The organism is Planktosalinus lacus, assembly GCF_014640155.1.
Taxonomy (GTDB): domain Bacteria; phylum Bacteroidota; class Bacteroidia; order Flavobacteriales; family Flavobacteriaceae; genus Planktosalinus; species Planktosalinus lacus.
This window is the reverse complement of record NZ_BMGK01000007.1, coordinates 173,014-229,028: the sequence shown is the minus strand read 5'-3', so window position 1 is coordinate 229,028 and position 56,015 is coordinate 173,014. Positions and strand designations below refer to the sequence as shown.

The window sequence follows — 56,015 nt, the reverse complement described above, 5'->3', positions numbered from 1 at the left end:
AGAGAGATTGTTGATGAAAAGTACTTTTCATCAACAATCAATTACTATTTTTAACAATGAAATTAATGTTTAAAAACGGTCAACTCTAATCAGGGAAGTTCACTTTAAATTTGGAATTTTATGAATACAACCCTAAAACTCGAAGAATTAGCGCTATTTATTTTAGGCATTTTTCTGTTTTCCCAACTTTCTTTTGCCTGGTGGTGGTTTTTAGTCTTGCTTTTAACTCCTGATATCGGGATGGTGGGCTATGCCTTTGGGAACAAAACGGGTGCTTTTAGTTATAACCTCTTTCATCATCGGGGGATTGCAGCCGCTTGTTACCTTATTGGTATTTATACACAATCAGAAATCACACAACTCATTGGCGTCATCTTATTTTCCCACGCCGCAATGGACAGAATGTTTGGTTACGGTCTGAAGTATGAAAAAGGATTTAAGTTTACACATTTAGGGGAGATTGGAAATGACCCTTCGACAGGCTCAGGGTCCGGAAATGTTGACTGAGCTTGTCGAATCCGGTCACTGAGCTTGTCGAATCCGGTCACTGAGCTTGTCGAATCCGGTCACTGAGCTTGTCGAAGTGACACTCATAACTATAACAAAATGAAAGCTTATATGTACATATTAAAATGTTTTGACGGAAGTTACTATACGGGTAGCACAAAGGACATCGACAAACGATTGATGGAGCATAATAATGGGGTTGGATCAAATCACACTCGAAAAAGACTTCCGGTTACATTGATTTATTATGAAGAATATTCAAGAATTGATGAAGCTTTTTACAGGGAAAAACAAATTCAAGGTTGGAGTAGAAAAAAGAAAGAAGCATTAATAATGGGTAAACTAGATGAATTAATAAAATATAGTAAAAACTATTCTCAATTTGGCCCTTCGACAGGCTCAGAGTCCAGAGAGTTCGGTCACTGAGCCTGTCGAAGTGACTCATTAACAAACTAAAATGAACATAGAACAATACAGAAACTACTGCATAAGCAAAAAAGGCGTCACCGAACACTTTCCGTTTGATGATGACGTGTTGGTGTTTAAAGTGATGGGAAAAATGTTTGCGCTTTCATCTGTCAAAAAATGGGAAGAAGGCACACCTTCAGTAAACTTAAAATGTGACCCTGATCGGGCATTACAACTGCGGGCACAATATGAATCCATACAACCGGGCTACCATATGAACAAAAACCTGTGGAACACAGTTTCAATCAATAATGAAGTGCCCGATGAAATGATCCGGGAGCTCATTGACCACTCCTATGATTTGATAGTTGCAAGTCTTACCAAAAAACTGCAAGTTGAATTAGCCAATTTATAATTTTAGCTGTAATTTCGGAGCTTTTAAATAGTAAAGATGGCAGAGCAACCGCACGTATTTTATACCTCACAAACCGAAATCTTTCAAAAGCAACTCAAAGACATTAAACAAAAATTATTTGCTTCCAGTATGCTTCGGTTGGGGGTGTTTGTATTAATTTGTTATGGGGTGTATTTCTTTTTTGGCGATGCGAGAGGGGTCATTGCCGTGATTATTTTGGGCAGTGGCTTGTTTATATTCTTGATTTCCCGTCACAGCGACCTAAGCTTTCAAAAAAAACTATTTCAGGAGCTTATTGCTATCAACAAAAAAGAATTCCAGGCTTTAAAAAGAGAAGTGTTTGATTTTCCCGAAGGCAATGAGTTTAAAGAAGACATGCACTATTACAGTCAGGATATTGACCTGTTTGGCAAAGGTTCTTTTTACCAATACCTCAACCGCACAGCTACCCGTGAAGGAGCATCTTCACTTGCTGAAAAATTGAAAGGCAACACCATTGATAACATCAAAAATAAGCAGGAAGCCGTCCAGGAACTTTCGGAAAAAGCAGCCTGGCGTCAGGATTTTACGGCCTATGCTTCCATTTCAAAATCGGAAACTTCCACAGCAACTGTGGTGGATTTATTAAAAAACCATTCCTTTTTTGTGCCAAAAATAATGCAGGTGTTACCCATTGTTTTTTCAATGCTTTCCATTGGTATTTTTATAGCTTTATTTGCAGAAATCATCAATTTAAAGCAACTACTGCTTTGGTTTATTATCGGTTTGGGTATTTCTGGTACGTATTTAAAAAAAATCAACAAACTTTCTGAAGAAACTTCCAAAATTCAGGATGTTTTTCAACAATACCGTTATTTGTTATCACAAATGGAGCAATCGGTTTTCGCTTCCGCGAAATTAAAAAGCCTGCAAGAACAAATTGCATTGGAAAATGAAAAGGCTTCAGACATTGCCCGAAAATTTTCAAAACAACTGGACAATCTTGACCAGCGAAACAATATGCTCTTTGGTATTTTTGCAAACGGGTTTTTACTATGGGACCTCTATCAATGCTACCACATTGAACAATGGATCAAAAACTATGGACAAAAAGCAGAAGATTGGTTTGCGGTCATCGCCGAAATGGATGCGCTAAACTCCCTGGCCAATTTTTCATTCAACCATCCAAAGTATACCTTCCCTGAAATTACCGAAGGTAAAAACGTTATTAAAGCCCGTGATTTTGTCCATCCGCTCTTAGACCCGGCAAAAGCGGTAACAAACAATTTCAGCATTGAAAACCAGCAATTTTTTATCATCACGGGCGCTAACATGGCCGGAAAAAGTACCTTCCTGCGAACGGTTTCCCTGGGCATCGTGATGGCTAATCTTGGGCTTCCGGTATGTGCTTCTTCTTTTTCTTATTCGCCCATAAAATTGATCACAAGTATGCGCACCTCAGATTCGCTGACAGATGATGAATCCTATTTCTTTTCAGAACTCAAGCGCTTAAAGTTCATCGTTGACAAAATCCGGGAAGACAATTATTTTATCATCCTCGACGAAATTTTAAAAGGCACCAACAGCACCGACAAGGCGTTAGGCTCCAGAAAATTTATTGAAAAACTTGTCGCTTCCCATTCCACCGGCATCATTGCCACCCACGATTTGAGTTTATGTGAAGTGGAAAAAGATCACGACGAAGTGAAAAACTACTATTTTGATGCAGAAATCATTGACGATGAGCTCCATTTTGACTACACCATTAAAAATGGTATTGCACAAAATATGAATGCCTCATTCTTGTTACGAAAAATGAAAATTGTGGATGATTAAAATCATTTCGCTATTTTTACAAGAAACGAACCAAAAAACAAATCCAAATGAAAAAATTATATATACTGCCCATTTTGGGATTGCTCTTTATTGCTTGTGAATCAAAGCAAAAAGACACCGTTGAGGAAAATGTCGTGGAAGACGTGGAAGAAGTGGTTGAAACCAAAACCGATACAGAAACCGGTGCAAAAGCCTTTTGGAACACCTTGATGTCACATTGCGGCAAAGCCTTTGAAGGTGAAGTAATCAAAGCTCCTGAAAATGATGATTTCAGGGGTAAAAAACTCGTCATGCACCTATTGTCTTGCAGCGATAATGAAATTTTTATTCCCTTCAACGTGGGGGACAACAGAAGCAGGACGTGGGTTTTAAGGTATGAAAATGGAACCATAGAACTTAAACACGACCACCGCCAGGAAGACGGCTCAGACGACGAAGTAACAATGTATGGAGGCACCACTACCAACAGTGGGTTACCAAACGTAGCTGTTTTTCCGGCAGACGAACAAACCCGCGAAATCATCCCGGCTGCTGCAACAAATGTGTGGTGGATTACCGTCGATGATTCCACTTACACCTATAATTTAAAGCGTCTGGGTACAGACAGGGAGTTCTCCATTTCATTTGATCTGACCAAAGAAATTCAAACCCCTGAACCTTCCTGGGGCTGGGAAGAGTATTCAGCCAATCTATAATCCCAATTAAAAACATTACGAAACGGATTGAAGTGAATATTTGAATCCGTTTTTTATTTATAAAAAAGTAAAAATCAATCAGCATAACGATTGATTTAGAAGAAAAAATCTCAAAATCATTGGTTTTTATTTCAATTAAAAAAACTATCTTTGCGCCGTGAAAATCGTAACCTATTTTCTTAGGTTTTTATGATAATAAATTTGCTAAACAATAAATAGTTAACAATGTCAAACGTTACAGGTAAAGTTGCTCAAATCATTGGTCCGGTTGTGGACGTTGAGTTTGCTAGTGGTGCTGAACTACCAAAAATTTACGATTCATTAGAAATTGAAATGCCCACCGGGAAGTTGATTCTTGAGGTGCAATCTCACGTGGGTGAGAATACCGTGAGAACCATCTCTATGGACTCAACAGACGGATTGAGCAGAGGGGTTGATGTGGTTGCCACAGGTGCGCCCATTCAAATGCCCATTGGTGATGATATCTATGGAAGATTATTTAACGTGATCGGTGATGCCATCGACGGGATTGGTAACCTTCCAAAAGCCGGCGAGCATGGACTTCCCATTCACCGCGAAGCACCAAAATTTGAGGATTTATCAACTTCTACCGAAGTACTTTTTACAGGGATCAAAGTTATTGACTTGATTGAGCCCTATGCAAAAGGTGGTAAAATTGGTCTGTTTGGTGGTGCCGGTGTTGGTAAAACTGTATTGATTCAGGAATTGATTAACAACATTGCAAAAGGTCACGGTGGTTTATCTGTATTTGCCGGAGTGGGTGAAAGAACCCGTGAAGGTAATGACCTTTTGAGAGAGATGCTTGAGTCGGGTATTATCAAATATGGTGATGATTTTATGCACTCAATGGAAAACGGCGGATGGGATTTATCCAAAGTTGATAAAAAAGCAATGAAAGAATCGAAAGCAACTTTCGTATTCGGACAAATGAACGAACCTCCCGGAGCACGTGCCCGTGTGGCCCTTTCAGGATTGACTATTGCAGAATATTTCCGTGACGGTTCCGGTGAAGGACAAGGAAAAGACGTTCTTTTCTTCGTTGATAACATTTTTAGATTTACACAAGCCGGTTCTGAGGTATCAGCACTTCTTGGACGTATGCCATCAGCGGTGGGTTACCAACCAACACTAGCAACTGAGATGGGTGCGATGCAAGAGCGTATTACGTCAACCAAAAGAGGTTCGATTACTTCTGTACAGGCAGTATATGTGCCTGCAGATGATTTAACGGATCCTGCTCCTGCTACGACTTTTGCCCACCTGGATGCAACAACAGTACTTTCCAGAAAAATTGCCGAATTGGGTATCTACCCTGCGGTGGATCCGCTGGATTCAACGTCAAGGATTTTGACCAAGGAAATCCTTGGAGCAGATCACTACAACTGTGCATCGCGAGTAAAAGAATTACTACAACGCTATAAAGAATTACAAGATATCATTGCCATTTTAGGTATGGAAGAACTTTCTGAAGAAGACAAACTTGCGGTAAACCGCGCGCGTCGTGTTCAGCGTTTCCTTTCACAACCGTTCCACGTGGCAGAACAGTTTACCGGTCTTAAAGGAGTATTGGTTGATATTAAAGAAACCATCAAAGGATTCAACATGATTATGGACGGTGAATTAGACCACCTTCCGGAAGCAGCCTTCAACCTGAAAGGGTCTATTGAAGAAGCTATTGAAGCCGGTGAGAAAATGCTTGCTGAAGCATAAAAATTCAATGTTCAAGGTTCAAAATTTAACGTTGAACCTTGAACTTTAAACTTTGAAATAAAATTATGAAATTAGAAATCATATCACCCGAAGCCGTTTTATTGCAAGCCGAAGTAAAATCTGTCGCAGTACCCGGTGTCAATGGTGAGTTTCAAATGCTGGATAACCACGCCCCCATTGTTTCCATATTACAGGAAGGACTTGTCAAAATTGATGGAAATATATCTTTTTCTGATGCCTCAAAAAAACTGTTCAATAAAAGTGCTGATGGCAGATGGACTCTGTTTATCAATAGCGGCACATTGGAAATGAACAACAATAAGGTGATTATCCTGGCAGATTAGTTTAGTAAAAACACACATTCTATAAATCCGATAATTAGATTGATTATCGGATTTTTTTATTTCTAAATGTTACCAAGTTGTTAAACCTTGAATCTATACTGATTCCTCAGTTTTAAAACTTGTTAAAATCCACTATATTTGTGATTGACACTTAAAACTATATGCTAACCGCCATACTTACAGGTTTTATTTTTTCGCTTCTTTTGGTCGTAGCCGGAAAATATATTAAAGGAAAAGCTGCGATTCTTTCGGCTCTCGTTCCATTGGGACTTTTTATTTATTTTTTACAATTTACACGTCAAATATCCTCCGGTGAAATCATTACCAAGACCTATGAATGGGTTCCATCACTGGGAGTAAATCTAGGTTTTACATTAGATGGTATATCATTAATTTTCACTTTAATGATTACCGGAATTGGTTTTCTGGTTTTTGCTTATACAGCAACTTACCTCAAAGGCCACGAATACCTTGACAGGTTTTATGGTTACTTAGGTATTTTTATGGCTGCGATGCTGGGCGTTGTGCTTTCAGACAACATAATTTCACTTTTTATTTTTTGGGAATTAACCAGTATAAGTTCGTTTTTCCTCATTGGATTTAACAACAAAGAAAAGGCTTCCAGAAAATCAGCCGTTCTTGCACTTTCCATTACAGGAATTGGAGGGTTGTTATTGCTTGCGGGAGCGCTAATTTTAGGAAATATAACAGGAACATACAGCATTTCTGAAATGCTTCTTTCTAAAGATTTGATTGCTGAAAGCTCACATTATATCATTATAGTGATCTTAATATTTGGAGCTGCTTTCACAAAATCTGCTCAATTTCCATTTCATTTCTGGTTACCAGGTGCAATGAAAGCACCCACTCCTGTCTCAACCTATTTACATTCTGCAACGATGGTAAAAGCAGGTGTGTATTTGTTAATGCGATTTACTCCTTCTTTGGGAAATACTGAACTTTGGAATACCACCCTGATTACTGTGGGTGCAATAACGATGGTTTATGCTGCCATACACACACTTTTTAGAACAGATTTAAAAGGAATATTGGCTTATTCTACCATTGCCGCTTTAGGTATTCTTGTCTTTCTGATTGGGCTCGGAACCCGCGAAGCCTTCGTGGCAGCCTGTGTATTTATTTTAGTTCACGCACTTTATAAAGCAACGCTTTTCCTGGTTACGGGAATTATAGATCACGAAACCGGCACAAGAGATGTTACACGTCTATCAGGCTTACGAAAAGTATTACTACCTGTTGCTATAGCAGGATTTTTAGCTGCAATTTCAAATGCCGGTATTCCGCCCAGCTTTGGTTTTATAGGAAAAGATCTTATTTATGAAGCAACCCTTCACTTTGGAAATACAGGTGTTTTATTAACTGCCTTAGCAATTATCACTAACATACTTTTGTTGTATGCCGGATTTCTAGCCGGTATTAAACCCTTTACTGGAAAATTACCTCAATCATTTGAAAAAGCACATATGCCCGGATTCTTAATGTGGATACCTCCCTTAATTTTAGCAATTTTGGGTATCACAATTGGAGTCTTTCCTTCCATTGTTCAAGATTCTTTAATTCAACCCGCAGTTACTGCTATGGGTCAAAACGGAAGTGAAATACAAATCAAACTTTGGCACGGGTTCAATTTAATTTTAGGATTGAGTGCCATCACCATTGGGGTTGGATTACTAATCTATTTCTTGTTTAAACCTTCCCTAAAGTTAGAAAAAGGAATTGCAAAATTTGACAAAATCGCACCAAAATCAATAGTGGAATCGATTGGTTATGGTTTTGGCCAAGGATCAAAAAAAGTCACCGGCTTAATTCAGAATGGATATTTAAGGTATTATGTCTCAGTAATTATATTATTTTTGGTGCTATTGACAGGGTATACACTTCTGCAAAACACCAAATATGTAATTGATTACGATTCCTTTTCTGAATTAACCGTTTATGAAGTACTTACCTTACTTGTAATGGCAGTTGGGATTTTATATACTGTATTTACAAGATCCAGATTGGCTGCTGTTGCCGCAATGGGTGTTGTGGGGCTTGCTATCAGTTTAATTTTTGTGTACTACAGTGCGCCAGACCTGGCGATGACACAATTTTCGATTGATACCTTAACCGTAATATTATTTGTTTTAGTACTTTATAGATTACCAAAGTACTTAAAGCTTTCTGACCGAAAAGCACGGATTAAAGACGGTATTTTATCAGTTGTTTTTGGCTCGCTGATAACTGTATTGGCATTAGAGGTCCTGGGAGAGCCACAAGGATCTCAGATAACAGATTTTTATGCAGAAAATGCCTATGTCCTTGCAAAAGGAAAGAATGTAGTCAATGTTATTTTAGTAGATTTCAGGGGAATTGACACATTTATGGAAATCGCAGTATTAACTATTGCAGCAATTGGTGTATTTTCATTACTGAAACTGAGACTAACCAAGAAAAACAGAAAATAACCAAGCAAACTATGAAAACAATTATCCTCAGAACAGCTTCAAATTATCTTTTGCCGCTCTTGCTTTTGTTTTCTATTTTCATTTTGCTTAGAGGGCATTATTTACCTGGTGGTGGTTTTGTTGGTGGTCTCATCGCATCAATTGCTTTTGTGTTACACGCTTTTGCAAACGGACTTGAAAACACAAAAAACCTAATAAAAATGCATCCGGGCTTTTTAATGCCGGTTGGTTTGTTGGTGGCATTTCTTGCCGGAGTGTCTCCGGCTTTAATCTCTAACCTGCCTTTTATGACCGGTATATGGTTTCCAGAACCACTAGCTGTTATTGGCATGGTGGGCTCTGCCCTGTTTTTTGATATTGGAGTATATTTGGTAGTTATAGGGGTTTCATTAACAATAATTTTCACAATCACAGAATCAGCATAATTATGGAGTTTTTACTAGCCATATTGATTGGACTTTTATATGCCTCGGGCTTGTATATGATGCTGAGAAGAAGCTTGGTTAAGCTAATTATCGGTCTTATTTTACTTGGCAACGGTGCCAATTTATTGATTTTTCTTTTGGGTAGAATTACCAAAGGAAAACCGCCTATCATTCCTGAAGAATCAAAATTCTTTTTGGATGCTTATGCAGATCCCGTACCTCAAGCCTTGATTCTCACAGCTATTGTTATAAGCTTTGGATTACAATCGTTTGCAATTGTTTTGATAAAAAGAGCTTATAAAGTTGTAAAAACTGATGACCTTGATCAAATGAACTCAACTGACGAATTTTCATGATACAACATATAGTTTTATACCCCATAATTGTTCATTTGCTTCTGGCAATATTGTTGCTATTTTCTTGGAATAGCATCAAAATACAAAAGATAATAAGTGCTGCAGGAAGTGTTTTAAGTTTACTGGTGGCCATATGGCTTTTCAGTACTGTTTGGAATGAAGGCACCCTTACCATACAAGCTGGAAACTGGGAAGCCCCCTTTGGAATTACATTTGTAGCCGATGCCTTTGCCGCAACGATGGTTTTACTAACTGCAATAAGCGGAATTGCCGTTTCTTATTTTTCTATAGGCACCATTTTAAAAGCCCGCCTGAAGTTTGGCTACCTGCCAATACTTCATTTTTTACTGCTTGGTCTCAACGGGGCATTTCTAACCGGTGATATTTTTAACCTCTATGTCTGGTTTGAAATTATTATCATTAGTTCGTTTGTTTTGATAACCTTGGGCGGAGAAAAAAAGCAGCTGGAAGGCGCAGTTAAATACTTTACTCTAAACATTTTTGCATCAGTAATCTTTTTAACAGCGGTGGCTGTTTTATATGGATTAACCGGCTCACTTAATATGGCCGACCTTTCCTTAAAAGTTGCAGCAATCGAAAACAGAGGATTGGTCGAAGTAACAGCCATTTTATTTTTAATAGGCTTCGGGATTAAAGCAGCTATTTTTCCACTTTACTTTTGGCTCCCGGCATCTTATCACACCCCGCCACCGGCAGTTTCTGCTGTGTTTGGCGGATTATTAACCAAAGTGGGCGTCTATGCTTTGATAAGGGTATTTACCTTAATCTTTGTAGGCGATGCATTTTTGGAAACCATCATCCTAACACTGGCGGGACTCACTTTATTTGTTGGTGCTATAGGGGCGTTGGTTCAAAACAATATTTCGAAAATATTTTCATACCTTATCATTTCTCATATTGGGTTTATGATACTCGGTTTGGGCTTGTATACTGAAGCAGCTATAGCTGGAGCAATCTTTTATATCATTCATGATATAGTCGTCAAGACAAACCTGTTTATGGTAAGCGGATTGATTTACCGACTCAAAGGAACCATGAGCATGAAGAATCTTGGGGGCATTTATGCAAAACACCCATTACTATCACTTTTAATGCTCGTTCCACTGTTTTCGGTTGTTGGAATCCCCCCATTATCAGGTTTTTGGCCTAAACTCTCTCTGATTACTGAAAGCTTCAAGATTGAAAATTATTGGTTGATAGGAGCCATAATATTTGCTACCTTTATTACACTTTTTGTAATTGCACGCATTTGGGCAGAAGTGTTTTGGAAAGAAGGAAAAAAACTTCCAACTATTCAAAACTTCAGGTATTTCCACCTGTTAAAATTGGAAAAGAAAATACAGATTTTAGGTCCCATCGCTTTTTTGGCTTTTATTTCATTGTATATTGGTTTTGGTGCAGAAAACATACAACAATTAGCAGAAAGAGTGGGTACTGAATTAATGAACAATCAATTGTATATAGAATCAGTTTTAGGAAACATTAAAGAACAACCATGAGAAGTAGATTTTTAAGCAATATCCTATTGACCTTTATTTGGGTTGCCCTTACAGGAAGTTTTGATTTGCTGAACTTCGTTTTTGGATTTGTGTTGAGCTTTCTTATTTTGTGGGTGATTACTTTGGGCAAAGGAGAGTCAAAATATTTTAAAATTTTACCTAAGATGATTGCTTTTTTCTTTTTCTTTCTCTATGAGTTATTTAAAGCAAACTTGCAGGTTGCCTATGATGTAATTACACCCAAATTTTATATGAAACCAGGGATTATAAAAGTTCCGCTGGATGCTAAAACCGATTTGGAAATCACACTCTTGGCCAATTTAATTTCCTTAACTCCTGGAACTTTGAGCCTAGATGTGTCTAATGACAAAAAAGTGCTGTATGTGCACGGGATGTATGTTTCAAATAAAGAAAAATTTATTCAAGGAATTAAACAAGGATTTGAAAAACGGTTGTTAGAAATTTTAAGATGACCTTACACGACTACCTATATTATATTTTATTGCCCATCCTTTCGTTTTCGATCGTGTTGTTGTTCATTCGATTTCTAATGGGCCCCAGTATAGCAGATCGTGTCATAACGCTTGATTTATTAATTACAACAGGAATTGGGGTCATTGCCATTTATAGCATTACCTCAAACCAGCCCACCTTTCTTGACATTGCAATGATTTTGGCATTGATTGCATTTTTGGGCACCGTGGCTTTTTCATATTATTTAGAAAAAAGAAATAAAAATGAGTGATATAATAATAGGCATATTGGCAACTTTAGGTACTTTGTTTGTTTTGCTGGCAGCAGTGGGAGTTATCAGGATGCCCGATACTTATTTGCGGATATCTGTTACTACCAAAGCAGCCACACTGGGCATTGGCTTAATTCTGGCTGCAGCTGCTATCTATTTCAATGAAATATCAATTACATCAAGAGTGTTGGCAATCATTTTATTCATCCTCTTAACCGCACCTGTGGGGGCTCACCTCATAGGGCGTGCCTCTTATTTTATTGGAGTAAAATTATGGAGTAAATCACTAATTGATGACCTGGAAGGGAAATATAAAAAATCTACTCACGAATTAAAAAGTGAAGGTACTGAAGAGGATTAATCACGAACTGTTGAACCCTAAGAGGTACTAATACTCAGGCCAACCTAAATGCAAAAAATATTTCAGATTTAAGGAACTAACCCGGTTACCCTTTCATACACCAAATCACTCTCCCAACCCCGATACAGCAAATAATCTGCTAGTTTTTTTCTTTTTTTATACTTATTGGTTTCTTTGATTTGATAAAAACGCTTTTCAGCCAATTCATCCAATGTTTTTAAATAGTTTTCATTATCTATTTCCTGAAGGGCCAGTTTGATGTTATAAGCAGAAATTTTTCGCCTTTTGAGTTCATTCACAATACGATTTCTTCCCCATTTTTTTATAGAAAACTTTCCACGGGCAAATGCTTTGGCAAAACGGCTTTCGTTTATAAAATCATTTTCAAACAAGTGAAGCATGATTTTTTCAACCGCTTGAGGTATCATTTGCATTGCTCTCAATTTTTGCTCTACCTCCTGATGACAACGCTCCTGATAAATACAGTATCGCTCCATCCTGGTTTGTGCCTCATGTATTGAGTAGACTTTTTGATTCATATCTCAAAGGAAACATATTTCACTTAAAAAAGCAATGTCGTTTGAATGCAAGAAGTTATTTTTGTGAGAATATTTACTTCTATGAACTTTTCAAAACTGCTTATTGACTGGTATCAATTAAACAAACGAGCGCTTCCATGGCGCAAAACAACCAATCCATACGCAGTCTGGCTTTCTGAAATAATTCTCCAGCAAACACGCATTGATCAGGGTTTATCTTATTATGAAAAATTTATTGAAACCTTCCCCACGGTTTTTGATTTGGCCAAAGCCGATGAAGAAACTGTTTTAAAACTCTGGCAAGGACTGGGCTATTATTCCCGAGCCAGGAACTTGCATCATACAGCAAAATTTGTAGTTGAACATTTCAATGGAACATTCCCCGATAATTATAAAGAGCTCAAAAAACTAAAAGGAATTGGTGACTATACTGCTAGTGCCATCGCTTCCATTTGTTATGATGAACCCCAGGCTGTTGTGGATGGCAATGTATTTCGTGTTTTGTCCAGGGTGTTTGGTATTGAAACTCCCATTAATACAACACAGGCTGCCAAAGAGTTTAAAACACTGGCCCAAAGTTTACTTGACCAAACAAATCCCGGTGAATTCAATCAGGCGTTGATGGAGTTTGGTGCCACCCAATGTAAACCTCAAAAACCCCTATGCAGTGGATGTATTTTTAAAGATCATTGCATTGCTTTCAATACCGGAAAAGTAACTTTACTTCCAATAAAAACATCTAAACTCAAAGTGCGTAATCGCTATTTTAATTATTTAGTTGTTGTTTCAGCAAATGAAAAAACCTTACTCGAAAAGAGAACACAAAACGGAATTTGGAAAAACCTTTATCAATTTCCGCTGATAGAAAAAGAAAATAATAGTATTCTAAATACTGCTGAAATCGAGGATGTCTTTGATATAACCAAAATTGAATCTGTGACGCTTTTCAATGAAAAACCCATTCAACACAAACTCTCACACCAGCATTTACACATCCGCTTTTGGATAGTGAATACAGATATGATTCCAAAAGATGGATATGCAATTTCAGAAATCAATAAATATCCCGTACCCGTTGTAATTCAAAATTTTATTGAGCGCTTCTCCTTTTAAAAGCAATTGAAAAGTAATATCTTTGAACGAAACTAAAAACAAAAGTTATGAGTGGAACACTGAATAAAGTCATGTTAATTGGACACACAGGAGATGATGTAAAAATGATTCATTTTGAAGGAGGAAATTGCATTGGACGTTTTCCGTTGGCCACCAATGAAGTGTATACAAACAAAACATCAGGAGAAAAAGTGACCAACACTGAGTGGCACAACATCGTAGTGAGAAATAAAGCAGCTGAAATTTGTGAGCGTTATTTGAAAAAAGGAGACAAAGTATATATAGAAGGTCGTTTAAAAACAAGAAAATGGACAGACGATCAGGGCAATGAACGTTACAGCACAGAAATTCAATGTACAGATTTCACCTTTTTAACTCCTAAAAGTGAATCTGAAAATTACAATCAAAAAACAAGCCCACAACCTGAAACCTCTACAGAATCCAAGCCAACACAAGCCCAACCTCAACAAGGTCAAGATGAAAAGCAGGATGAAGATGACCTGCCTTTTTAATACGTTTTAAATAATAAATGCGTTCTTGTTTTAAAGGAATCGTTTCATGAGGTATGTATTGTTATTTATAGGATTTTTATTTTTGGCAAGCTGCGGTGATGAAGTAGTTGTGAAGCCTAAAGCACTTTTACATCTTCAATATCCTGAACCCATTTATGTCTCCCCAAAAATAGAATGCCCTTTTAATTTTGTTTACAACGCTCAGGCAAATTTACAATCCAAAAACAATTGCTGGTTGGACCTAGTGTATCCCAATATGAAAGCAACGATTCATTTGACATACCGACCAATTGAAAACAATATCGACTCTTTGTTGTATGACGCCCAAAAATTGACTTACGACCACACCATTAAAGCTTCTTCCATCTATGAGCAACCCAGGGTAGATTCAATCAACAACGTGTATGGAATGCTGTATATGATTAATGGAAATGCTGCTACATCAACTCAGTTTTATGTAACTGACAGCACAAAGCATTTTGTCACCGGTTCGCTTTACTTTAAAAGCAGACCAAATTTTGACTCTATTTTACCTGCAATTTCTTATATTCGTGAAGATATTAGACGAATTATGGAAACAATTCAATGGCAATAAAATTTCATTTCTTTAAAAGAACCGCATTCATTTTTTTAATTTTTTCTGGCTTTTCAGTTTCATCTCAAAGCTATACCCCTCTATTGGACGACCTCAATGAATGGCAGTTTACTTCTTGTTTCTCAGGTTGTGTAACAGATGTCTATTTTACTGATGGAGACACCCTTGTAAACAATAAAACGTATAAAATCCTCGACGGTTATCACTACATCAATCGCAATCTCCTTTTGCGTGAAAATAGCAACGAACAAAAAGTATATCTCACTATACTTGAACCTCAATATACTGAGGATTTATTGCTCTATGATTTTTCTATGGAAGTGGGTGAAACTATTGAAATGCTGAACCCCATCACTCCATTTCCAGCCAATGGAGGATTTTATGTATTAGACTCTATTATAAACCTGCCTTTGGCTGATGGAAATGAATACAGGCATTTCTACTTTTCTCCCACGCCTTCAAATACCATTAGCAACACCAATGCTATCTGGGTAGAAGGAATGGGCTCATTGTCTATGATCAATGCCCCCGGTGGTGAACCAGATGTTAACAATGTTGGAAAAGTGAGTTGTTTCTTTAAAAATACCGAGATGTTCTATTCAAATCTTGATTCTATCGATGTTTGCGAACCGGTACATTTGGATTTGAATTCCTTTGTGAGAGACGATTTTAAAATACAACTCATCTCCGAAGCTAAAAAAAATCATTTTAGTTTGGTTTACGCCGAAAAGTTAACAAACCTCAAACTTTTTGATTTAAGCGGAAAGAAATTACAAACTAAATCTGTTCAAAATCAAAGTACTGTTTATCTTGATTTAAGCACAGTCAAATCAGGGCTTTACATCTTAAAAGCGACTACAACTTCTAGCAGGCCAAAAACTTTTAAGGTAGTGATTCAATAAAAAAACCCGACACTATTTGCCGGGCTTCCCTTAGTTTTAATATTTTGAGAGTTTATTCATTCTGCGCTTCAGTCCTATCTGAAAGTTGTGTGCCATTCCAACTTGTCACACTGTAAGTTTCAGAAGTATTAACAACTGTTTTAGTAATTTTTTCCTGATTTGCAAGTTGTGCATCAAAAGAAATTGTAGCTGTTTTTGAATCAAAATCAACCTTTACTTCTTTAACGCCGTCCATTTGGGCGATGTTTTTCTCTATCACTTTTGCACAACCCATAGCACACTTCATTCCTTCAATTTCAAAAGTAGCATCTGTATAAACTGCGTTGGGGTTTAGTTCTTTTTCTTTAACAGGAGCTGAAGCAACTTCCACAGCTTTTGTTTCAGGCTGAGACTCGTTTTTACACGAAAAACTTAACATTGCTAACGCCACGAATAAAAAGGTATATTTAAATGTTCTCATTTCTTTAATTATAAAATTTTTACAAAGTTACAAATTAAGAAGATTAATCGGTTTAAATTGTTGAATTTTGTCACTCATTTTACACTATGGAGAAAGACAATATCAAGTGGGTTTATCTAATCTTACTTTCCATAATTTGGGGAAGTTCGTTTATATTGATTAAAAAAGCTCTTGTGGGCTTAACCCCCTTGCAGGTAGGCTCTTTAAGAATTGTAATTGCCGGGGTTTTCCTTTTTATTATTGGCTTTAATCGCATTCGAAAACTCACTAAGTATCAGTGGAAATGGGTTGCTATAGCAGGTTTTTTAGGAACTTTTTTTCCTGCGTTTTTCTTTGCCTTTGCACAAACAGAAATTGACAGTGCCATTACCTCCATTCTCAATGCGACCACTCCCATTATGACCTTGATTTTTGGGGCTATGTTTTTTGCCATTGGTTTTTCTAAAAGACAATTGTGGGGTGTTTTAATTGGTCTGGCCGGTTGTTTATTGTTAATTTGGCAAAGTGCAGACATCAATCCAAATCAAAATTACTGGTATGTGTTGTTTATTTTTATGGCTACAGTGGGCTATGCTATGAATGTAAATGTGATCAAAACCCGTTTACAGGAACTTACACCACTGGGCATTTCAGCAGGGAGTTTTTTCGTGATCATGATTCCTGCGCTTATAATTTTAATCTCTACAGGTTTCTTCAAGGCCGAAACACTTCAAGCTCCGGGCACATTGAATGCAGCAGGATATATCGCTTTACTGGCCATTTTTGGAACTGCTTTGGCTCTTTTAGTATTTAACAAACTGATTCAAATAAGCACGCCGGTGTTCTCTACTTCGGTAACTTACACAATACCTATTGTTGCACTACTCTGGGGAATTATAGATGGTGAGCAATTTTCATTTATGCAGTTGATTGGCGGCGGAATCATTCTGGTGGGAGTAGTCCTTGCCAACAGCAAAAAGCGTATACGAAAAACCGCCCCGGTTTAGCGGGGCGGTTTTTTATCTAAAATCTTAAGTCTGATTTCTAATGTCTATTTAAAATCCTCTTCGCTTACGCCTTCATTGATTTTAATATCAGTAACCTCAAATTTAATTTCCTGAGGTCCTGCCGAAACGGTCATTGTGTGCGGGAATTGAATACCTCCCACTTCTTTATAATCACCATATAAAATTGATGATTTCATTGGTGTACCATTCACTTCTTGAGTGTTCTCGTCTTTGATTTTCAAGCCGGTTTCAGCATTGTAAAAGCTCACTTTAGAATCTCCGTAACCAACTGCATAAGCAGTGACTCCATCTACAGTATCCATTCCAATAAGTGTTGCTTTGGCAGGATCCAATTCTGGAAACAAACCGGTTCCTTCTTTCATATCTGCCAATTGCTTCTCATCAAACTCCATTTTTTGTCCTTGTGCCATGGTGTAACCTGTTTGACCGTCAAACACCGTTTTTTGAAGTGGCATTCCACCCATCAAAATAGCTTGTGACATTTTATTGTCGCTGGTCACTTTCATTTCCATACCCAATTGCATTCCTTGCATAGTAGCGCCTGCAGTTGTGAATACTGATTTAACATCATTGAGTTTACCTTTTCCGCCAATAGCATTTATATAGTTGTTCAACACTGTTTCAATAGTTACTGAAGGATCCATTGCTATCGTATAGTTGGGTTCTTCAACCTCATTTCCGTAAATGTCAAAGTATTTTACCGGAATCATGGTGCCGTCTCCTCTGTCAATCTTTTTAAGACCTTCGAGTACTTCAGAACCTTTTCCGGTGACGACGATACGAGCATTGTTAACCAAAAAGTATTTGTTGGCAACTCGCTTTACATCTTCAGCAGTAACAGCATTGATTTTCTTGAGGTAGTTTTCATAAAAGTCTTTCGACAGGTTTTGAATTTCGATGTTCAATGCATAATTCGCAATGGTTTCAGGACGCTCAAGTGCCAATACAAAGTTCCCTGTATATTTCGCTTTCGCTAAAGCCAGTTTATCATTTTCAACCAGGTTTTCTCTAATGTTCTTGATTTCATGTAGCATTTCAACAACTGCGCTATCTGTCACTGCATTTCTAACACTGGTGGAAGCATAAAAACTTGTAACGTGTTTACCGGCTCCTGTAGATGAACGTGCTCCATAAGTCCACCCTTTGTCCTCACGCAGGTTCATATTGAGGTAACTGTTAAAATCTCCTCCCAAAATACTGTTTGCTATTAAAACAGCGTGGTAATCAGGGTCGCTCATTTTTAAGTTGACGATGTTTTCAACTACCAGTTCAGACTGAACTGCATTGGGCATATCTATAAAATTGATTTGAGTGTATTGCACATCTGTAGGATCAGAATAACTTACATCCAACACGTTTCGTTTTGGCCAGTTTTCAAAATGTGCTTTGGCAAGAGCCTCTACTTTTGAAAAGTTTACATCACCAATTACTACCAGATAAGCATTTTCCGGTGAGAAAAAGTTTTCATAATAATTTTTTACATCTGCTAAGGTGATGTTTTGAACGGTTTCTTCGGTTGCAAACTCACCTTTAGGGTGTTTTTTTCCGTACAACAATGCAGAAGAAACTTGTCTTGAAACTGTTGAAACATCTTTTTTGTTGTTTTTCAACGCCTCTAGCAACTTATCTTTCTCCTTTTGGAATTCTTCTCCATCCAACAAAGGATTTTTTGCAGCGTCTGCAAACAATTCAAAAATACGGTCAAAATATTTTGATAGGGAACTGGCAAAACCACTCTGTGAGCCAAAGTTTATAGAAGCTCCAAGAAAATCAACCTCCTCGTTAAAATCTTCCTTTGAAATAGATGTGGTTCCATTTCCTAGCATGGCAGCCAATAGTGATTCAACACCAGCTTTGTCCTGAGACGCATAAAGTGGGTTGTCTAAACGCAATTGAATTCTAACTCTGGGAAGTTTGGTGTTTCTCACCACCATAACTTTCATGCCATTGTCTAATTCAAAAGACTGTGGTGTTGAAAGATTGATGGTTGGTGCGGGTGCAGGAACAGGACGTTTAGAACGGTCAACCTGCGCATTGATAAAGCTTATAAAAAATAAACAAGCTGTTAAAGATAGTATATACTTTTTCATTGATCTGTAATTTTATTGTTTGTCATTTTCAGGTAAATACTCTAAACGCAGTCGTTGGTTTGGGTTTAGATATTTTCTTGCAGCTTCTCTGATTTCTTCTCTGGTAATCGAACGGTAAATGTCAATTTCATTGTTTATCAAATTAATATCTCCATAGAGCATTTGATAAGTTGCCAATGAACCGGCAATACCTGCAATCGTAGCATTTGAGTTTACAAAACGGTTTTCAAACACGTTTTGTAGCTTTTCAAACTCTCTTTCAGAAATTAATTCGGTTTGAAGTTTTACGATTTCTTCATCAATCTCTTTGGTTAAATCTTCAAGAGAAGTATTGTTTAATGGAAGAGCAAAGGTTAAATACATTCCATAATCTTGTTGACTCACGTTAAATGCAGATACTTGAAGCGCCATCTTTTTGTCGTCTACCAATTTTTTATACAATCTTGAGCTTTTACCGTCACTCAAAATGGTTGAAACCATGTCGAGAACACGCGCCTCACGTGTGTTCATTGCTGGTGTTCTGTAGGCGTGAAGAACAGCTGGAATTTGAATATTAGGGTCATAAGCCACCGCATTGATTTGCTCAGTTATAGGATCTTCTTTTATATTGACTCTTTCAACTTCAGCTCCTCTGGGTATAGGACCAAAATAATCCTGAATCATTTTTTTTACTTCTGGAACATTTATATCTCCGGCCACAACTAAAGTAGCATTGTTGGGTACATAAAACTTTTCATTAAAAGCAAGAAATTCATCAAGAGTTGCTGCATCAAGATGCTCCATACTTCCGATTGGTGACCAACGATAAGGGTGTTTTTTAAACATATTTTTCTTTACTTCTGAAAAAATATTTCCATATGGCTGGTTATCAACACGCAGTCTTTTTTCTTCTTTCACTACTTCATTTTGAGTATCCACACCCACTTGGTTAATGATGGGATGAAGCATGCGCTCGCTTTCCATCCATAAACCTACCTCAACAGCATTTGAGGGAAATAGTTCATAATAATAAGTACGATCATCGCTGGTGTTGGCATTGTTTGATCCGCCGTAAGACGAAACAATTTTAAACCACTCTCCTCTTTCAATATTTTCTGTTCCTTCAAACAAAAGGTGTTCAAAAAAGTGAGCAAATCCTGTGCGCTCTGGGTTTTCGTCTTTAGCACCTACCTGATACATCACCGAAGTGATCACTACAGGAGCTGTATCATCCTGATGTAAAATAACATGCAAGCCATTGTCTAATTTGTACTCTTCAAAAGCAACTTCTTGTGCTTGAACATAAGTAAAAGCAAAAAGAAGCAATGCTATGGTAAAAAGATTTTTTCTCATAGTAATTGTTATTGATTAAAAATGTGACTCATTAGTATTAAAATAGTGAAGATTGTTACACGATTCATAGTTTACAAAGATAAGATTATGAGTGTATCCTTTATACAAAACTTAAAAAATTAACAATGTGTTAGTGATAATTAATTCTAAATTTTACGATATTGGAGACAACTAACTTTAAAAATCTCAATCATGACAAAACATTATATGAAATATGGTTTAATAATTTCTGTATTATTAATTGTTTACTTCTTGGTTCTTCGATTTTTTAACCTACACACACTTACTGTTTTAAGTGCCTTCAATGCTGTGATTTTTGGGTTTGGAATTTACCAAGCCATTACAAATTATAAAAAAAATCATACTAAATTTAAATATGAAAAAGGCTTTCAGGCTGGACTGTTAAGCGGTGCGTTTGCTTCAGTATTGTTCGGTATAGTAATGGCGATCTACATGTACCACATTGATCCAGAGTTTGCAACAACCATTCTGGAAGGCTGGGATGTAAACCTGAGTAACGGACCATTAACACTTATAGTTTCTGTTTTAATAATGGGACTTGCCACTTCATTTGTCCTCACCCTTGCCTTTATGCAGTTACTAAAGGACTCATGGAACACCAACCAAAACAAACCCAATTAAAAAAAGTGGATAACAGGGATTTGTATATTCATTTTTTAGGTGTATATTTGCGCCCGCGTTAGAAGAAAATCTAATGTTTAATCAAGTTTAAATTAACTAAAAACACGCTATGTACGCAATTGTAGAGATAGCAGGGCAGCAATTTAAAGTTGCGAAAGACCAAAAAGTGTTTGTTCACCGTTTATCTGAAGAGGAGGGTTCATCTGTCACTTTTGACAATGTACTACTTATTGAAGAAGGGGACAATATCACATTAGGCGCCCCGGCTATAGAAGGAGCTCAGGTAGGAGCAAAAATCACGAGACACCTTAAAGGTGACAAAGTAATTGTTTTCAAAAAGAAAAGACGTAAAGGATACCAAAAGAAAAATGGTCACCGTCAATCGCTTTCTGAAATCGTAATTGAAAGCATTGTTGCTTCAGGTGCTAAAAAAGCTGCCAAGAAAGAACAAAAAGCAACTGCTCCAAAAGCCGAGAAAAAAGCTCCGGCTAAAAAGGCAGAGAAAGCGACTCCAAAAACGGAAAAAGCAACTCCAAAAAAAGAAGTTGAAGTTAGCGATAACTTAGTATCAAGAGCTCAAAACCGTGCAGAAGAAGGCAATATTGAAATCAACCTTGAAAAACTTTTCGCCAATATTGGTACAGCTTTAAAGGGTGATGCTGATGATTTAAAACAAATCAACGGAATCGGGCCGGCTTATGAAGAAAAGTTAAATGAAATCGGAATATACACATTTCAGCAAATTAGCAAATTGAAAGCAGCAGACAGAGAGCAGCTTTCAGCTTTAGATGGCGTTACCCGAGAAAAGATTGAATCTGAAGAATGGGTGAAGCAAGCAAAAGAATTGTTGAAAAACAAATAAAATAATAATTTAAAAAAAGTTAAGCCATGGCACATAAAAAAGGTGTTGGTAGTTCCAAAAACGGCAGGGAATCAGAATCAAAACGCTTAGGTGTTAAGATTTTTGGTGGACAAGCTGCTGTAGCCGGAAATATCATCGTAAGACAAAGAGGGACTGCACACAATCCAGGTGAAAATGTGTATGCCGGAAAAGACCACACCCTTCACGCTCAAGTGGATGGATTAGTTAAATTCACAAAAAAGAAAGACAATAAATCATACGTTTCGATTGAACCGTTTGAAGCATAGTTTTCTTTCTTTTATAGAATATAAAAAAACCCTTTCTGGAATCAGAAAGGGTTTTTTGTTTGATTGTATGTAATTAAGTTTTAATATCTGTAGTAATCAGGTTTAAAGGGACCGTCAACAGTAACTCCAATGTAGCTCGCTTGATCTTCTCTCAGAGTTTCCAGCTCAACACCTATGCGCTCCAAATGAAGTTTTGCTACTTTTTCGTCAAGGTGTTTTGGTAAAACATACACCTTGTTTTCATAATTGTCAGTATTTTTCCACAATTCTATTTGAGCCAAAGTTTGGTTTGTAAACGAGTTGCTCATCACAAAACTTGGGTGACCTGTTGCACAACCCAAGTTTACCAAACGCCCTTCTGCAAGCACAACAATATCTTTTCCGTCTATGGTGTATTTATCCACCTGAGGCTTAATTTCATCCTTGGTTGCCCCATAGTTCTTGTTCAACCAGGCCATATCAATCTCATTATCAAAATGACCAATGTTACAAACAATTGCTTTGTCTCTCATCGCTCTGAAATGACGCTCTTGAATAATATCTTTGTTACCGGTAGCAGTACAAACAACATCGGCATTCCCAATCACAGTTTCAAGGCGTTTTACCTCATACCCATCCATCGCAGCTTGCAAAGCACAAATAGGATCAATTTCAGTTACAGTAACAATAGAACCTGCTCCTCTGAAAGATGCTGCAGTTCCTTTTCCAACATCACCATACCCACACACTACCACGCGCTTTCCGGCAAGCATGGTGTCTGTTGCACGACGCACAGCATCCACCGCACTTTCACGACAGCCATATTTATTGTCAAATTTCGATTTTGTAACACTATCATTCACATTGATAGCAGGCATTGGAAGGGTGCCATTTTTCATTCGTTCATATAAACGGTGCACACCTGTAGTTGTTTCTTCTGAAAGGCCCTTAATACCAGAAGCCAATTCAGGATAATTGTCCAAAACCATATTGGTCAAATCACCTCCGTCATCAAGAATCATATTTAAAGGCTTTCGGTCTTCACCGAAAAATAAGGTTTGCTCAATACACCAGTTAAACTCTTCTTCTGTCATTCCTTTCCAGGCATAAACAGGAATCCCGGCAGCAGCAATCGCTGCAGCAGCTTGATCCTGGGTTGAAAAAATATTACAAGAACTCCAGGTAACTTCAGCACCCAATGCTATTAAGGTTTCTATCAACACAGCCGTTTGTATAGTCATATGTAAACATCCGGCAATACGTGCTCCTTTAAGGGGCTGCTCATTTTTAAACTCTTCTCTAAGGGACATAAGACCCGGCATTTCTGCTTCAGCCAATTCAATTTCCTTTCTTCCCCAGGCAGCAAGAGAAATATCTTTTACTTTATAAGCCGTATAAGGCACAGTTTTAGTACTCATAATGTTATATTTGTATAATATGATTTTTAAGAATACAAAAATACAGATTATCTACCAAAACCTATGCCTCTTTACAAAACAATAACAATAAACCCACATACTAAAGTACTCATTTGGAAGATTGAAGAGCCTTTTGAGGAACTCATAAAAGACATTCCTCTCACTGAAAACAGCCGGTTCAGGATATCAAAAATGCTTTCAGACATTCACAAAAGAGGCTTTTTAAGTGTGCGCCATTTATTAAAAGAAGCCGGGTATACCGATTTTGATTTGGTTTACAACGAAGACGGAAAACCGGATTTAAAAGACCATACCTGTATTTCAATTACTCACTCTCATGAATTTTCCGGAATAATTATTAGTAAGAATGAAGTGGGAATAGACATCGAGAAACAACGAGATAAAATTTTACGCATCGCCAATAAATTTACCCCTTTAAAAGAATACAGAACCCTGGCAAACGACGCTGCCGTTATTCAGAAATTAACTATTGTATGGTGTGCCAAAGAAGCATTATACAAGCTATATGCAAATAGAGGCGTGAGCTTTTTGCACCACATTGATGTAAGGGATTTTCAATTTGAAGACAATGAAACCACTGCCGAAATTATTTTCAATGGAAAAATAAACTCCTACCAAGTCCACTTTTTTGAGTTTGAACAATTCACCTGTGCTTATGCACTTTGTTAATCTTTCATTTTGATGAGTGCCATTTACACATCATTTACTAACGCAAAAAAAAAGGGAGTCAAACAACTCGCAATTTTGATCGACCCTGAAGATTTTGATCCAAAAAATACTTTAGAATTTTTAAACAAAATCCCCAAAACTACTACCCATCTTTTTGTGGGAGGAAGCACTGCAACAAAATTTCAAACTGAGACTATAGTGAATATCTTCAAACAATTCTCAAAGCTCCCGGTTGTACTATTTCCGGGTGATGCAAAACAGATTACTAATAAAGCAGATGCACTTCTTTTCCTGAGTTTATTCTCAGGCGACAATCCCGAATACCTCATCAATCAACAAGTAAAAGCGGTAAAATCGCTTCAAGAAAGTACTATGGAAGTTATTCCCACTGCCTATTTATTGATAGATGGTGGGGCCAGAAGTGCAGTAGAACGCGTCAGCAATACCAAACCCATGGCTCAAAACGACATTAAAAAAATTATCCATACAGCATTGGCAGGGCAATATTCCGGAAAGAAACTCGTCTACCTGGAAGCTGGAAGTGGTGCTAAAAACAGGGTTTCAAATCAAATTATTCTGTCTGTTTCAAAAGCATTGAACATCCCGTTGATAGTGGGTGGGGGCATTCGCTCTGCCCACGAACTGGAAGAAGTTTTTAAAATGGGAGCAGATATCGTAGTGATTGGAACAGCTTTTGAACAAAATATATTCGTATCTTGAAAAAAGAAAATAACAAATGAAAATTTACTCATTAATCTTCATTCTAGCATTCACTAATTTGATTTCGGGTCAAACCATTCGCTTTTTTGATGCAGAAACTCAAGAACCCGTTTCATTTGCAACCATCTCATTTGGAAACGGACTCGGTTCTTATGCCAATGCTGAAGGGGAGTTTTTATACCAGAAAAAGCGCTACCCAGATGTAGACACCCTCTTTGTTTCAGCTTTGGGTTATGAAGAAATCAGCATCCTCACTTCAACAATTAAGGAAGCCTATTCACTTGCGCCAAAAGTTGACCAATTGAAAGAAGTAGTCCTCTCAAGCCTGCCTGACGGCAAATATAAAAAAAGGGAAGTTGAACCTATTTCGCACACCAATTACCACAATTCATGGCTTCAAACCGTGGAAAGTGAAATCGCTGTTTTGTTTCAAAAAATTGATGCTAAACCCACTAAAATTGCTACTCTATTATTGCCCATCAATGTCAAGGAAGAAGTGGCAGGCAAAATCATTCCCGTTAGGAAATTTTCAACTTTGATGCGCGTGAAATTTTATGAGAACGACAATGGCCTTCCGGGAAATGAAATTTCTTATGGTAACATCGTTTTCAACATAACTGAAAAAGAAAAAAAGGACGTTTTTGAACTCGACCTTTCAGACAATAACATCTTTATCCCACAAGAAGGTTTGTATGTTTCCATTCAAGTGTTAGGACCCACTGACAGTAATGGAAACCTTATTCAAACAAAAACCTATAACGAATACAAAACCAAAAGAGGAATTGAAAAAATTGCTGTATCCTTCAGACCATTATTGCCTTTAACAAACCAACTGAGCGGCAAACAAACCATGGTAAGACGCATTTTTTTTAACAATAAGAAATGGCAAGCCTTTAATTTTGATTACAATCCAAATTCTGAATTGCTCAGAAACGGCTATGACAATTATGGAATGGGCGCCAAACTGCACGTATTCAAAAATGATTAAAACAATAAGCAATATTTTATTTTATGGAAATCTCTGTTGAACTCACCCTTTCACCACTTCAGGACACTTATGAACAACCCATTATTGATTTTATAAAAAAATTGCGAGTCTCTGGCCTGAAGGTTTCAGAAAACCCCTTAAGCACCCAGGTTTATGGCGATTATGATACAGTAATGAACGTGCTTCAGGACGAAATGAAAATAGCACTCGAGGCTATTGAGCGTGGCGTATTGTATATAAAAATTGTAAAATCAAACCGAAGCGAGTATGTCCCTCATTTTTGATTGGCTCTTTAGTCAGTACAGCGGTTACTCTACCCTGTTTATTTCACTAGAGATCATTGCTGTTTTTTTTGGCTTGCTCTCAGTTTGGTATGCAAAAAAAGATAACATCCTGGTGTTTCCCACCGGCATAATAAGCACATCCATTTTTGTTTATTTACTCTATCAATGGGGACTCATTGGTGATATGCTCATCAATGGGTATTATTTTTCAATGAGTGTCTATGGCTGGTATATCTGGACAAGAAAAGTAGATGCTAAACACTTTACCCCAATTACAACTACCTCAAAAAAAGAAAAGCTTCAGTCAGTTATCTTATTTATTGCAGGAATGAGCTTTGTTTTTATTGTATATCAGTTATTCGATAAATGGAACGACTGGGTAGCTTATGTAGACACGCTTACAACTGCCATATTTTTTGTAGGAATGTGGCTTATGGCTAAAAAGAAAATTGAAAACTGGCTCTATTGGATTGTGGGTGACCTCATCTCCATACCACTATATTTCTATAAAGGTTATACCTTTACCTCTTTACAATATTTAATCTTTACCATCATTGCAATTTACGGCTACCTGGAATGGAAAAAAATAATCAACAACCCCAAACTACAAGCAAAAACTTCTTGAAAGTAGTGTTTTTTGGGCCTGAATCAACCGGAAAAACTACACTTTCTCAAGATCTTGCAAAACAGTTCAACACTTCCTGGGCTCCGGAGTTTATGAGAACTTACCTGCAAAAAAAATGGGACTTGCACAAGGAGGTATGTCAAATAGATGACTTGATTCCAATCGCTGAAGGTCAGCTTCAAAACGAGGCTTTCGCCGAAAAATATGCAAAAAATGTAGTATTTTACGACACCAATTTATTGCAACTCAAAGTCTATTCTGAAGTCTACTATAACGGCTTTTGCCCCGAAAAAATTAAATCTTGGGTGCAAAATAATAAATATGATCTTTATTTTTTGTTATACATCGATATACCTTGGGAAGCAGATGACCTAAGAGATAAGCCCGATGATAGAGAACACATGTTTCAGATATTTGAAGAAGAATTGAAACAACAAAACATTAACTACAAAGTTTTAAAAGGCAACTACAACCGACGACTGAAAGAAGCCAATGATGTAGTAGAAAAGCTATTAGAGAATGAAATTTACCAAAAAAGATAACATACAAATTCAACAACACGGACTCACGGAAGCTAAAGTCCTGAAGGATTTAAAACGTTTTGAGAACGGCATTCCTTTTATCCACCTTATTAGTGCTGCTACCCACTCAAACGGGATACTTTGCTTTTCTCAAAAGGAAAAAGAACATCTCATAAAACTGTACGACAAAAGAAAGGACAACCTGACCATTGTAAAATTTGTTCCTGCATCTGGAGCTGCCACAAGAATGTTTAAGCATTTACATTATTTTGTGGAAACCTACAAACCTGATGAACAAAAATTCAACAATTACCTGGCCGAAAACGATACACAACTGTTGGAAGATTTTTTAAAAGGCCTTCCGCATTTTGCATTTACCAAAAAACTGCGTAAAAAACTCAGGAAATTGTATCCCGAATTTAAATTCTATAAAAAAGGGAAGCGCATTCATTTACTGGTAAAAACACTGCTTAAAGAAGATGGGCTTAACTATAGCAAGCTTCCGAAAGGTCTGGTTCCGTTTCATAAATACAAAAAAAATACTGCTACTGCTTTTGAAGAGCAATTATTGGAAACCGGTTTTTATGCCTCAACTCAAGGACAATGTTATATTCATTTTACCTTTGCTGAAACCTTTGTTGAACATTTTAAAAAGGAGTTTTTAAAAGTAAAAAAACGCGTAGAACGCAAAACCAAATCCAACTTAAACATTTCTTATTCCTTTCAAAAACCATCAACAGATACAATTGCAACAACTTTAAAAAACACACCATACAGAGACACAGATAAAAACTTGCATTTCAGACCGGCGGGTCATGGAGCACTTTTGGAAAACCTCAACGAAATGGAAGCTGACCTTCTTTTCATTAAAAACATTGACAATGTAGTGACCGAAGAGCAACTGGAAACTGTTGCAATTCATAAAAAAATCCTCGCCGGAAAGCTTTTGGAAATCCAAACAAAAGTTTTCAACTATTTAAAAAGTATCGATAAAAATCCAGAAAAAACAAGCCTCTTGAAAGACATCAGAGGGTTTATGGCATCAGAATTAAACATTAAAACCCTGCCCGAAACTTTAGATGAAGCACAAAAACTACTCAACCGTCCCATCAGGGTATGTGGAATGGTTCAAAATACCGGTGCTCCCGGCGGGGGTCCTTTTTGGATAAAAAATCAAGAGGGTAATATTTCATTACAAATTGTAGAACTTTCACAGGTTGACAAAAACGATTCACACCAAATGAATATCATTCAGGAAGCGACTCACTTCAATCCGGTAGATTTAGTTTGTGGCATCAAAAATTACAATGGTGAAAAGTTTGATCTCACACAATTTGTCAACCCCGAAACCGGATTTATTTCTCATAAAAGCCATCAGGGAAAAACCATCAAAGCACTCGAACTGCCAGGACTCTGGAATGGCAGTATGGCACACTGGACCACTCTTTTTGTAGAAGTGCCCTTATTGACCTTCAACCCTGTAAAAACGGTCAATGATCTTTTAAAAGAAACCCATCAGGTAGTTTAAAAATGCGTACTGATATTCTGCTCAACGAACTCACTTTCAAAGCCACCCGCAGCAGCGGTGCCGGCGGGCAACATGTCAATAAAGTTGCATCACGTATCGAATTAAGCTTCGATATTCCCAACTCACAAGGCTTAACAAAAGTGGAGAAAGAACGCCTTGAAGCGAAACTTGCTTCGCGCTTGACCAAGGAAGGCATACTGCTTTTAAGCTGTAGCGATAGTCGTAGCCAGCATAAAAACAAAGCCATCGCCATCGAGCGTTTTTTAGAACTCATTAAAGAAAACCTCAAAGTCAAAAAAGCCCGTAAAAAAACCAAACCCTCCAAAAGTGCCATAGAAAAACGCCTGAAATCAAAAAAAGAAAAAGCACTTAAAAAAGCCAACAGAAAACCCCCGAAAATTAATTAAAAATCTCTAAATTTGCCCCATCTCAAAGGGGTGCTGATGTAGTGGTGAGTTATTAGTAAATAGAGGTGAGTTGAAAATCAGCTCTTTTAACAATTAACTATTAACCAACAACTAAATCGGCTGAGATTATACCCAATGAACCTGGGCGGGTAATGCTGCCAAGGGACAGAAGCAAAGTGCTTCATCTGTGTATGAACCCCCTTTATAATTCGGCTCGAGCGATTTATTAAGGGTTTTTTTATACACTTATTTTAATCAATTAATAACAAAGAATAATCGCCCCTTTTATTCGTAATAACTTTTTTACGAATGAAAACTTTATTCACATTCTCGCGAAAGCGGGAACCTCATCAACAGATTTCTTGCATTCAAACTAGGAAATCCCTTTTAATCATTTGTTTAATCTGTTTTTCTGGAATTCAAATTCTGGCACAAGAAGAAAACGACTCTATCCAAAAACCCGAAATGCTCGATGAAGTATTAGTAAGGTCTGTACGTGTCGATGCTGATTCCCCCATTACACACAGCAATGTCAGTAAAGAGGAACTAGAAAAACGCAACCTGGGTCAGGACATTCCCATCTTGTTGAATTATTTGCCTTCAGTGGTTAGTACTTCAGATGCCGGTGCCGGCGTGGGATATACCTATATCAGGGTGCGTGGCAGTGACGCATCACGTGTAAATGTAACCTTGAACGGAATCCCTTTTAACGATTCTGAAAGTCAGGGAACTTTTTGGGTCAACCTGCCAGATTTTGCTTCCTCAATTGAAAACCTGCAATTACAACGTGGCGTGGGCACATCCACAAATGGTTCAGGTGCCTTTGGAGCAAGTTTAAACCTCTTGACAGATGCCGTCTCAAAAGAGGCCGGAGCCGAGATTTCAAACAGTTTTGGAAGTTTCAATACCCGTCGGCATAACCTGAAATTCACCTCGGGATTACTTCAGGACAAAATTGAAATTGCCGGAAGACTTTCAGCCATTGCATCAGACGGTTATATTGACCGGGCATCATCAGATTTAAAATCCTATTTCCTGCAAGGTTCTTTTGTAGATAAGAATACCCTGATTAAAGCCATCACCTTTGGCGGACATGAGGTTACTTATCAAAGCTGGTTTGGCATCGATGCTGAAACCCTTGAAGAAGACAGAACTTTCAATCCCGCTGGAATGTATTTTGATGTAAACGGCAATATGAAATTCTATGACAACGAAGTGGACGACTACAAGCAAGACCACTACCAACTACACTGGAACCAGCGCTGGAACAATTTCTGGTCAACAAACATAGGGCTAAACTATACTTATGGAAGAGGCTTTTTTGAGCAATATAGAGAGGACGACAGCTTTGGAACATACGGTCTGGATCCCATAGAAGTGGGCGGTGAAACCATTGATGAAATGGACATCATCCGGCGTCGCTGGCTGGATAATGACTATTATGTAATCAATGCCAATACCACTTTTAAAAAGAATTGCCTTGAACTCACTTCAGGCGTGTTTTACAGTTTATATGAGGGTGACCACTTTGGTGAAATCATCTGGGCGCAATATGCCGCAGGTTCAGAGATCAGAGATAATTATTACTTTAGTGATGCCACCAAAAGCGAATTTACAGTGTTTTCAAAAGCCACGTATAAAATCAATGACCAGTGGCAGGCATTCGGTGATTTACAAGGCCGTTTCATCGATTATAAAACCGGAGGGATTACATCAGATATTGTTCCAGTTGATATTAATGAAAGCTTTAATTTCTTCAATCCAAAAGCCGGATTAAGTTATCAACTCAACCCCACTAATCAGTTTTATTTATCTTACGGAAGAGCACATCGTGAACCCACCCGGAACGATTTTGAAGAAGGTATCAACACCCCCGAAAAACTCGACGATTTTGAATTGGGCTGGCGCTATGCTTCCAAAAGGATAAATGTAAACACCAACCTGTTTTATATGGACTATAAAGATCAGTTAGTGCTATCTGGTGAACTGAATGATGTGGGTGCACCTTTACGCACCACCAGTGGAGAAAGTTACCGATTGGGAATTGAAGTAGAAGCAGACATCCGACTTGCAAATCAATTGCGCTGGATGCCCAATATCGCATTAAGCCAAAACAAAAACCGAAATTTTGTAGCCTCCATCGACGGTGAACTGGTCAACTTGGGAACGACTAACATTTCTTTTTCACCCGAAGTAGTAGCCAACAGCATGCTGATATACCAACCATTTGAAGGGTTTCAAGTGGGCTGGTTATCTAAATTTGTAGGTGATCAATATATAGGGAATATCGACAGCGAGGCCTCCAAATTGGATAGTTTTTTCATCAATGACCTCAATATCATATATGAAATTAAAGACATCCCGGTCTTCTCATCCATTTTACTCAACGGAATGGTCAACAATATTTTTGATGTGAAATATGTGTCCAATGGTTACTTTTTTACTTATGATGATGATTTCTCAGAACCGGGAACCATAACCACCATTGAAGGTGCGGGTTATTACCCGCAGGCAGGTATTCACTTTTTAGCAGGTGTTACGTTGAAGTTTTAGTTATTAAAAAAATAAACCGCAAAGGTTTTAAATTTAAGCTTTGCGGTTGTTTTTAGATAAAAAATCCATTATTTCCTGGGTTTTTTTACCCTATTAGAATTAAAATATTATATCTGTATAGTAATTTCAGGACGGGTCAAAAAGTAACCTTAAGTATAGATACTGTATAGATACTCCATAGCAAAGGCTGAGATAAAGCGACCCTTAGCTTTCTTAGATAGATTCTAAATAATTAATTTGAAATAGAAATCACATTCCCATTTCTTTCAGCACGATAACGTTGCATAGGGTACAAATTGGGTTGAGTGACATGCTGTCCTGTGATGATATTGTACTTGTTGTTTTCATTTGGACAAGGACACATAGCTTCAATGCCCTCAATGGTCATTCTCGAGCAATCATTGGGCACATGATTGGGGTCAGTTAAATCAAGCGCTACATATTGATTGTTATCGATATTATACACCACAATTCCTTTAATCCCCTGAGAGTTTAAAAGTAGGCTGTTCCCGGGAAAATTCAACGGATTGTACTGAGGCAAACTCAAGTCGAGTTGCATATTTACCATTGGATCAATCAAATAAGGATTATTTCTGTTTACATCATCATCGTTATTACAAGAAAACAACAGAACCCCGATTGTTAGGATAAAAAACTTCTTCATAGAAATATAAATAATATGATGCAATGTACGATAAAAACGAAAGCAATTAAATTTTTAGTATATTTGCAATCAAATCCCGTCCCGAATGGGATTTTTTTCGTTCCCGCAGTTGACTGAATTATTCAGTGTAGCGGGAATCTTTGTATTATATAAAATTGAAGAAGTTATGAGTAAAGTATCTTATTACACTGAAGAAGGACTAAAAAAATTAAAAGACGAATTGGATTATTTAAGAGATGTTGAACGTCCAAAGGCTTCACAGGCCATTGCTGAAGCCCGTGATAAAGGTGACCTGTCAGAGAATGCAGAATATGACGCGGCCAAAGAAGCCCAGGGTATGCTGGAGTTACGTATTTCCAAAATGGAAGAAATTGTCTCCAACGCAAGACTAATTGACGAATCACAATTGGATACTTCAAAAGTATTGGTGCACTCAACAGTCAAAATAAAAAATCAAGCCAATGGTACACAAATGACTTATAAACTTGTAGCGCAAAGTGAAGCCGACCTGAAAGCCGGAAAAATTTCTGTAGATTCTCCAATAGGAAAAGGATTGCTTGGTAAAAAAGTAGGTGAAACAGCAGAAATTCAAGTGCCCAACGGAACTGTAACATTTGAAATTCTTGAAATATCAAGAGATTAATATTTGTGTTTAAAAATTAAAAGGGCAGTATAGACTGCCCTTTTTTTGTTTATTGGATTTTGTATCTTTAGCCTATTAAAATTTGACAAATATGCCTACTATTTTCACAAAAATCATTCACGGAGAGATTCCATCATATAAAGTAGCAGAAGACGAACATTTCATCGCTTTTCTGGACATTAACCCCAACGCAAAAGGTCATACTTTATGCGTCCCTAAAGTGGAAGTCGACAAACTGTTTGACCTCGAAGAAAGTACTTATCTCAACCTGATGCAATTTTCACGAAAAGTAGCCAAAGCACTTGAAAAGACTGTTTCGTGCAAACGTATAGGCGTTGCTGTAGTTGGCTTGGAAGTGCCACACGTGCACGTGCACCTTATCCCGCTCAATCAAATAAGTGATATGGATTTCAGCAAAAAAGTATCGCTTACCCCGGATGAGTTCGAAACACTCGCTTCCAAAATTCAATCCGCTTTATGACAGATCTGAATGACTTTCCTCTGGAAATACAATTGCGCATCGACTGGAGTGACCTCGATGTATATGAACATGTAAACAATGTGAGTATCATAAGGTATTTGCAATCAGCACGGGTGAATATCTGGGAAAAATCGGGTTTGTATAAAAGCTATAAAGCAACCAATCGTGGCCCTATGCTGGTTTCTTCCAAAGTGGACTTTAAAAAATCATTGTTCTACCCAGGCACTATAACAATTAAATCAAGAATTGGTTCTATCAAAAACAGTAGTTTTTCATTGGAACATCTCATTCTCAACGATAAAGGAGAGACATGCATTGAAGCACGTGATGTTGCAGTTTGTTTTGATTTTAACACCGAAAAAACCTATCAAATCCCCGATGATTTAAAAGCAGTGTTTAAAAGCTATTCTTCAAGTCGCAAGGAGATTTGAAAAGTGGTCCCCACTCCCTTTTCTGAAGTTTTTACTTTTATTTTACCCTGATGGTAGTCTTCAATGATACGTCTTGTAAGTGATAATCCTAGACCCCAACCACGTTTTTTAGTAGTAAACCCCGGTTTAAATATTTTATTGAAATCTTTTTTTGGAATTCCCTTTCCGGTATCTGAAATTAGAACACAAACTGATTTAGTGTTCTTTTCGATTGTAATGGTTACTTTTCCCTTCCCCTTCATGGCATCTATAGCGTTTTTCACCAGGTTTTCTATGGCCCAACTATAAAGCTGCTTGTTAAGCCTCACATAGATGGGGTCATCGGGAATATGCAACTCAAACTCAATCAATTTTGAGCTACGGGCTTTCAAATAATCAAACGATTTGATCGTCTCTGATACCACGTCTTTTTTATTTAACACCGGCATCGACCCTACTTTTGAAAAGCGATCAGTAATGGTTTGCAACCTGAAAATATCTTTCTCCATTTCAGTAATATACTCAGGGTTGATATGCTCAGTCTTTAAAATTTCAGTCCATCCAACCAAGGAGGACAATGGAGTTCCTATTTGATGAGCGGTTTCTTTTGCCATTCCGGCCCAAAGCCTATTTTGTTCAGCTATTTTCCGAGTTCTGAAAAAGAAATAAACCACTCCGATAAACAAAAGGATAATCAGTAAAATAGCAAGTGGATAGTATTTTAATTTTGTAATGGTACTTGAATTCCCATAATAAATTGTACTAAAAACTTCCCCTTCATATGTAACATCTATGGGTTCATAATGAGTTTTAAACTTTTCGATAAGTGCTTCAATTTGATTGAAAGTCTGTACCTCTTCTTCAGGTATGTTATTAAACTCATAGTCACCTTTGTTAAGCCCAACGCCATTATTTGAATAACTATAGAGAATCATTGGGGTGGTAGTGTTGCTTTTTAAAATCTCCAATGCTAACTGGGTAACAGTTCCGTCAATATCAGTGTCTTTGAGAACCTCCTGGGCAGAAGCCCAAATTTCCATTTTGGTTCGTTCATTTTCTTTTAATTCGTTAAAAAACACAAATGTGTTCCAGGAAATAATAATTACGGTAATTAAAGACAGAAGTACAAAAACAACTCTGAAATAATTCTTTTCGTTTTGCATATCGGGAACAATTTTGATGTTAAATATAACAGAAAACCATTTAAATAATTGTGTTGGTAATTTAAGAAGATTTTTTAGAGACAAATTTTTAACTTTCGCTACCTTTGCCAATATGATTTCATTTGAACCCAAAGACCTTTCAGTCGGAAGATTACATGGTTATTTATTAGGGGCTGTAACCCCAAGACCTATAGCCTTTGCAAGCACAATTGACAAAAACGGACATGTAAATTTATCCCCGTTTAGTTTTTTTAATGTGTTTAGTGCAAATCCACCCATTTTGGTGTTTTCGCCGGCAAGGCGTGGAAGAGACAATACCACCAAGCATACTTATGAAAATGTGCTTGAAGTGAAAGAAGTTGTCATTAACGTTGTGAATTATGCCATGGTTCAACAAATGTCACTCGCTTCAACTGAATACCCAAAGGGTGTCAATGAGTTTGTGAAAGCAGGATTTACTGCCATTCCTTCAGAAAAAATACAACCTCCAAGGGTTGCAGAAAGTCCGGTACAATTTGAGTGTAAAGTGAATGAAGTAATTCAGCTGGGTGAAGAAGGCGGTGCAGGAAATTTAGTGATTTGTGAAGTGGTTAAATTACACATTGATGAAGCGGTTTTAGATGAACATCAAATTATTGATCAACATAAAATTGATACCGTGGCTCGTATGGGGGGCAATTGGTACAGTAGAGCAAATAAAGGCATGTTTGAAGTGCCAAAACCACTTTCAACACTTGGAATTGGAATTGATCAATTGCCGGAAACCATAAAATCAAGTACAGTTTTAACCGGAAATGATCTGGGAATGCTGGGCAATATTGAAAAATTACCAACAACAGAAGAAATAACACATTTTATTTCAGAAAACCAGCAACTAAAATCAAAACTTAGTTCGGCTGATACAGTTGAAATTCATAAATTAGCACAAAACTATTTACAACAAGGAGACCTCCTTTCTGCCTGGAAGGTGTTGCTCGCAAAAATTTAAACAATGGAAGTACAAGGAAAAATCAAAATGATTGGTGAAACACAAACCTTTGGAAACAATGGTTTTAGAAAGAGAGAAGTTGTGGTAACTACTGAAGAACAATATCCTCAACACATCATGGTTGAGTTTGTTCAGGACAAAACAGATTTGTTGAACAACTATAATGTGGGTCAAAATGTAAAAATAAGCATCAACTTGAGAGGACGCGAATGGGTAAACCCCCAAGGAGAAACCAAATATTTCAATTCCATTCAAGGATGGCGCATCGAAAATGTAGAGCAGGCAAGTCCGGCATCAGACATACCCCCTGTGCCACCCGCTGAAGCTTTTGAATCTGCCAATGATTTAAATGAAGAAGACCACGACGATTTACCGTTTTAAAAAACCTTAATAACCAAAAGCGCATTTTAATTGCGCTTTTTTTATTCTATGACTTTCACCAAAACCTTAGAGAAAGTTTTTGAGAAAATAATCCCTTCCCCTTTTGTCATAGCAGTTTTCCTGACAGTTTTGACAATCATTCTCGCATTGCTTTTTGGTGATTTTTCTGCCGCCGATAACCGGTTTACATCAGTGATGAAATTCTGGGAAAAAGGGATCTGGAACAACGACTTGCTGGTGTTTGGTTACCAAATGATGCTCATTTTGGTGCTTGGGCATATTTTAGTTTTAAGCAAACCTTTGAGCAAACTTACAGATCGAATTACCGATTTGGTTCACTCTACCACGAGTGCTGTTATTTTAGTAAGTGTCTCTACAATGCTGGTTGCTTTTTTTAATTGGGGTCTGGGTTTGATTTTTGGAGCCATTATGGCAAGAAAAGTCGCCGAAGCATCAATAAAAAGAGGATTCTCAATCAATTACCCCTTAGTGGGTGCTGCCGGGTATGTGGGACTGATGATTTGGCATGGCGGAATCAGTGGTTCTGCACCCCTCAAAGTAGCCGAAAAAGGTCATATTCCTGCCTTAATGAAGGGTATTAGCTCGCCCGAAACCACAGCTCAATTACCTGAATTAATTAGTACCGGTGAAACAGTTTTAAGTTGGTGGAATTTATTAATCTTTGGAGTATTACTGATTGTTGTACCATTGGTCTTATTTTTTTTAGCAAAATCATCAGGCACAAAAGCAATTAATTTACCTCAACAACAAATCAAACACAAAAACGAAGAAAACGCCTCAACAAACAAAATTGAAAACTCAAAAATTGTCGCAATTGGATTTGGTTGTTTATTACTGTTGGCTTTTATCATTCAATATTTTGAAGCGCTGAAATCCCTAATCATCACTCCCAATATGCTCAATTTTTTTATGTTGGGACTTGGAATACTGCTTCATGGTAGTTTTAAAAGTTATGCCAATGCTTTAGGAGAAGCCATTTCGGGTGCATCGGGAATTTTAATCCAGTTTCCGTTGTATTTTGGGATAATGGGTATTATGAAAGACGCCGGAATGGTGACGATGATCAGTAACTTTTTTATTAGTATTTCGAATGAAACCACCTTGCCGGTATTTACTTTTTTTAGTGCAGGTTTGGTCAATATATTTGTGCCCAGTGGTGGTGGCCAGTGGGCACTACAAGGTCCAATTATCATTGATGCTGCTTTACAAATGGGGGTGCCCTTACCAAAAATTGTCATGGCGCTCTCTTATGGTGACCAAATCACAAATATGCTACAGCCCTTTTGGGCTTTGCCATTGCTTGCGATCACCCGATTAAAAGCTAAAGAAATTTTGCCTTATACAGTTATTTTGATGCTTGCCGGAAGCTGCATTTATCTAGCAGGCTTATTGATTTTTTAATATGATTTTCCTCAAAGACAACAGTTCATTTCCCGATGTTTCTTTAGCCGATGAAGAAGGCCTGTTAGCGATTGGCGGAAAACTCAGAACAAAACGACTTCTGGAAGCTTATAATTCAGGTGTCTTTCCCTGGTATTCTGAAGGACAACCTGTTTTATGGTGGAGTCCAGATCCAAGAATGGTATTGTATTTAGACAAACTAAAAGTTTCAAAAAGTTTGAATAAGACCATTCGAAGTCGTTGTTTTAATGTTACTTTCAATACCGCTTTCACGGAAGTAATTCAACAATGTTCCATTACTTACAGAAAAGATCAAAACGGCACCTGGATAACTCAAGAAATGATTGATGCATACACCAAATTACACAGCAAAGGATATGCACTTTCAGTAGAAGTCTGGCAAAATGAAGAATTAGTGGGCGGACTCTATGGTATTGATTTGCCTGAAAAAAAAGTATTTTGTGGCGAAAGCATGTTTCACAAAGTGAGTGATGCGTCAAAAGTTGCATTGGTTCACTTAGTTGAGCATTTGAATCTAAAGAATTATAAACTGATAGATTGTCAAGTGCATACAAAACATTTAGAATCGCTGGGGGCCTGTTTAATTCCCAGAGATGAGTTTCTTAAATATATCAAATAATTCGTAAGAAAATTCTTAACTCTTTGGTTTTTAAGTATTTTTATTACATTTACAAAAATCTAAGTCCAAAACTTACAATGAGAAAAAACCTCACTCCCCTTTTTATTGCCTTGTTCTTCATGGCATTTACTGCTCAAGGTCAAGAAAATCTATCAACAAAAACGCTCGAATCAAATAAGATAGATGTCATTAAAATTTATGAAAACGTCTTGGAAGAAGGTTATGAATCTCCTCAAATTTATCAAAAACTAGCGCAAGCAAATTTTGCCAAAGAAAATTACATTGACTCCAAAAAATGGTTTGAAAAATGGTTTGAGATTGATAAAAACCCAATTCCGGTAGCCTATTATCACTATTCCAAAACGTTGGAGTATTTAAATGAAAATGAAAAGGCAAAAAAATATTTTGACCTTTACAAAAAATTTTCTAAAAAATAACTAAACTTCAGCATGTCTGAAACAATCTACGAGATGATCATTTACCATTCCCGTAGCCTGCATATGTGCATACACCACCGTGCTTCCCATAAATTTGAAACCACGTTTTTTTAAATCTTTGCTTATGTTGTCTGAAAGTGGTGTGGTTGCAGGAGCATCCTTCATTGATTTCAGAGTGTTTTTTACCGGGGTTCCATCAACAAACCCCCATATATAATTACTAAAACTCCCAAATTCTTTTTGTACCTTTATAAATGCCTGTGCATTACTCACTGCGGCCCTAACTTTTAGTTTATTCCTGATAATTCCGGGGTTTTGTAATAACTCCTGAATTTTATCTTCTTGATATGTGGCAATCTTAGCGTAATCAAAATCATCAAATGCTTTGCGAAAATTTTCACGCTTACGCAAAACAGTAATCCAGCTCAAACCTGCCTGAAAACTTTCAAGAATTAAAAACTCAAATAAGGTGGTATCATCAAAAACCGGCACACCCCATTCAGTATCATGATAGTTTACATAAAGCGGATCAGTTCCACACCAAGGACATCGATTTATGATTTTAGTCATATTCTATTAATAATGTTTATTTTATATTTGTAACGCAAACGAATATACTCGAAGATTTTTAATTGTGAAAGTTTTCCATAGTTCTTGCGACCCAAATAACCTAAAATCTTAACCTATGAATTCAATTGTAATTGCATTCACTTCACTTAGTGAAAAAGTAATTGAAAAGGCATTGTCATCTGCAATGTCTTACAAAGCTTATCTTGAGCAAATGAACGCTTTTTCGATAGAAGAAGCCACTTCAGGACCTGATCAATCTGAAATACTGATTGACTATACCGCATTAAATTATAAGCGTATGAAACGCCTTGACAAGAGTATTGATTTAGACAATGCACACAAACAAAAAATCAATAAACTTGACAAAAAAATCACCTGGTTGGTCATTACTGAAACCTGGTGTGGCGATGCTGCTCAAGTGATTCCGGTATTAAATAAAATAGCCGAGAGTACTGACAATATTGAGCTAAAGCTGGTCTACCGTGATGAAAACGAAGCCTTAATCAATGCTTTTTTAACAGATGGCGCTCAATCTATTCCTAAATTAATTGCCTTAAACGAAAAAAACGAAGTGCTTTATACCTGGGGCCCAAGACCTTCAGAGGCTACAAAAATGGTAGTCGATTTCAAAAGCATTAATGGCAATTTAACTCCCGAATTTAAACATGATTTGCAAAAATGGTACAACAAAGATAAAGGCGTAGGCATCATTGTTGACCAAATAGCCATGCTAAACAAAATTGAATAGTGTTAGTGTTAATTAATCTGAAGGGTTTGAAAGCTTTAAATTGCTTTCAAACCCTTCTATTTGCAATGCATTTTCAACCGAAAAATTACCAATTTTTGTACGCCGCAAAGCCGAAAGATGGGCGCCATTTTCTAAAACTTTCCCAAAGTCATGAGCCAACGAACGGATGTATGTGCCTTTGCTGCATTGCACCCTGAAATCTACTTCCGGCAGGGAAATTCGTGTAATTTCAAATACTGAAACATGCACAGTCCTGAATGCGACTTCCACATCTTCACCGCTTCGGGCGAATTCATACAATCGTTTACCATCTTTTTTTAAGGCTGAAAAAACGGGAGGTTGTTGCTGTATTTCGCCGATGAATTGGTGTGTGGCAGCGTGTATCTTTTCTTCGGTAAGATTGGAAATATCAAAACGCTCATTGATTTCGGTTTCCAAATCAAAGCTGGGCGTAGTGGCTCCCAAGGTAAAGGTGCCGGTATATTCTTTTTCCTGGCCCTGATAAGTGTCTATTTGCTTGGTGAACTTCCCCGTGCAAATGATTAAAAGACCGGTTGCTAACGGGTCTAATGTGCCCGCATGACCCACTTTTATTTTTTTTAGCTTGAACTGTTTTTTAATCAACCACCGCACTTTATTGACCACCTGAAAAGAAGTCCAATTCAGGGGTTTGTCAATTAAAAGGATTTGACCTTCCTGGAAAGATGCTGCAGTATAATTCATATTTTTAATTATAATACCCAAACACAATAGAAATCACCCCAACGATAAAGCAATACACGGCAAAATAAGACAGCTTGCTTTTCTTTACAATCGCAATCATCCAGGTACAGGCAATGATGCCAAAAACAAAGGCTGCTGCGAAGCCCGCGATCAATATGCCCAGATTGGCTGTTTCGTTTGAAATGTCCCCACTTAAAATGTCTTTGGCCATTTTCCCAAGAATTAAAGGGACGACCATCAAAAAGGAAAATCGTGCCGCTCGTGCCCTGTCAATACCCAATAATACCGATGTCGCAATGGTAGCTCCACTACGGGAAATACCGGGAAGAATGGCAATGGCCTGTGCCACACCAATGACAAAAGCATTTTGAAAGGTTACTTTTTTAGTTGTGTTTTTGGCTTTATCTGCAAGCCATAAAAGCAAGGCCGTGATGATTAACATAAACCCTACAAAGAGTATATCACCACTAAAAAGCGACTCCAGTTGGTCACTAAAAACCAGACCGATAAAAACCGCTGGGACCATCGATAAAATTATTTTGAGGGAGTATTTAAATTCCTCATTCCATTTGAACTGAAAGAGGCCTTGAAAAATTTCGATTATATCTTTTCTAAAAACAATTACGGTGCTCAGTGCTGTGGCAAAATGTACTACCACAGTAAACAATAAGCTTTCTTGCGGAATGCTTTGATCGCCTAATAAAGCTTTTCCAATCTCAAGATGACCACTGGAAGACACCGGTAAAAACTCCGTCAACCCCTGGACTGCGCCAAGGATCAATGCATCAAGATACGTCATCTACTTTTTATTTGGGTTCAATAAAATGGCATAGACTTCAATGGCAAATCCTATCAGGATGAGTGCCGGTGCTAACCTGATGCGTCTCCAATTATAAATCTCAGGGTTGAACACATTGGGGTCGTCACTACCACCCCCCACCATCAGGATAAACCCCAGGGCAATAAACCCAAGGCCAATAAACATCCATTTATAGTTTTCCTTTTGAAAGATAAATTCTTCTTTGTTTTCTAACTTTCTTTTTTGTTCTCCCATGAGTATAAATTATTCTATTGTCTAAAATCTTTTGTTTAATAATATAGCTCGTCTGTTCTCAAATTCAAAAATCGTTGAGTTGCAAAGAAGGTACTCAACCAAGAGATGAAAACCCCTAAAACAAAAATTGAAAGGAACATAGCTCCTAGTATTAAGGGTTGTTCAATCAATAACAGCTCAGGAAACGTTTTATTGAGAGAATATATTACCACTCCCATTCCAATCCACGCCACAAAAATTCCAACAACGCCCAGTTTAATGCTTTTCCAAATAAAGGGCTTTCTGATAAAACTTTTAGTAGCTCCCACCATTTGCATGGTTTTGATGGTAAATCGCTTCGAATAAACAGATAATCTTATCGAGCTGTTGATCAGCAAGACTGCAATAAAAGTAAAAACTCCACTAATAATAAGCACCCAAAAACTAATTCTCTTGATATTGTCATTGAGCAATGCGATGAGGGGCTTGTCATAAATTACCTCATCTACAAAACCTTTTGCCAGTAATTCATTGGTGATTTCTTCCATTAGTTCCGGTGTGACAAAGTCTGCATTTAAAAACACATCAATAGAGTTTTGCAACGGATTATCACCCAAATAATCAATAAAATCTTCACCAATCTCAACACTTAATTTTTCAGCAGCTTCCTCTTTTGGAACATAAACAGCACTCTTTGTATAATCGGCCAGAGAAAGACTTTTTTGCAACTGCGTAATCTCTACCTCCTTGGCGGTTTCTTTTAAATAAATACTCAGTGCAATTTGTTCCTTAAAATGATCTGCTACCTTTTTTGTGTTTAATACTAATAGCCCTAACATACCCAGTAGAAATAACACCAGTGAAATGCTAATAACTACAGAAAAATAAGATGAAATCAACCTGCGTTTCTGGTATTTTTCAAAAGAGGTGCTCATAGGACATTGTTGTTTACTGCTGTAAAAATACTAAAGTTAAGCAACTTTAAAGTGCTAATTTCACCTGAAATAACTTAAAAATGAAAGAAAAAGTATATTTTATAAATACAAAAAGCTCCTCATTGCTGAGAAGCTTTCTTTTGTGCGGGCGGAGAGACTCGAACTCTCACACCTTGCGGCACTAGATCCTAAGTCTAGCGTGTCTACCAATTCCACCACGCCCGCATTTGGATTTTTGTTTTAAGTGGGTGCAAAGATAAACAAAGATTGGAATAAAAAAACAACTTCCTTTATAAAAATGAGAGATTTTCGTAGTTTTACGTTTCAATAAAACCTTACTATGAAGAGCGCAAAAAATTATATTGAAGAAAACAAAGAACGTTTTCTCAACGAACTCATTGACTTACTTAAAATCCCATCTATCAGTGCCGATTCTGCTTATAAAAAAGATGTGATTGCTACTGCTGAAGCTGTTAAAACCAGCCTTGAAAAAGCCGGTTGTGATGTGGTTGAAATCTGTGAAACACCCGGATACCCCATCGTATATGGCGAAAAAATAATCGATAAAAACCTGCCCACCGTTCTGGTGTATGGCCACTATGACGTGCAACCACCCGATCCGCTGGATTTGTGGGAGAGTCCGCCGTTTGAGCCTGTTATTAAAAAAACAGATACCCATCCCGAAGGTGCAATATACGCCCGGGGTTCTTGCGACGATAAAGGGCAGATGTATATGCATGTGAAGGCGATGGAATATATGACCCAAACCAACCAATTACCGTGCAACGTCAAGTTTATGATAGAAGGTGAAGAAGAAGTGGGCAGTGTGAGCCTGGGATGGTTTTTGGAACGTAACCGTGAAAAGCTCTCTAATGATGTTATTCTCATCAGCGATACCGGAATGATTGCCAAAGATGTTCCATCCATCACCACCGGTTTACGCGGACTAAGTTATGTGGAAGTGGAAGTCACAGGACCCAACCGTGATTTACACTCCGGTTTGTATGGCGGTGCCGTGGCCAACCCCATCAATGTGCTGGCAAAAATGATTGCCTCCTTGCACGATGAAAACAATCATATCACCATTCCTGGATTTTACGATAAAGTAGAAGAACTTACTACGAAAGAAAGAGAAAAAATGGCCGAAGCCCCTTTCAGTCTTGACGCTTATAAAAAGGCACTGGACATCAATGATGTGTATGGTGAAAAAGGCTATACCACCAATGAGCGAAATTCAATCCGCCCAACATTGGACGTAAACGGAATTTGGGGCGGTTATACCGGTGAAGGTGCCAAAACGGTGATTGCCAGTAAAGCTTACGCGAAAATAAGCATGCGCCTGGTGCCCGATCAGGACTGGAAAGAAATCACCGACCTGTTCAAAAACCATTTCGAGTCCATCGCTCCGAAAGCCGTTAAAGTAAAAGTCACACCACACCACGGTGGAACCGCTTATGTAACACCCATCGACAGTCTGGAATACCGTGCCGCTGAAAAAGCTTATGAAGCCACTTTCGGTAAAACACCCATCCCGCAACGCAGCGGTGGCAGTATCCCAATTGTTGCCTTGTTTGAAAAAGAGCTGAAAAGCAAAACCATACTGATGGGCTTTGGTCTGGACAGTGATGCCATTCACTCACCCAATGAACATTTCGGTATCTGGAATTACCTGAAGGGGATTGAAACCATCCCGCAGTTTTTTCATTATTTTACGGAGATGAAAAAGTAAAATTTTAAGGCTAAAAATAAAAACTTCTTTACAAACTTGTTCAAAATCGATTTTAAATAAATATTTGATTTCTTTATTATTTTCTAACAATTAATGAAATATTTAAATTTCTGTTGATATCACCAGCACCGGATTGCTTTAAAATCTCATTTAAATCAAACATTTCTTTATTTGGGTCTAAATGAAATTTAAAATATGTCTTTGCTTTGAAACCATCTGAAATTACTTCTGTTAATTGTGGATGAATAGTATTTAATTCATTATTATCCATATCATTAATTCTCAAGAATTCCAATCCTATCCAAATACCAGTTTTTTGAAAAAATACAGTGTTTTCTGGTATTTTAATAATAATTTCATCTTTTGTGTTAATGTTCACTTCGTCAGGTATACTGCTGTGTAAAATGCCAAGGTTATCGTTGTAAAAATTAATTCTGTAAGTTGCAATTATGTTATTATTTTGTCCTTTTTGAAATCTATTTTTTTCTAACTTAATTTTTAATAATATGATTTCTGAATCCTTTAAGTTTTCTTTAGGTAAAAGGTTTACAAGTATTTCATTCCCTATAGATAAGGGCCAAGAATTGAAATTTTTGGGCTTTTTTTTGCTATAACCAATTATAAAAGGTTTTTCTTGGTTGTGAATTACAACTTCTTTTAATATAATTTTTTCTGGTGTCATCATAACAACCCCTTTTTTGAGGTTTGTTCTTGCGATTTTCTTTTCCTTGTATCCCAAGAATTTTATGGAAATTGTGTCAGATTTAATACTCCCGATATCAAAAACACCATCTTCGTCAGTATAAAAAGCAATTTCACTATCTATAACCAATGCATATGGTAATTTATTCCCATGAATTGAATCTACAATTTCAATTTTTTGAGAAAAAAGAAATGAGTTTGACAAAAGCGCTAAAATGACAATTGCTGATTTCATGATTTTTTAATTAAAAAGAAGGAATACTACTGCTAGTAAATAGCAGTAGTAAATTTTCTATTGTTGCTGATTCCCTGCTCCAACAATTTCACATCCAGTATTTATCCAAAATACATAATAACAACATGTCTGATAACATTGACCGTTTGGCATACACCAAACTTCCCCACAAGATGTCCCCCAAAACGGTCCTTTATTTTCTTGTGATTTTGATAAATTGCTGCTTTTCATTGAAAACATTGCGAATGTTACTAATAATAAAGATAAAATTTTAAGTGCTTTTTTCATGATTAAATAGGTTTTAAGGTTAATTATTGAATTAAAATTCTCTATTTAAACTCGATTAGCCTATTCTAATTGGAATAAAATGCATCTTTTCCTAATAATATAGGAAAAACCCTCTTTAAAATACAGGAAAAACACCCTTTTTTAAAATATTGATTATTAATACATTGCACTCTAGTGTAAATATCTATGAGCAATTTAGGTTTTAAAATAAAATCATTACGTGAAGAGAATAATATTACTCAAGAAGAATTGGCTTTTACTTTAGATATTTCCCAAGCCACATTAAGTAAGATAGAAAATGGTTCAACCACTACCCTTTCTTTTTCTCTGGTGCAAAAGTTAGTTAGTCAATTTGAAGTGAATTTTGACTATTTTACAGACTATACTCCTAAGAAAAAGACATATCAGGGGGGGGGTAAACACTAATACGTTCGCTCTTATTGTTTTAATAAATACCTCTGTAACCAAACAAGACAGGTTTTTTTATCTTATGTCATAAGTCTTGTAGTCTTACATCTTTAACTCACACCTTCTTCACAAACTTAGTCAGTATCACAATCTGTTGTCCTTCCACTTTGCCTTCAATTTGTTCAGCATTGTCGTACACTAAAGAAATGCGTCTTACAGCTGTACCCCGTTTAGCTGTTAAAGAAGAGCCTTTTACATCCAGATCTTTGATTAAAACCACCGTGTCTCCGGCTTCCAGAACAGCGCCATTGCTATCCCTGTGAATAATTTTATCCCCTGAAGCAAGATCGTCTCCATCTGCTTTTGCCCAGGCCAGGGTTTCTTCATCGAGATACATCATATCGAGTAAATCCTGCGGCCAGCCTTCGGCTTTGAGACGGTTTAGCATGCGCCATGAAAACACTTGTACTGCCGGCACAGTACTCCACATACTGTCGTTTAAGCTCCGCCAGTGGTTAGGGTCTATGGTTTCGGGGTTTTCTATTTGGCTTAAACAGGTTTCACAAAGCAATACATTGGTTTCGGCTATATCGCCTGGTGAATTGGGCAGGTTATAACTTTTGAGGTTTTCAGTGGCGTTACAGATTTCGCAGCTTGAGCCGCTTCTTTCCATGAGTTGTTGTTCGGTGAGCATATAAAATAATTTTTGGCAAATGTAATGATTTTATCAACCCTCTCATCAGGGTTTAAAACCCTGAGAGGGGGTTGCATTGAAAAATATTTACTTCTATGTTTGTAGAATCAAATATTTATTCTACATTTGTAGAGTAATAAATTATGTACCCATGCAATTATCCAAAGCCGAAGAACAACTTATGCAGCTTTTGTGGAAACAAAAACGCGCTTTTATGAAAGACCTTATTGACGCTTCCCCCGAGCCCAAACCTGCCAGCACCACCGTGGCCACACTTTTAAAACGAATGCAGGACAAGGGTTTTGTGGATTATGTACAGGAAGGCCGCTCACGTGAATATTTTCCGTTGATTAAAAAGAAAGACTATTTTTCAAAACAGGTCAACGGAATGATCAAAAGCTTCTTTAACGACGACACGGCACAGTTTGCTTCCTTTTTTACGCAAGAAACCAACCTCAGTAAGAAAGAACTTGAGGAACTCAGAATGATAATAGATTCAGAAATTAAAAAGAAAAAATAATGGAAATGTATTTAGTAAAATCAGCTGTGATACTGACCGTTTTGTATGGTTTTTATAAACTCGTTTTGGAAAACGAAAGCATGCACGTATTCAAACGGTTTTATTTGCTGGGTTCTTTGCCGGCGGCTTTTTTGATTCCTTTGGTCACCTTTACAAGTTATGTGGAGGTGCCCGTAAGTTCAGCTCCTGTATTTGTCAATAATTCCCTTCCTATGGCTGTGCCAGAGGCTTCTGTTAATCTTTGGCCTTTTGTTTTATGGGGTTTTTATGCTTTGGGAGTGGTGTTTTTCAGTATAAAATTTGGAAAAAACCTCAACCAGCTGATTTCAAAAATCAAGAACAATCCAAAGTTCACACGCGATTCCATCAATCATATATTATTAAAAACCCCAGTAGTCCCTCATACGTTTTTAAACTATGTTTTCCTCAACAAACAAAAATTTGAAGCAAAGGAAATCCCTGAAGAAGTGATTGCACACGAGCACGTTCATGCCAAACAAAAACACAGCATCGATATCCTGCTTGTCGAACTTTTACAGATTGTATTTTGGTTCAACCCGTTGCTGTATTTTATAAAAAGGAGCATCAAGCTCAACCACGAATTCTTAGCAGACCGCGCCGTTTTAAACCGGGGGACAGACACGGCTGCCTATCAAAATATTTTACTGGCATTCTCATCACATGCCACCACGCCAAGCTTGGCAAACTCCATCAATTATTCATTCATCAAAAAACGATTTACAGTTATGAAAAAACAAACATCCACACAAGTCATCTGGCTGCGAAGCCTTTTATTAGTACCTATACTGGCTATTTTATTGTATGGTTTCAGTACCAGAGAGGTGATTCAAAAAGAAGTTCTTACTGAGCAAACACAAACAGAATTTCAACAAGATAAAGCTACCAAAGCCGAAGTTGAAGAATACAATAAATTGGCAAAAAAGTATAACAGTATGTCCAAGGATAATATGAGGATAATTAGTGCTGAAATTGACAGAATGACGGTTATTTATAACAAGATGACGCCAATGCAAAAAGAAAATGGGGAACCCTTTCCAAATTTCCTTCCACCTCCGCCAGCACCACCTGCGCCTGATGCGCCTGATGCGCCAAAAGTTGGAAAAAATCCACCATTGCCTCCCCTGCCGGCACCACCACCACCGGCACCTTTGAATGACCCCATAGAATACATCAAAGCCTTACATAAAAGTGGTGCGGTTTTCTTTATTGGCCCACACCAATACAATTATGAAAGAGTACTTGAAATGGCAAAAAAAACAACTGATTTAAATATAGATATTAGCCAATACCCCAAAGTAAATTTATTAGGTTGCTGATCTGTAAACAATTCAAGAGAAATCTGATAACCCTTTTGAGATTAAAATCACCTGTTAAGACAACATTTCCCTATAAAAGAGCGTTTTAGTAGTTCATCAATCAAAAATCATCAGTATGCTAAAACGCTTTTTTATTTTCTGCTCCGGGGCAGATACAAACATTCTCAACTCCTGTTCTCCCGGTGAACAAATCAAATATGCCGGTATAGGCGCCACTGTCTTCTTTACTGCCGTGATGGCTTTTATCGCTGCTTCCTATGCGCTTTACACTGTTTTTGACAATTACATATCCGCCATTGCCTTTGGGCTGGTTTGGGGCTTGCTTATTTTTAACCTCGACCGTTTTATCGTTTCGACCATAAAGAAGAAAGACAACTTTAAAAGCGAACTCCTGCAGGCTTCCCCGCGTATCTTGCTTGCCGTGATCATTGCCATTGTCATTGCCAAACCTATGGAATTGAAAATATTTGAAAAGGAAATCAATCAGGTGTTGCTGGAGCGAAAAAATGATTTAACCCTTGCAAACCAGGAGCAAATTGCCACCCAATTCACGCCAAAAGTCACTGCGCTTGACGCGGAAATTGCTACTTTAAAAAATGAAATTGCTATCAAAGAAACCGAAGTAAACGCCCTTTACAATACCTACATTTCAGAAGCCGAAGGTACCGCAGGTACCCAAAAATTAGGGAAAGGTCCCGTATATAAAGAAAAGCGTGAAAAACACGACGCTGAACTTGCCGCCCTGCAGGAATTGAAAGCGGCCAACACTGAAAAAATCGAACAGGCCGAAAACCAAATCCTGCTTTTGAGTGAGGAATACAACACCAAAGTTTCAGAAAGTCAGCCCGTCATCGATGGTTTTGACGGACTGATGGCACGGGTGGATGCGCTCAACAGCCTGCCGTTGTTACCATCGCTTTTTATCATGCTCTTGTTTTTAGCCATTGAAACCGCGCCCATCATTGCCAAATTGCTTTCACCAAAAGGCGCTTATGACCTGAAACTCGAGGAAGAAGAAAACGCCCTGCAAACCTGGGTCGCCCAGCAAATGCATCAGCGCAAAGCCGTGCTGCAAACCGATACCGAAGTCAATAACCGCGTGTATGCAGACATCGCCGAAGAGCAGGAACTCTATGAATACAAACGCAAAAAAGCACGGGAATTACTGCAACTTCAGGCGGACGCTTTTTATAACAAACAGAAGAGTGTTTTGGGGTAAATTTGAATCTTTAATAATTAGAGTTTACCGCTACATCAAAGCTTTTGCCGTGCAATGTCGGGTGAATGTCGGGTGAAATACTTTCTTAATAATTGCAGTTTGAGGTGTACATTTGTAGTATTGTGGTATCAATCAATTACGCAAAATGATGAAACAGCCCGAATTAGGACAAAAAATCCTTGATTTACGAAAAAAGAAAGGACTCACCCAGGAAGACCTGGTGGAAAAATGCAACATCAATGTGCGCACGATTCAGCGCATAGAAGCCGGTGAGGTTTCGCCAAGACCCTATACTATAAAAGCCATTCTTGCAGCGCTGGATTATGATTTTGAAGCCATGAACCAACCCTCTCAGTCAATGTTGAATATAAATCAGCTTTTGATAGCTCCCGAAAAAGTCAATTACACAATCAAAACATTAACCATTGCTTGTGTATTTGGGGGTCTTTACTTTTTACTCGGTTTCCCGGAATTTTATGCAGACTGGTCAAGGATGACTGAAACTGAAATTCCCTACCCTGCATCTATTTATATCCTATTAAAAGTTTTTATACTAATCTCTGTAGAATTTTTTATAAAAGGATTTTGGGTACTGGGAGTTGAACTACAAAACACTTTATTGAAATTTTCGTCATTGGTGCTGATTGTGTTTTCAGCACTCATTTATATCTACGACATTACTTCCATTTTTATAGAAATCATTCCCGTGGAATATTTTATGAGCGGCATGTCGATGAGTTTTGGAGCTATTGGGATTTTGTTTGGAATTGGCATACTAAAACTCAAAGATCAACTGGGCAATACGGCTTTAGTGACCGGTATTGTTGAAATCATTACAGCCCTTTTATTTTTTTCAGTTTTTCTGGCATGGCTAGGGTATATTTTGATGATTCCTTTGATATTGCTTGAAATTATTTTGCTTTATAAAGCAATGGAACTGATTAAAAATGATAAAACGCATCCTCATAATGCGTAATCAGTTCGGTGGTTTTATTTTTTAAAACAGCGATGATGTCAAAGCGGGTTTCGAGTTCAATATCATTTGCTTCCAGGTATGCATTCATCGCTTTCACGATTTGTTTGATTTTTCCTGGAGTAACAAAACTCTGAGGGTCGCCAAAAAAGTCTGAGTTTCTTGTTTTGACTTCTACACAAATTATAAAATCATCTTTTTGAGCAATGATATCCACCTCAGCGTGGTCATATCTGAAATTGCGATCTAAAATTGTATAGCCTTTTGCAAGCAGATGTTGAGCTGCTAACTCTTCCCCAATGTTGCCTAATTCGTTGTGTGATGCCATTCTTTAAAAATTCCAAAATAAAAATCCCAAATTCCAATTGGCATGGACAAAATACAAAAATTTTAATTGTGTGGTAACATTTTGATTTTCTGAAAATCTCATATCTAATATCTCACGTCTAACATCTATTTTCTACCTTTACACTGATGGAAAAAACGGCTTTAGAAATTCAGATTTCAACTCTTCCCAACAGCCCCGGGGTGTATCAATATTATGATAAGAACGGGAAAATCCTGTATGTAGGTAAAGCCAAAAACTTAAAAAAACGGGTAAGCTCTTATTTCAATAAAAACCACGACAATGCCCGCACTCGTCTGCTGGTGAAAAAAATCAATGAAATCAAACACATCGTGGTAGATTCTGAGACTGACGCCTTGTTACTTGAAAACAACTTCATCAAAAAATACCAACCCCGGTACAATGTGTTGTTGAAAGACGACAAATCCTACCCTTGGATTTGCATTAAAAATGAACGCTTTCCAAGAGTTTTCCCTACCCGAAGAATGATTAAAGACGGCTCAGAATATTTTGGTCCTTACACAAGTATGAAAACCGTGCAAACACTCCTTGATTTAATCAAAGGCTTGTATCCTTTAAGAACCTGCAACTATGATCTTTCACAGGATAAAATCAATGCCGGGAAATATAAGGTTTGCCTGGAGTATCACATTGGTAATTGCCTGGCTCCCTGTGAAAATAAGCAAAGTGAAAAAGACTATCACGAAAACATCGAAGCCATAAGGCAGATTGTAAAAGGAAATTTCAAAGACTCATTGCAACGTTTTAGAAAACAAATGAAACGATATGCTGAAAATTTGCACTTTGAAGACGCCCAACGACTCAAAGAAAAAATTGAAATCCTTGAAAATTATCAGTCTAAATCAACCATCGTCAACCCAAAAATCAATAATGTAGATGTGTTCTCTATTGTGTCTGACGAAAGTTATGGATATGTCAACTTTTTACAAATTTCATTTGGTAGTATCATCAGGTCACACACTTTGGAAATCAAGAAAAAACTAGATGAAACCGATAAAGAATTACTCGAACTTGCTATCATTGAAATAAGACAGCGTTTTCAATCTCAATCCAAAGAAATTTATGTACCTTTTGAAGTGGAGATGGGAGAAAATATCAAAGTTCATGTCCCCCAATTGGGTGATAAAAAAAGTATTTTAGAATTATCTGTACGCAATGCGAAATATTACCGGATGGAACGGTTTAAACAAATTAAGATAACCGATCCCAACCGCCATGAAAATCGCATTATGGCTCAAATGAAAAAAGACTTAAGACTGTCTGAGGAACCCCGACATATTGAGTGTTTTGACAATTCAAATATACAAGGCAGCAATCCCGTGGCGGCTTGTGTAGTTTTCAAAAATGGAAAACCCAGTAAGAAAGATTATAGAAAATATAACATAAAAACTGTAACAGGACCCGATGATTTTGCGTCTATGGAAGAAGTGGTTTACAGACGTTATAAAAGATTGCTGGAAGAGAAGCAACCATTACCACAACTAATCATCATAGATGGAGGGAAGGGACAGTTAAATTCAGCATTAAAAAGCCTTGAGAAATTGGGCTTACGCGGAAAAATTGCTATCGTAGGAATTGCAAAAAGACTGGAAGAATTGTTTTTTCCGAACGATTCAATTCCTTTATATTTAGATAAAAAATCGGAAACCCTGAAAATCATTCAGCAGTTACGGAATGAGGCTCACCGGTTTGGAATCACATTCCACCGAAATAAAAGAAGCAATGAAGCGTTAAAAACCGAAATGGAATCCATCCCCGGAATCGGAGAGAAAACAATCATTGATCTTTTGAAACATTTTAAAAGTGCCAAACGAATAGCCGGAGCTTCTTATAAAGAACTAGCTGAAATAATAGGTAACAAAAGGGCTCAAAAAGTAATAGCCCATTATAAATCATTAAAATGAAACGTGTTCTAACACTTATTTTATTAGTATTTTCTCTAACTTTTTCTTCTGCTCAGCAACAGGAAGATGTGAAAGTGGGGCTAGTATTGAGTGGTGGTGGCGCCAAAGGTCTTGCTCATATTGGTGTACTTGAAGAAATAGAAAAAGCAGGGGTTCGGATAGATTATATTGGCGGCACAAGTATGGGAGCAATTATTGGAGGTTTGTATGCCGCCGGCTATACAGCAAAAGAGCTGGATTCGATTTTTAAAGTTATTGATTTTGACGAGTTGATTCAAGACAACCTTCCAAGAGCAGCTAAAACTTTTTATGAAAAAAACGACTCAGAAAAGTATGCCATTTCTTTACCTTTTGATGGGTTTAAAATTTCATTTCCCACTTCACTTTCAAAAGGGCAAAACCTTTTCAATTTACTTTCAAAACTCACTGAGCACGTTAGTGATGTAGATGATTTTTCAATGCTCCCAACTCCTTTTTTCTGTATAGCCACTAACGTTGAAACAGGCGCCTCTGTTATGCTTAATAAAGGTTATTTACCACAAGCTATGTCAGCAAGTGGCGCGTTGCCATCCTTATTCAGTCCCTTAGAAATCAATGGGCAATTATTGATTGACGGTGGTGTTACCAATAATTACCCTATACAAGAAGTTAAAAAAATGGGCGCTGATGTCATTATTGGTATTGATGTTCAAGACAGTTTACTTACGCGCGAAGGTTTAAAATCAGCTATTGACGTGTTGGTTCAAATAAACAACTACAGAACCATCAAAGACATGAAAACAAAAAGTAAATTAACAGATATCTATATCCACCCTGATATCAAAAATTTTTCTGTAATTTCATTTGATAAAGGAAATGAAATCATTGAGGCGGGAAGAAAAGAAGCAAAACTTTATAGTGAAGAACTGAAGGCGCTTGCAGCCAGACAGATATCAACTGAAAGAAAAATTGTAAAAAAACCGAAATCAGATAGCCTAAAAATTGATGATGTAGATATTTCCGGGAATAAAAACTACACCCGTGCTTATATTTTAGGTAAATTGAAGCTAAAAACACCCATAAACACTACTTATCAAAAATTTAGTGAAGGAATTAATAACCTGACCGCCACCGGAAATTTCAATCAGATTAATTATTTTTTGAAAGAAAACCAGGATGAAGAAAACATACTAGAGTTACAACTATCTGAAACCAAGTCACGCACACTATTAAGGCTTGGTATTCACTATGATGATTTATACAAAAGTGCAGCTCTGATTAATATTACCCAAAAACGTTTGTTGCAGAAAAATGATATTGCATCATTAGATTTGATTTTGGGAGACAATATTAGGTATAACTTTAACTATTACATTGACAAAGGCTTTTACTGGAGTGTGGGTGTGAGATCAAGGTATAATAATTTTAAAAAAAATGTGCCTTTTGAGTTGTTTCCACCTGAAATTGTTGACGGGATAAATTCTGTAGCAAATATTGAAGTAAGACATGAAGACTTCACCAATCAGTTTTATGTTCAAACCTTGTTCCAACAAATTTTTTCTTTGGGTTTAGGTGCAGAACATAAATATTTACTTTTTAAGTCAAATACACTTCAAAATACCAATCAAAATAATAACGGAATTTTTGAAGACACAAATTATTACAGTGCTTATGGGTACTTAGTACTTGATTCAAGAGACAATAAATATTTTCCAAAAAAAGGGATTTTATTTGATGGTAACTTTAATTTTTATGCATTTGCAACCGGCTTAAATGACTCCTCTTTTGATCAATTTTCAATAGCAAAAGCCACCATTGGATATACATTCAGTCCCTTTTCAAATTTATCATTGAGCTTAACTTCAGAAGGTGGTTTTAAGATTGGAGGAGAAGGCACCAGCACACTTGACTTTTTTGTAGGAGGGTATGGTTTTCAACCTGTCAATAATTTTATCCACATGTATGGTTATGATGCATTCAGCTTCAGAGGTGATACGTTTCTAAAATCTACTTTGCGAATGGATTATCAGTTTTATAAAAAAACATACGTATCTGCGGTAGCAAATATTGCTAATGTTGGTGATAAACTTTTTGAATCAACAGCCTGGATAGACAGTATCCCCCACAGAGGCTATGCTCTTGGTCTTGCGTCAGAAAGTTTTATAGGTCCCATTGAAGTTTTTTATTCCTACTCTACCGAAATAAAACAAAGCAACTGGTATGTAAGTTTGGGCTTTTGGTTTTAGTGAAATCTTAATAAAATTCTATTATTTTTTTCCGATATTTGTTAGCAAAACAACTCTTTATGCCGTTCTATCATAAATTAGGAAAAATACCTCCAAAAAGACATACTCAATTCAGAAAACCCAACGGTGAGCTTTATTACGAACAACTGTTTGGAACTATCGGTTTTGACGGAATGTATTCAAACATGTATCACATTCACCGGCCTACCCAGGTAAAAGAAATAAAAAAACAATACAGCGCTGCTCCTAAAATTGTCAATCCAAACAACTTGCAGTCCTATAAATTGTTTGGATTTGATGTCAAACCTGAAATGGATTATCTGGAAAGCCGA

General features: G+C 37.3%; 65 protein-coding genes and 1 tRNA gene (1 of these 66 running past the window's edge). 49 read left to right on the top strand and 17 right to left on the bottom strand.

Going from position 1 to position 56,015, the window contains the following annotated elements; translation table 11 throughout:
- Positions 1-120: 120 nt before the first annotated feature.
- The 14 genes from IEV69_RS10115 to mnhG all read left to right on the top strand — a co-directional run bounded on the left by IEV69_RS10115 (position 121) and on the right by mnhG (position 11,790).
- The gene (locus IEV69_RS10115; RefSeq protein ID WP_188442071.1) at positions 121-507 is read left to right on the top strand and encodes a DUF4260 domain-containing protein; all 387 of its coding nucleotides are present in this window, start codon (positions 121-123) and stop codon (positions 505-507) included.
- Positions 508-618: 111 nt separating this feature from the next.
- A complete protein-coding gene (locus IEV69_RS10110) occupies positions 619-933 on the top strand; it encodes a GIY-YIG nuclease family protein (RefSeq protein WP_229741424.1) in 315 nt (104 codons plus the stop codon).
- A gap of 31 nt (positions 934-964) precedes the next feature.
- A complete protein-coding gene (locus IEV69_RS10105) occupies positions 965-1,330 on the top strand; it encodes an MmcQ/YjbR family DNA-binding protein (protein ID WP_188442067.1) in 366 nt (121 codons plus the stop codon).
- A 36-nt stretch (positions 1,331-1,366) separates the two neighbouring features.
- Entirely contained in the window at positions 1,367-3,145 is a 1,779-nt protein-coding gene (locus tag IEV69_RS10100) for a MutS-related protein (RefSeq protein WP_188442064.1), read from the top strand.
- Positions 3,146-3,192: 47 nt separating this feature from the next.
- Positions 3,193-3,840 (top strand): hypothetical protein, encoded by a 648-nt coding sequence (locus IEV69_RS10095; protein WP_229741423.1) that lies wholly within the window; start codon positions 3,193-3,195, stop codon positions 3,838-3,840.
- 225 nt (positions 3,841-4,065) lie between these two features.
- Positions 4,066-5,571, top strand: coding sequence for a F0F1 ATP synthase subunit beta (atpD, locus tag IEV69_RS10090; protein WP_188442062.1), 1,506 nt, complete (start codon positions 4,066-4,068; stop codon positions 5,569-5,571).
- A 65-nt stretch (positions 5,572-5,636) separates the two neighbouring features.
- On the top strand, positions 5,637-5,915 hold the full coding sequence (locus IEV69_RS10085; protein WP_188442061.1) for a FoF1 ATP synthase subunit delta/epsilon: 279 nt from the start codon (positions 5,637-5,639) through the stop codon (positions 5,913-5,915).
- Positions 5,916-6,076: 161 nt separating this feature from the next.
- Positions 6,077-8,383, top strand: a complete 2,307-nt coding sequence (locus tag IEV69_RS10080) for a putative monovalent cation/H+ antiporter subunit A (protein ID WP_188442059.1) — start codon at positions 6,077-6,079, stop codon at positions 8,381-8,383.
- Positions 8,384-8,394: 11 nt separating this feature from the next.
- Positions 8,395-8,808, top strand: a complete 414-nt coding sequence (locus IEV69_RS10075) for a Na+/H+ antiporter subunit B (protein WP_188442057.1) — start codon at positions 8,395-8,397, stop codon at positions 8,806-8,808.
- A gap of 2 nt (positions 8,809-8,810) precedes the next feature.
- Positions 8,811-9,164, top strand: coding sequence for a Na+/H+ antiporter subunit C (locus IEV69_RS10070; RefSeq protein ID WP_188442055.1), 354 nt, complete (start codon positions 8,811-8,813; stop codon positions 9,162-9,164).
- The gene (locus IEV69_RS10065) at positions 9,161-10,684 is read left to right on the top strand and encodes a proton-conducting transporter transmembrane domain-containing protein (protein ID WP_188442053.1); all 1,524 of its coding nucleotides are present in this window, start codon (positions 9,161-9,163) and stop codon (positions 10,682-10,684) included. Before IEV69_RS10070 ends, IEV69_RS10065 begins: the two co-directional genes overlap by 4 nt.
- Positions 10,681-11,157, top strand: a complete 477-nt coding sequence (locus IEV69_RS10060) for a Na+/H+ antiporter subunit E (protein WP_188442049.1) — start codon at positions 10,681-10,683, stop codon at positions 11,155-11,157. Before IEV69_RS10065 ends, IEV69_RS10060 begins: the two co-directional genes overlap by 4 nt.
- Entirely contained in the window at positions 11,154-11,429 is a 276-nt protein-coding gene (locus IEV69_RS10055; protein WP_188442048.1) for a cation:proton antiporter, read from the top strand. Before IEV69_RS10060 ends, IEV69_RS10055 begins: the two co-directional genes overlap by 4 nt.
- The gene (gene mnhG, locus IEV69_RS10050; protein WP_188442047.1) at positions 11,422-11,790 is read left to right on the top strand and encodes a monovalent cation/H(+) antiporter subunit G; all 369 of its coding nucleotides are present in this window, start codon (positions 11,422-11,424) and stop codon (positions 11,788-11,790) included. The genes IEV69_RS10055 and mnhG overlap by 8 nt, the downstream gene beginning before the upstream one ends.
- Positions 11,791-11,858: 68 nt before the next feature.
- On the opposite strand, the gene IEV69_RS10045 is transcribed toward mnhG, so the two are convergent.
- Complete coding sequence (locus IEV69_RS10045) at positions 11,859-12,329, bottom strand: regulatory protein RecX (RefSeq protein ID WP_188442045.1); 471 nt, start codon at positions 12,327-12,329, stop codon at positions 11,859-11,861.
- A 45-nt stretch (positions 12,330-12,374) separates the two neighbouring features.
- Between IEV69_RS10045 and mutY the strand changes: the two genes are divergently transcribed.
- From mutY to IEV69_RS10025, 4 genes are read left to right on the top strand one after another with little or no spacing between them, the layout of a single operon-like run.
- Entirely contained in the window at positions 12,375-13,442 is a 1,068-nt protein-coding gene (gene mutY / locus IEV69_RS10040) for an A/G-specific adenine glycosylase (RefSeq protein ID WP_308420134.1), read from the top strand.
- Between the two features lie 47 nt (positions 13,443-13,489).
- Positions 13,490-13,954, top strand: a complete 465-nt coding sequence (locus IEV69_RS10035; RefSeq protein WP_188442043.1) for a single-stranded DNA-binding protein — start codon at positions 13,490-13,492, stop codon at positions 13,952-13,954.
- 46 nt (positions 13,955-14,000) lie between these two features.
- Complete coding sequence (gldD, locus tag IEV69_RS10030) at positions 14,001-14,549, top strand: gliding motility lipoprotein GldD (RefSeq protein ID WP_188442041.1); 549 nt, start codon at positions 14,001-14,003, stop codon at positions 14,547-14,549.
- Positions 14,540-15,451 (top strand): T9SS type A sorting domain-containing protein, encoded by a 912-nt coding sequence (locus IEV69_RS10025; protein ID WP_188442039.1) that lies wholly within the window; start codon positions 14,540-14,542, stop codon positions 15,449-15,451. Before gldD ends, IEV69_RS10025 begins: the two co-directional genes overlap by 10 nt.
- 52 nt (positions 15,452-15,503) lie before the next feature.
- Here the strand turns inward: IEV69_RS10025 and IEV69_RS10020 are convergent, their stop codons facing one another.
- Positions 15,504-15,911 carry a heavy-metal-associated domain-containing protein gene (locus IEV69_RS10020; protein ID WP_188442037.1) on the bottom strand — a complete coding sequence of 136 codons (408 nt, stop codon included), beginning with the start codon at positions 15,909-15,911 and terminating at the stop codon, positions 15,504-15,506.
- Between the two features lie 86 nt (positions 15,912-15,997).
- Between IEV69_RS10020 and IEV69_RS10015 the strand changes: the two genes are divergently transcribed.
- The gene (locus IEV69_RS10015) at positions 15,998-16,897 is read left to right on the top strand and encodes a DMT family transporter (RefSeq protein WP_188442035.1); all 900 of its coding nucleotides are present in this window, start codon (positions 15,998-16,000) and stop codon (positions 16,895-16,897) included.
- Positions 16,898-16,941: 44 nt separating this feature from the next.
- Here the strand turns inward: IEV69_RS10015 and IEV69_RS10010 are convergent, their stop codons facing one another.
- Both IEV69_RS10010 and IEV69_RS10005 read right to left on the bottom strand, forming a co-directional pair.
- On the bottom strand, positions 16,942-19,008 hold the full coding sequence (locus IEV69_RS10010) for a M16 family metallopeptidase (RefSeq protein ID WP_188442033.1): 2,067 nt from the start codon (positions 19,006-19,008) through the stop codon (positions 16,942-16,944).
- Between the two features lie 12 nt (positions 19,009-19,020).
- Positions 19,021-20,340, bottom strand: coding sequence for a M16 family metallopeptidase (locus tag IEV69_RS10005; protein WP_188442031.1), 1,320 nt, complete (start codon positions 20,338-20,340; stop codon positions 19,021-19,023).
- Between the two features lie 192 nt (positions 20,341-20,532).
- Between IEV69_RS10005 and IEV69_RS10000 the strand changes: the two genes are divergently transcribed.
- The 3 genes from IEV69_RS10000 (at position 20,533) to rpmA (ending at position 22,131) form a co-directional block, all read left to right on the top strand.
- The gene (locus IEV69_RS10000; RefSeq protein WP_188442029.1) at positions 20,533-20,982 is read left to right on the top strand and encodes a DUF4199 domain-containing protein; all 450 of its coding nucleotides are present in this window, start codon (positions 20,533-20,535) and stop codon (positions 20,980-20,982) included.
- A 109-nt stretch (positions 20,983-21,091) separates the two neighbouring features.
- Positions 21,092-21,844, top strand: a complete 753-nt coding sequence (gene rplU, locus IEV69_RS09995; RefSeq protein WP_188442027.1) for a 50S ribosomal protein L21 — start codon at positions 21,092-21,094, stop codon at positions 21,842-21,844.
- A 26-nt stretch (positions 21,845-21,870) separates the two neighbouring features.
- Positions 21,871-22,131, top strand: a complete 261-nt coding sequence (rpmA, locus tag IEV69_RS09990; protein WP_188442025.1) for a 50S ribosomal protein L27 — start codon at positions 21,871-21,873, stop codon at positions 22,129-22,131.
- Positions 22,132-22,211: 80 nt separating this feature from the next.
- Here rpmA and ahcY read toward each other — a convergent pair whose 3' ends face one another.
- Positions 22,212-23,528 (bottom strand): adenosylhomocysteinase, encoded by a 1,317-nt coding sequence (gene ahcY, locus IEV69_RS09985; RefSeq protein ID WP_188442023.1) that lies wholly within the window; start codon positions 23,526-23,528, stop codon positions 22,212-22,214.
- Positions 23,529-23,591: 63 nt separating this feature from the next.
- Here ahcY and IEV69_RS09980 point away from each other — a divergent pair, with 63 nt between their 5' ends.
- The 9 genes from IEV69_RS09980 to IEV69_RS09940 all read left to right on the top strand — a co-directional run bounded on the left by IEV69_RS09980 (position 23,592) and on the right by IEV69_RS09940 (position 31,844).
- Positions 23,592-24,218, top strand: a complete 627-nt coding sequence (locus IEV69_RS09980) for a 4'-phosphopantetheinyl transferase family protein (protein ID WP_188442021.1) — start codon at positions 23,592-23,594, stop codon at positions 24,216-24,218.
- A gap of 12 nt (positions 24,219-24,230) precedes the next feature.
- On the top strand, positions 24,231-24,938 hold the full coding sequence (locus IEV69_RS09975; protein WP_188442018.1) for a phosphoglycerol geranylgeranyltransferase: 708 nt from the start codon (positions 24,231-24,233) through the stop codon (positions 24,936-24,938).
- A gap of 16 nt (positions 24,939-24,954) precedes the next feature.
- Positions 24,955-25,926, top strand: a complete 972-nt coding sequence (locus tag IEV69_RS09970; RefSeq protein ID WP_188442016.1) for a peptidase associated/transthyretin-like domain-containing protein — start codon at positions 24,955-24,957, stop codon at positions 25,924-25,926.
- 23 nt (positions 25,927-25,949) lie between these two features.
- Positions 25,950-26,210, top strand: coding sequence for a thiamine-binding protein (locus IEV69_RS09965; RefSeq protein ID WP_188442014.1), 261 nt, complete (start codon positions 25,950-25,952; stop codon positions 26,208-26,210).
- Positions 26,194-26,835 (top strand): nicotinamide riboside transporter PnuC, encoded by a 642-nt coding sequence (gene pnuC, locus IEV69_RS09960; protein ID WP_188442012.1) that lies wholly within the window; start codon positions 26,194-26,196, stop codon positions 26,833-26,835. Before IEV69_RS09965 ends, pnuC begins: the two co-directional genes overlap by 17 nt.
- A gap of 5 nt (positions 26,836-26,840) precedes the next feature.
- Positions 26,841-27,377: an AAA family ATPase gene (locus tag IEV69_RS09955; protein ID WP_308420135.1), complete on the top strand. Its 537-nt coding sequence runs from the start codon at positions 26,841-26,843 to the stop codon at positions 27,375-27,377.
- On the top strand, positions 27,355-28,884 hold the full coding sequence (locus IEV69_RS09950; protein WP_188442008.1) for a DUF4301 family protein: 1,530 nt from the start codon (positions 27,355-27,357) through the stop codon (positions 28,882-28,884). Before IEV69_RS09955 ends, IEV69_RS09950 begins: the two co-directional genes overlap by 23 nt.
- Before the next feature lie 2 nt (positions 28,885-28,886).
- Positions 28,887-29,291 (top strand): alternative ribosome rescue aminoacyl-tRNA hydrolase ArfB, encoded by a 405-nt coding sequence (arfB, locus tag IEV69_RS09945; RefSeq protein WP_188442006.1) that lies wholly within the window; start codon positions 28,887-28,889, stop codon positions 29,289-29,291.
- 309 nt (positions 29,292-29,600) lie between these two features.
- Positions 29,601-31,844 (top strand): TonB-dependent receptor, encoded by a 2,244-nt coding sequence (locus IEV69_RS09940; RefSeq protein WP_188442004.1) that lies wholly within the window; start codon positions 29,601-29,603, stop codon positions 31,842-31,844.
- Between the two features lie 232 nt (positions 31,845-32,076).
- Here IEV69_RS09940 and IEV69_RS09935 read toward each other — a convergent pair whose 3' ends face one another.
- Entirely contained in the window at positions 32,077-32,508 is a 432-nt protein-coding gene (locus IEV69_RS09935; protein ID WP_229741421.1) for a Rieske (2Fe-2S) protein, read from the bottom strand.
- Between the two features lie 166 nt (positions 32,509-32,674).
- Between IEV69_RS09935 and greA the strand changes: the two genes are divergently transcribed.
- From greA to IEV69_RS09920, 3 genes are all read left to right on the top strand, one after another.
- Positions 32,675-33,151, top strand: coding sequence for a transcription elongation factor GreA (gene greA, locus IEV69_RS09930; protein ID WP_188442085.1), 477 nt, complete (start codon positions 32,675-32,677; stop codon positions 33,149-33,151).
- Positions 33,152-33,242: 91 nt separating this feature from the next.
- A complete protein-coding gene (locus IEV69_RS09925) occupies positions 33,243-33,632 on the top strand; it encodes an HIT family protein (RefSeq protein ID WP_188442001.1) in 390 nt (129 codons plus the stop codon).
- Positions 33,629-34,063, top strand: coding sequence for an acyl-CoA thioesterase (locus IEV69_RS09920; protein ID WP_188441999.1), 435 nt, complete (start codon positions 33,629-33,631; stop codon positions 34,061-34,063). The genes IEV69_RS09925 and IEV69_RS09920 overlap by 4 nt, the downstream gene beginning before the upstream one ends.
- On the opposite strand, the gene IEV69_RS09915 is transcribed toward IEV69_RS09920, so the two are convergent.
- Entirely contained in the window at positions 34,036-35,205 is a 1,170-nt protein-coding gene (locus IEV69_RS09915) for a sensor histidine kinase (RefSeq protein ID WP_188441997.1), read from the bottom strand. The genes IEV69_RS09920 and IEV69_RS09915 overlap by 28 nt on opposite strands.
- 112 nt (positions 35,206-35,317) lie before the next feature.
- Between IEV69_RS09915 and IEV69_RS09910 the strand changes: the two genes are divergently transcribed.
- The 5 genes from IEV69_RS09910 to IEV69_RS09890 all read left to right on the top strand — a co-directional run bounded on the left by IEV69_RS09910 (position 35,318) and on the right by IEV69_RS09890 (position 39,073).
- Complete coding sequence (locus IEV69_RS09910) at positions 35,318-36,193, top strand: flavin reductase family protein (RefSeq protein ID WP_188442084.1); 876 nt, start codon at positions 35,318-35,320, stop codon at positions 36,191-36,193.
- A 3-nt stretch (positions 36,194-36,196) separates the two neighbouring features.
- A complete protein-coding gene (locus IEV69_RS09905; RefSeq protein WP_188441995.1) occupies positions 36,197-36,574 on the top strand; it encodes a DUF3127 domain-containing protein in 378 nt (125 codons plus the stop codon).
- A 48-nt stretch (positions 36,575-36,622) separates the two neighbouring features.
- Entirely contained in the window at positions 36,623-37,996 is a 1,374-nt protein-coding gene (locus IEV69_RS09900; RefSeq protein WP_188441993.1) for a short-chain fatty acid transporter, read from the top strand.
- Between the two features lies 1 nt (position 37,997).
- Entirely contained in the window at positions 37,998-38,636 is a 639-nt protein-coding gene (aat, locus tag IEV69_RS09895; protein WP_188441991.1) for a leucyl/phenylalanyl-tRNA--protein transferase, read from the top strand.
- Between the two features lie 77 nt (positions 38,637-38,713).
- On the top strand, positions 38,714-39,073 hold the full coding sequence (locus IEV69_RS09890; RefSeq protein ID WP_188441989.1) for a tetratricopeptide repeat protein: 360 nt from the start codon (positions 38,714-38,716) through the stop codon (positions 39,071-39,073).
- Here IEV69_RS09890 and IEV69_RS09885 read toward each other — a convergent pair whose 3' ends face one another.
- Positions 39,074-39,643 carry a DNA-3-methyladenine glycosylase I gene (locus IEV69_RS09885; RefSeq protein WP_188441987.1) on the bottom strand — a complete coding sequence of 190 codons (570 nt, stop codon included), beginning with the start codon at positions 39,641-39,643 and terminating at the stop codon, positions 39,074-39,076.
- 115 nt (positions 39,644-39,758) lie between these two features.
- On the opposite strand from IEV69_RS09885, the gene IEV69_RS09880 reads away from it, so the two are divergent.
- A complete protein-coding gene (locus IEV69_RS09880; RefSeq protein ID WP_188441985.1) occupies positions 39,759-40,391 on the top strand; it encodes a thioredoxin family protein in 633 nt (210 codons plus the stop codon).
- 12 nt (positions 40,392-40,403) lie between these two features.
- On the opposite strand, the gene truB is transcribed toward IEV69_RS09880, so the two are convergent.
- The 5 genes from truB to IEV69_RS09855 form a co-directional block, all read right to left on the bottom strand.
- On the bottom strand, positions 40,404-41,114 hold the full coding sequence (gene truB, locus IEV69_RS09875; protein WP_188441983.1) for a tRNA pseudouridine(55) synthase TruB: 711 nt from the start codon (positions 41,112-41,114) through the stop codon (positions 40,404-40,406).
- A 4-nt stretch (positions 41,115-41,118) separates the two neighbouring features.
- Positions 41,119-41,913, bottom strand: a complete 795-nt coding sequence (locus IEV69_RS09870; protein ID WP_188441981.1) for an undecaprenyl-diphosphate phosphatase — start codon at positions 41,911-41,913, stop codon at positions 41,119-41,121.
- The gene (locus tag IEV69_RS09865) at positions 41,914-42,168 is read right to left on the bottom strand and encodes a DUF3098 domain-containing protein (protein WP_188441980.1); all 255 of its coding nucleotides are present in this window, start codon (positions 42,166-42,168) and stop codon (positions 41,914-41,916) included. It lies immediately after the preceding gene.
- A 35-nt stretch (positions 42,169-42,203) separates the two neighbouring features.
- Positions 42,204-43,082, bottom strand: a complete 879-nt coding sequence (locus IEV69_RS09860; protein WP_188441978.1) for a cell division protein FtsX — start codon at positions 43,080-43,082, stop codon at positions 42,204-42,206.
- A 143-nt stretch (positions 43,083-43,225) separates the two neighbouring features.
- A tRNA-Leu gene (locus tag IEV69_RS09855) sits at positions 43,226-43,307 on the bottom strand.
- A 115-nt stretch (positions 43,308-43,422) separates the two neighbouring features.
- On the opposite strand from IEV69_RS09855, the gene IEV69_RS09850 reads away from it, so the two are divergent.
- Positions 43,423-44,811 (top strand): dipeptidase, encoded by a 1,389-nt coding sequence (locus tag IEV69_RS09850; protein WP_188441976.1) that lies wholly within the window; start codon positions 43,423-43,425, stop codon positions 44,809-44,811.
- Positions 44,812-44,887: 76 nt separating this feature from the next.
- Here IEV69_RS09850 and IEV69_RS09845 read toward each other — a convergent pair whose 3' ends face one another.
- Positions 44,888-45,748, bottom strand: coding sequence for a peptidase associated/transthyretin-like domain-containing protein (locus IEV69_RS09845; RefSeq protein WP_188441974.1), 861 nt, complete (start codon positions 45,746-45,748; stop codon positions 44,888-44,890).
- Positions 45,749-45,805: 57 nt separating this feature from the next.
- Positions 45,806-46,036: a hypothetical protein gene (locus tag IEV69_RS09840; RefSeq protein WP_188441971.1), complete on the bottom strand. Its 231-nt coding sequence runs from the start codon at positions 46,034-46,036 to the stop codon at positions 45,806-45,808.
- 186 nt (positions 46,037-46,222) lie between these two features.
- On the opposite strand from IEV69_RS09840, the gene IEV69_RS09835 reads away from it, so the two are divergent.
- Positions 46,223-46,462 carry a helix-turn-helix domain-containing protein gene (locus IEV69_RS09835; RefSeq protein WP_188441969.1) on the top strand — a complete coding sequence of 80 codons (240 nt, stop codon included), beginning with the start codon at positions 46,223-46,225 and terminating at the stop codon, positions 46,460-46,462.
- A 97-nt stretch (positions 46,463-46,559) separates the two neighbouring features.
- On the opposite strand, the gene IEV69_RS09830 is transcribed toward IEV69_RS09835, so the two are convergent.
- Entirely contained in the window at positions 46,560-47,138 is a 579-nt protein-coding gene (locus tag IEV69_RS09830) for a PhnA domain-containing protein (protein WP_188441967.1), read from the bottom strand.
- 151 nt (positions 47,139-47,289) lie between these two features.
- Between IEV69_RS09830 and IEV69_RS09825 the strand changes: the two genes are divergently transcribed.
- From IEV69_RS09825 to IEV69_RS09810, 4 genes are all read left to right on the top strand, one after another.
- Complete coding sequence (locus IEV69_RS09825; protein WP_188441965.1) at positions 47,290-47,658, top strand: BlaI/MecI/CopY family transcriptional regulator; 369 nt, start codon at positions 47,290-47,292, stop codon at positions 47,656-47,658.
- Positions 47,658-48,995, top strand: coding sequence for a M56 family metallopeptidase (locus IEV69_RS09820; protein ID WP_229741420.1), 1,338 nt, complete (start codon positions 47,658-47,660; stop codon positions 48,993-48,995). Before IEV69_RS09825 ends, IEV69_RS09820 begins: the two co-directional genes overlap by 1 nt.
- A gap of 115 nt (positions 48,996-49,110) precedes the next feature.
- A complete protein-coding gene (locus IEV69_RS09815) occupies positions 49,111-50,214 on the top strand; it encodes a DUF4407 domain-containing protein (protein ID WP_188441961.1) in 1,104 nt (367 codons plus the stop codon).
- Positions 50,215-50,359: 145 nt separating this feature from the next.
- Entirely contained in the window at positions 50,360-51,190 is an 831-nt protein-coding gene (locus tag IEV69_RS09810) for a helix-turn-helix domain-containing protein (RefSeq protein WP_188441959.1), read from the top strand.
- Here IEV69_RS09810 and IEV69_RS09805 read toward each other — a convergent pair.
- Positions 51,156-51,515 (bottom strand): YraN family protein, encoded by a 360-nt coding sequence (locus IEV69_RS09805; RefSeq protein ID WP_188441956.1) that lies wholly within the window; start codon positions 51,513-51,515, stop codon positions 51,156-51,158. The two genes, IEV69_RS09810 and IEV69_RS09805, sit on opposite strands and share 35 nt — an antisense overlap.
- Before the next feature lie 146 nt (positions 51,516-51,661).
- Between IEV69_RS09805 and uvrC the strand changes: the two genes are divergently transcribed.
- The 3 genes in view from uvrC to IEV69_RS09790 are tightly spaced (at most 59 nt apart) and all read left to right on the top strand, a layout consistent with a single transcriptional unit that may run on beyond the window.
- Positions 51,662-53,458 (top strand): excinuclease ABC subunit UvrC, encoded by a 1,797-nt coding sequence (gene uvrC, locus IEV69_RS09800; RefSeq protein WP_188441954.1) that lies wholly within the window; start codon positions 51,662-51,664, stop codon positions 53,456-53,458.
- Positions 53,455-55,683: a patatin-like phospholipase family protein gene (locus IEV69_RS09795; protein ID WP_188441952.1), complete on the top strand. Its 2,229-nt coding sequence runs from the start codon at positions 53,455-53,457 to the stop codon at positions 55,681-55,683. Before uvrC ends, IEV69_RS09795 begins: the two co-directional genes overlap by 4 nt.
- Before the next feature lie 59 nt (positions 55,684-55,742).
- Positions 55,743-56,015, top strand: the 5' end (the start) of a protein-coding gene (locus tag IEV69_RS09790; RefSeq protein ID WP_188441950.1) for a homogentisate 1,2-dioxygenase. It continues 888 nt past the right edge of the window; only the first 273 of its 1,161 coding nucleotides appear in the window; its start codon is at positions 55,743-55,745; its stop codon lies beyond the right edge, outside the window.

Excerpts from the sequence above, each read along its gene's own strand:
- IEV69_RS09925 (WP_188442001.1), top strand. The coding sequence starts at position 33,243 with ATGCCTACTATTTTCACAAAAATCATTCACGGAGAGATTCCATCATAT.
- IEV69_RS09905 (WP_188441995.1), top strand. The coding sequence starts at position 36,197 with ATGGAAGTACAAGGAAAAATCAAAATGATTGGTGAAACACAAACCTTT.
- IEV69_RS09845 (WP_188441974.1), bottom strand. The coding sequence starts at position 45,748 with ATGAAATCAGCAATTGTCATTTTAGCGCTTTTGTCAAACTCATTTCTT.
- IEV69_RS09900 (WP_188441993.1), top strand. The coding sequence starts at position 36,623 with ATGACTTTCACCAAAACCTTAGAGAAAGTTTTTGAGAAAATAATCCCT.
- IEV69_RS09835 (WP_188441969.1), top strand. The coding sequence starts at position 46,223 with ATGAGCAATTTAGGTTTTAAAATAAAATCATTACGTGAAGAGAATAAT.
- IEV69_RS09820 (WP_229741420.1), top strand. The coding sequence starts at position 47,658 with ATGGAAATGTATTTAGTAAAATCAGCTGTGATACTGACCGTTTTGTAT.
- IEV69_RS10015 (WP_188442035.1), top strand. The coding sequence starts at position 15,998 with ATGGAGAAAGACAATATCAAGTGGGTTTATCTAATCTTACTTTCCATA.
- IEV69_RS09910 (WP_188442084.1), top strand. The coding sequence starts at position 35,318 with ATGATTTCATTTGAACCCAAAGACCTTTCAGTCGGAAGATTACATGGT.
- IEV69_RS10060 (WP_188442049.1), top strand. The coding sequence starts at position 10,681 with ATGAGAAGTAGATTTTTAAGCAATATCCTATTGACCTTTATTTGGGTT.
- IEV69_RS09840 (WP_188441971.1), bottom strand. The coding sequence starts at position 46,036 with ATGAAAAAAGCACTTAAAATTTTATCTTTATTATTAGTAACATTCGCA.
- IEV69_RS09975 (WP_188442018.1), top strand. The coding sequence starts at position 24,231 with ATGAGTGCCATTTACACATCATTTACTAACGCAAAAAAAAAGGGAGTC.
- IEV69_RS10065 (WP_188442053.1), top strand. The coding sequence starts at position 9,161 with ATGATACAACATATAGTTTTATACCCCATAATTGTTCATTTGCTTCTG.
- IEV69_RS09805 (WP_188441956.1), bottom strand. The coding sequence starts at position 51,515 with ATGGCATCACACAACGAATTAGGCAACATTGGGGAAGAGTTAGCAGCT.
- IEV69_RS10045 (WP_188442045.1), bottom strand. The coding sequence starts at position 12,329 with ATGAATCAAAAAGTCTACTCAATACATGAGGCACAAACCAGGATGGAG.
- IEV69_RS10095 (WP_229741423.1), top strand. The coding sequence starts at position 3,193 with ATGAAAAAATTATATATACTGCCCATTTTGGGATTGCTCTTTATTGCT.
- rplU (WP_188442027.1), top strand. The coding sequence starts at position 21,092 with ATGTACGCAATTGTAGAGATAGCAGGGCAGCAATTTAAAGTTGCGAAA.
- truB (WP_188441983.1), bottom strand. The coding sequence starts at position 41,114 with ATGAATTATACTGCAGCATCTTTCCAGGAAGGTCAAATCCTTTTAATT.
- IEV69_RS09920 (WP_188441999.1), top strand. The coding sequence starts at position 33,629 with ATGACAGATCTGAATGACTTTCCTCTGGAAATACAATTGCGCATCGAC.
- IEV69_RS10000 (WP_188442029.1), top strand. The coding sequence starts at position 20,533 with ATGACAAAACATTATATGAAATATGGTTTAATAATTTCTGTATTATTA.
- IEV69_RS09935 (WP_229741421.1), bottom strand. The coding sequence starts at position 32,508 with ATGAAGAAGTTTTTTATCCTAACAATCGGGGTTCTGTTGTTTTCTTGT.
- IEV69_RS10110 (WP_229741424.1), top strand. The coding sequence starts at position 619 with ATGTACATATTAAAATGTTTTGACGGAAGTTACTATACGGGTAGCACA.
- IEV69_RS09885 (WP_188441987.1), bottom strand. The coding sequence starts at position 39,643 with ATGACTAAAATCATAAATCGATGTCCTTGGTGTGGAACTGATCCGCTT.
- greA (WP_188442085.1), top strand. The coding sequence starts at position 32,675 with ATGAGTAAAGTATCTTATTACACTGAAGAAGGACTAAAAAAATTAAAA.
- arfB (WP_188442006.1), top strand. The coding sequence starts at position 28,887 with ATGCGTACTGATATTCTGCTCAACGAACTCACTTTCAAAGCCACCCGC.
- IEV69_RS10020 (WP_188442037.1), bottom strand. The coding sequence starts at position 15,911 with ATGAGAACATTTAAATATACCTTTTTATTCGTGGCGTTAGCAATGTTA.
- IEV69_RS09970 (WP_188442016.1), top strand. The coding sequence starts at position 24,955 with ATGAAAATTTACTCATTAATCTTCATTCTAGCATTCACTAATTTGATT.
- IEV69_RS09950 (WP_188442008.1), top strand. The coding sequence starts at position 27,355 with ATGAAATTTACCAAAAAAGATAACATACAAATTCAACAACACGGACTC.
- rpmA (WP_188442025.1), top strand. The coding sequence starts at position 21,871 with ATGGCACATAAAAAAGGTGTTGGTAGTTCCAAAAACGGCAGGGAATCA.
- IEV69_RS09870 (WP_188441981.1), bottom strand. The coding sequence starts at position 41,913 with ATGACGTATCTTGATGCATTGATCCTTGGCGCAGTCCAGGGGTTGACG.
- IEV69_RS09860 (WP_188441978.1), bottom strand. The coding sequence starts at position 43,082 with ATGAGCACCTCTTTTGAAAAATACCAGAAACGCAGGTTGATTTCATCT.
- IEV69_RS10005 (WP_188442031.1), bottom strand. The coding sequence starts at position 20,340 with ATGAGAAAAAATCTTTTTACCATAGCATTGCTTCTTTTTGCTTTTACT.
- IEV69_RS09965 (WP_188442014.1), top strand. The coding sequence starts at position 25,950 with ATGGAAATCTCTGTTGAACTCACCCTTTCACCACTTCAGGACACTTAT.
- IEV69_RS10115 (WP_188442071.1), top strand. The coding sequence starts at position 121 with ATGAATACAACCCTAAAACTCGAAGAATTAGCGCTATTTATTTTAGGC.
- IEV69_RS09830 (WP_188441967.1), bottom strand. The coding sequence starts at position 47,138 with ATGCTCACCGAACAACAACTCATGGAAAGAAGCGGCTCAAGCTGCGAA.
- IEV69_RS09915 (WP_188441997.1), bottom strand. The coding sequence starts at position 35,205 with ATGCAAAACGAAAAGAATTATTTCAGAGTTGTTTTTGTACTTCTGTCT.
- IEV69_RS09850 (WP_188441976.1), top strand. The coding sequence starts at position 43,423 with ATGAAGAGCGCAAAAAATTATATTGAAGAAAACAAAGAACGTTTTCTC.
- IEV69_RS09865 (WP_188441980.1), bottom strand. The coding sequence starts at position 42,168 with ATGGGAGAACAAAAAAGAAAGTTAGAAAACAAAGAAGAATTTATCTTT.
- IEV69_RS09980 (WP_188442021.1), top strand. The coding sequence starts at position 23,592 with ATGCCTCTTTACAAAACAATAACAATAAACCCACATACTAAAGTACTC.
- gldD (WP_188442041.1), top strand. The coding sequence starts at position 14,001 with ATGAGGTATGTATTGTTATTTATAGGATTTTTATTTTTGGCAAGCTGC.
- IEV69_RS09810 (WP_188441959.1), top strand. The coding sequence starts at position 50,360 with ATGATGAAACAGCCCGAATTAGGACAAAAAATCCTTGATTTACGAAAA.
- pnuC (WP_188442012.1), top strand. The coding sequence starts at position 26,194 with ATGTCCCTCATTTTTGATTGGCTCTTTAGTCAGTACAGCGGTTACTCT.
- IEV69_RS09815 (WP_188441961.1), top strand. The coding sequence starts at position 49,111 with ATGCTAAAACGCTTTTTTATTTTCTGCTCCGGGGCAGATACAAACATT.
- uvrC (WP_188441954.1), top strand. The coding sequence starts at position 51,662 with ATGGAAAAAACGGCTTTAGAAATTCAGATTTCAACTCTTCCCAACAGC.
- IEV69_RS10010 (WP_188442033.1), bottom strand. The coding sequence starts at position 19,008 with ATGAAAAAGTATATACTATCTTTAACAGCTTGTTTATTTTTTATAAGC.
- atpD (WP_188442062.1), top strand. The coding sequence starts at position 4,066 with ATGTCAAACGTTACAGGTAAAGTTGCTCAAATCATTGGTCCGGTTGTG.
- IEV69_RS10100 (WP_188442064.1), top strand. The coding sequence starts at position 1,367 with ATGGCAGAGCAACCGCACGTATTTTATACCTCACAAACCGAAATCTTT.
- IEV69_RS10035 (WP_188442043.1), top strand. The coding sequence starts at position 13,490 with ATGAGTGGAACACTGAATAAAGTCATGTTAATTGGACACACAGGAGAT.
- mutY (WP_308420134.1), top strand. The coding sequence starts at position 12,375 with ATGCAAGAAGTTATTTTTGTGAGAATATTTACTTCTATGAACTTTTCA.
- IEV69_RS09940 (WP_188442004.1), top strand. The coding sequence starts at position 29,601 with ATGAAAACTTTATTCACATTCTCGCGAAAGCGGGAACCTCATCAACAG.
- IEV69_RS10085 (WP_188442061.1), top strand. The coding sequence starts at position 5,637 with ATGAAATTAGAAATCATATCACCCGAAGCCGTTTTATTGCAAGCCGAA.
- IEV69_RS10055 (WP_188442048.1), top strand. The coding sequence starts at position 11,154 with ATGACCTTACACGACTACCTATATTATATTTTATTGCCCATCCTTTCG.
- aat (WP_188441991.1), top strand. The coding sequence starts at position 37,998 with ATGATTTTCCTCAAAGACAACAGTTCATTTCCCGATGTTTCTTTAGCC.
- mnhG (WP_188442047.1), top strand. The coding sequence starts at position 11,422 with ATGAGTGATATAATAATAGGCATATTGGCAACTTTAGGTACTTTGTTT.
- IEV69_RS09795 (WP_188441952.1), top strand. The coding sequence starts at position 53,455 with ATGAAACGTGTTCTAACACTTATTTTATTAGTATTTTCTCTAACTTTT.
- IEV69_RS10070 (WP_188442055.1), top strand. The coding sequence starts at position 8,811 with ATGGAGTTTTTACTAGCCATATTGATTGGACTTTTATATGCCTCGGGC.
- IEV69_RS10105 (WP_188442067.1), top strand. The coding sequence starts at position 965 with ATGAACATAGAACAATACAGAAACTACTGCATAAGCAAAAAAGGCGTC.
- IEV69_RS09890 (WP_188441989.1), top strand. The coding sequence starts at position 38,714 with ATGAGAAAAAACCTCACTCCCCTTTTTATTGCCTTGTTCTTCATGGCA.
- IEV69_RS09880 (WP_188441985.1), top strand. The coding sequence starts at position 39,759 with ATGAATTCAATTGTAATTGCATTCACTTCACTTAGTGAAAAAGTAATT.
- IEV69_RS10075 (WP_188442057.1), top strand. The coding sequence starts at position 8,395 with ATGAAAACAATTATCCTCAGAACAGCTTCAAATTATCTTTTGCCGCTC.
- ahcY (WP_188442023.1), bottom strand. The coding sequence starts at position 23,528 with ATGAGTACTAAAACTGTGCCTTATACGGCTTATAAAGTAAAAGATATT.
- IEV69_RS09825 (WP_188441965.1), top strand. The coding sequence starts at position 47,290 with ATGCAATTATCCAAAGCCGAAGAACAACTTATGCAGCTTTTGTGGAAA.
- IEV69_RS10080 (WP_188442059.1), top strand. The coding sequence starts at position 6,077 with ATGCTAACCGCCATACTTACAGGTTTTATTTTTTCGCTTCTTTTGGTC.
- IEV69_RS10025 (WP_188442039.1), top strand. The coding sequence starts at position 14,540 with ATGGCAATAAAATTTCATTTCTTTAAAAGAACCGCATTCATTTTTTTA.